At 63.5% G+C, this 55,367-nt stretch carries 53 protein-coding genes and 1 tRNA gene (2 of these 54 running past the window's edge); 20 read left to right on the top strand and 34 right to left on the bottom strand.

What is annotated here, in order from left to right; genetic code table 11:
* From ACQ4MJ_RS02830 to ACQ4MJ_RS02815, 4 genes are all read right to left on the bottom strand, one after another.
* Positions 1–679, bottom strand: partial view of a hypothetical protein gene (locus tag ACQ4MJ_RS02830; protein WP_431150193.1) — the 5' portion only. Its footprint begins 476 nt before the window's first position; 679 of the gene's 1,155 nt are visible here — the first part of the coding sequence; its start codon is at positions 677–679; the stop codon falls past the left edge of the window.
* Between the two features lie 77 nt (positions 680–756).
* Positions 757–1,215: a hypothetical protein gene (locus ACQ4MJ_RS02825; protein WP_431150195.1), complete on the bottom strand. Its 459-nt coding sequence runs from the start codon at positions 1,213–1,215 to the stop codon at positions 757–759.
* A 60-nt stretch (positions 1,216–1,275) separates the two neighbouring features.
* Entirely contained in the window at positions 1,276–4,776 is a 3,501-nt protein-coding gene (locus ACQ4MJ_RS02820) for a beta strand repeat-containing protein (protein ID WP_431153121.1), read from the bottom strand.
* Between the two features lie 295 nt (positions 4,777–5,071).
* Positions 5,072–5,431, bottom strand: a complete 360-nt coding sequence (locus ACQ4MJ_RS02815; protein WP_431150197.1) for a hypothetical protein — start codon at positions 5,429–5,431, stop codon at positions 5,072–5,074.
* Between the two features lie 376 nt (positions 5,432–5,807).
* On the opposite strand from ACQ4MJ_RS02815, the gene ACQ4MJ_RS02810 reads away from it, so the two are divergent.
* A complete protein-coding gene (locus tag ACQ4MJ_RS02810; RefSeq protein WP_431150198.1) occupies positions 5,808–6,422 on the top strand; it encodes a hypothetical protein in 615 nt (204 codons plus the stop codon).
* 10 nt (positions 6,423–6,432) lie between these two features.
* On the opposite strand, the gene ACQ4MJ_RS02805 is transcribed toward ACQ4MJ_RS02810, so the two are convergent.
* Both ACQ4MJ_RS02805 and ACQ4MJ_RS02800 read right to left on the bottom strand, forming a co-directional pair.
* Positions 6,433–6,990: an AAA family ATPase gene (locus ACQ4MJ_RS02805; RefSeq protein ID WP_431150199.1), complete on the bottom strand. Its 558-nt coding sequence runs from the start codon at positions 6,988–6,990 to the stop codon at positions 6,433–6,435.
* A complete protein-coding gene (locus ACQ4MJ_RS02800; protein ID WP_121420840.1) occupies positions 6,987–9,440 on the bottom strand; it encodes a UvrD-helicase domain-containing protein in 2,454 nt (817 codons plus the stop codon). Before ACQ4MJ_RS02800 ends, ACQ4MJ_RS02805 begins: the two co-directional genes overlap by 4 nt.
* Positions 9,441–9,484: 44 nt before the next feature.
* Between ACQ4MJ_RS02800 and ACQ4MJ_RS02795 the strand changes: the two genes are divergently transcribed.
* Positions 9,485–10,204: a hypothetical protein gene (locus tag ACQ4MJ_RS02795; protein ID WP_431150201.1), complete on the top strand. Its 720-nt coding sequence runs from the start codon at positions 9,485–9,487 to the stop codon at positions 10,202–10,204.
* A 225-nt stretch (positions 10,205–10,429) separates the two neighbouring features.
* Positions 10,430–11,407: a GMP reductase gene (locus tag ACQ4MJ_RS02790; protein WP_121505680.1), complete on the top strand. Its 978-nt coding sequence runs from the start codon at positions 10,430–10,432 to the stop codon at positions 11,405–11,407.
* Positions 11,408–11,437: 30 nt separating this feature from the next.
* Here ACQ4MJ_RS02790 and ACQ4MJ_RS02785 read toward each other — a convergent pair whose 3' ends face one another.
* Positions 11,438–12,319 carry an alpha/beta hydrolase gene (locus ACQ4MJ_RS02785; protein WP_218300486.1) on the bottom strand — a complete coding sequence of 294 codons (882 nt, stop codon included), beginning with the start codon at positions 12,317–12,319 and terminating at the stop codon, positions 11,438–11,440.
* Between the two features lie 129 nt (positions 12,320–12,448).
* On the opposite strand from ACQ4MJ_RS02785, the gene ACQ4MJ_RS02780 reads away from it, so the two are divergent.
* The 4 genes from ACQ4MJ_RS02780 (at position 12,449) to ACQ4MJ_RS02765 (ending at position 16,205) form a co-directional block, all read left to right on the top strand.
* A complete protein-coding gene (locus tag ACQ4MJ_RS02780; RefSeq protein ID WP_431150202.1) occupies positions 12,449–13,333 on the top strand; it encodes an NAD(P)-dependent oxidoreductase in 885 nt (294 codons plus the stop codon).
* Between the two features lie 84 nt (positions 13,334–13,417).
* A tRNA-Lys gene (locus ACQ4MJ_RS02775) sits at positions 13,418–13,493 on the top strand.
* A 323-nt stretch (positions 13,494–13,816) separates the two neighbouring features.
* Positions 13,817–14,887 (top strand): cellulose synthase complex periplasmic endoglucanase BcsZ, encoded by a 1,071-nt coding sequence (gene bcsZ, locus ACQ4MJ_RS02770; RefSeq protein ID WP_431150205.1) that lies wholly within the window; start codon positions 13,817–13,819, stop codon positions 14,885–14,887.
* Between the two features lie 85 nt (positions 14,888–14,972).
* Positions 14,973–16,205, top strand: a complete 1,233-nt coding sequence (locus ACQ4MJ_RS02765) for a multidrug effflux MFS transporter (RefSeq protein WP_121420846.1) — start codon at positions 14,973–14,975, stop codon at positions 16,203–16,205.
* A gap of 383 nt (positions 16,206–16,588) precedes the next feature.
* On the opposite strand, the gene ACQ4MJ_RS02760 is transcribed toward ACQ4MJ_RS02765, so the two are convergent.
* From ACQ4MJ_RS02760 to orn, 3 genes are all read right to left on the bottom strand, one after another.
* The gene (locus ACQ4MJ_RS02760; RefSeq protein WP_431150207.1) at positions 16,589–18,055 is read right to left on the bottom strand and encodes a sensor domain-containing diguanylate cyclase; all 1,467 of its coding nucleotides are present in this window, start codon (positions 18,053–18,055) and stop codon (positions 16,589–16,591) included.
* 143 nt (positions 18,056–18,198) lie between these two features.
* A complete protein-coding gene (locus ACQ4MJ_RS02755; RefSeq protein WP_431150209.1) occupies positions 18,199–20,082 on the bottom strand; it encodes a DEAD/DEAH box helicase in 1,884 nt (627 codons plus the stop codon).
* 310 nt (positions 20,083–20,392) lie between these two features.
* Positions 20,393–20,971 (bottom strand): oligoribonuclease, encoded by a 579-nt coding sequence (gene orn / locus ACQ4MJ_RS02750; RefSeq protein WP_008904975.1) that lies wholly within the window; start codon positions 20,969–20,971, stop codon positions 20,393–20,395.
* A gap of 37 nt (positions 20,972–21,008) precedes the next feature.
* Between orn and ACQ4MJ_RS02745 the strand changes: the two genes are divergently transcribed.
* Genes ACQ4MJ_RS02745 through rsgA form a run of 3 tightly spaced genes read left to right on the top strand, consistent with a single transcriptional unit; the run spans position 21,009 to position 23,622 of the window.
* A complete protein-coding gene (locus ACQ4MJ_RS02745; protein ID WP_228896597.1) occupies positions 21,009–22,316 on the top strand; it encodes a M48 family metallopeptidase in 1,308 nt (435 codons plus the stop codon).
* Entirely contained in the window at positions 22,313–22,648 is a 336-nt protein-coding gene (locus ACQ4MJ_RS02740; protein WP_218300481.1) for a 4a-hydroxytetrahydrobiopterin dehydratase, read from the top strand. Before ACQ4MJ_RS02745 ends, ACQ4MJ_RS02740 begins: the two co-directional genes overlap by 4 nt.
* A gap of 29 nt (positions 22,649–22,677) precedes the next feature.
* Entirely contained in the window at positions 22,678–23,622 is a 945-nt protein-coding gene (gene rsgA, locus ACQ4MJ_RS02735; RefSeq protein WP_055403045.1) for a ribosome small subunit-dependent GTPase A, read from the top strand.
* A 123-nt stretch (positions 23,623–23,745) separates the two neighbouring features.
* Here rsgA and ACQ4MJ_RS02730 read toward each other — a convergent pair whose 3' ends face one another.
* The 6 genes from ACQ4MJ_RS02730 to rpsP all read right to left on the bottom strand — a co-directional run bounded on the left by ACQ4MJ_RS02730 (position 23,746) and on the right by rpsP (position 27,795).
* A complete protein-coding gene (locus tag ACQ4MJ_RS02730; protein WP_055403047.1) occupies positions 23,746–24,732 on the bottom strand; it encodes a CobD/CbiB family protein in 987 nt (328 codons plus the stop codon).
* 57 nt (positions 24,733–24,789) lie between these two features.
* On the bottom strand, positions 24,790–25,509 hold the full coding sequence (locus ACQ4MJ_RS02725) for a CoA pyrophosphatase (protein WP_055403048.1): 720 nt from the start codon (positions 25,507–25,509) through the stop codon (positions 24,790–24,792).
* 83 nt (positions 25,510–25,592) lie between these two features.
* Positions 25,593–25,982 (bottom strand): 50S ribosomal protein L19, encoded by a 390-nt coding sequence (rplS, locus tag ACQ4MJ_RS02720; protein WP_055403050.1) that lies wholly within the window; start codon positions 25,980–25,982, stop codon positions 25,593–25,595.
* 128 nt (positions 25,983–26,110) lie between these two features.
* Positions 26,111–26,869 (bottom strand): tRNA (guanosine(37)-N1)-methyltransferase TrmD, encoded by a 759-nt coding sequence (trmD, locus tag ACQ4MJ_RS02715; protein WP_431150214.1) that lies wholly within the window; start codon positions 26,867–26,869, stop codon positions 26,111–26,113.
* Between the two features lie 29 nt (positions 26,870–26,898).
* Positions 26,899–27,468 (bottom strand): ribosome maturation factor RimM, encoded by a 570-nt coding sequence (gene rimM / locus ACQ4MJ_RS02710; RefSeq protein WP_431150217.1) that lies wholly within the window; start codon positions 27,466–27,468, stop codon positions 26,899–26,901.
* Between the two features lie 75 nt (positions 27,469–27,543).
* Entirely contained in the window at positions 27,544–27,795 is a 252-nt protein-coding gene (gene rpsP / locus ACQ4MJ_RS02705; protein ID WP_008904984.1) for a 30S ribosomal protein S16, read from the bottom strand.
* Positions 27,796–27,942: 147 nt separating this feature from the next.
* On the opposite strand from rpsP, the gene ACQ4MJ_RS02700 reads away from it, so the two are divergent.
* Positions 27,943–28,464, top strand: a complete 522-nt coding sequence (locus ACQ4MJ_RS02700; RefSeq protein ID WP_431150220.1) for a GNAT family N-acetyltransferase — start codon at positions 27,943–27,945, stop codon at positions 28,462–28,464.
* A 106-nt stretch (positions 28,465–28,570) separates the two neighbouring features.
* The gene (locus tag ACQ4MJ_RS02695; protein WP_055403056.1) at positions 28,571–29,017 is read left to right on the top strand and encodes a TM2 domain-containing protein; all 447 of its coding nucleotides are present in this window, start codon (positions 28,571–28,573) and stop codon (positions 29,015–29,017) included.
* A 113-nt stretch (positions 29,018–29,130) separates the two neighbouring features.
* Here ACQ4MJ_RS02695 and ACQ4MJ_RS02690 read toward each other — a convergent pair whose 3' ends face one another.
* From ACQ4MJ_RS02690 to ACQ4MJ_RS02640, 11 genes are all read right to left on the bottom strand, one after another.
* Complete coding sequence (locus ACQ4MJ_RS02690; RefSeq protein ID WP_055403058.1) at positions 29,131–30,141, bottom strand: inorganic phosphate transporter; 1,011 nt, start codon at positions 30,139–30,141, stop codon at positions 29,131–29,133.
* Between the two features lie 18 nt (positions 30,142–30,159).
* Positions 30,160–30,807, bottom strand: coding sequence for a DUF47 domain-containing protein (locus ACQ4MJ_RS02685; protein WP_063461305.1), 648 nt, complete (start codon positions 30,805–30,807; stop codon positions 30,160–30,162).
* A gap of 148 nt (positions 30,808–30,955) precedes the next feature.
* Positions 30,956–31,318 (bottom strand): DMT family protein, encoded by a 363-nt coding sequence (locus tag ACQ4MJ_RS02680; protein WP_431153122.1) that lies wholly within the window; start codon positions 31,316–31,318, stop codon positions 30,956–30,958.
* Positions 31,319–31,538: 220 nt separating this feature from the next.
* Positions 31,539–32,267 carry an ABC transporter ATP-binding protein gene (locus ACQ4MJ_RS02675; protein WP_055403062.1) on the bottom strand — a complete coding sequence of 243 codons (729 nt, stop codon included), beginning with the start codon at positions 32,265–32,267 and terminating at the stop codon, positions 31,539–31,541.
* 2 nt (positions 32,268–32,269) lie between these two features.
* A complete protein-coding gene (locus ACQ4MJ_RS02670) occupies positions 32,270–33,064 on the bottom strand; it encodes an ABC transporter ATP-binding protein (protein WP_055403064.1) in 795 nt (264 codons plus the stop codon).
* A gap of 20 nt (positions 33,065–33,084) precedes the next feature.
* On the bottom strand, positions 33,085–34,161 hold the full coding sequence (locus tag ACQ4MJ_RS02665) for an ABC transporter permease subunit (protein ID WP_431150223.1): 1,077 nt from the start codon (positions 34,159–34,161) through the stop codon (positions 33,085–33,087).
* Positions 34,162–34,174: 13 nt separating this feature from the next.
* Positions 34,175–35,104: a branched-chain amino acid ABC transporter permease gene (locus tag ACQ4MJ_RS02660; protein ID WP_431150224.1), complete on the bottom strand. Its 930-nt coding sequence runs from the start codon at positions 35,102–35,104 to the stop codon at positions 34,175–34,177.
* A gap of 313 nt (positions 35,105–35,417) precedes the next feature.
* Positions 35,418–36,770 carry a replication-associated recombination protein A gene (locus tag ACQ4MJ_RS02655; protein ID WP_431150227.1) on the bottom strand — a complete coding sequence of 451 codons (1,353 nt, stop codon included), beginning with the start codon at positions 36,768–36,770 and terminating at the stop codon, positions 35,418–35,420.
* 94 nt (positions 36,771–36,864) lie between these two features.
* A complete protein-coding gene (gene lolA / locus ACQ4MJ_RS02650; RefSeq protein WP_218300475.1) occupies positions 36,865–37,497 on the bottom strand; it encodes an outer membrane lipoprotein chaperone LolA in 633 nt (210 codons plus the stop codon).
* A gap of 46 nt (positions 37,498–37,543) precedes the next feature.
* Positions 37,544–39,880: a DNA translocase FtsK gene (locus ACQ4MJ_RS02645; RefSeq protein WP_431150229.1), complete on the bottom strand. Its 2,337-nt coding sequence runs from the start codon at positions 39,878–39,880 to the stop codon at positions 37,544–37,546.
* Between the two features lie 60 nt (positions 39,881–39,940).
* Positions 39,941–40,618: a Crp/Fnr family transcriptional regulator gene (locus ACQ4MJ_RS02640; protein ID WP_121505666.1), complete on the bottom strand. Its 678-nt coding sequence runs from the start codon at positions 40,616–40,618 to the stop codon at positions 39,941–39,943.
* A gap of 191 nt (positions 40,619–40,809) precedes the next feature.
* On the opposite strand from ACQ4MJ_RS02640, the gene trxB reads away from it, so the two are divergent.
* The 3 genes from trxB (at position 40,810) to rpmG (ending at position 42,365) form a co-directional block, all read left to right on the top strand.
* On the top strand, positions 40,810–41,763 hold the full coding sequence (gene trxB, locus ACQ4MJ_RS02635) for a thioredoxin-disulfide reductase (RefSeq protein ID WP_055403077.1): 954 nt from the start codon (positions 40,810–40,812) through the stop codon (positions 41,761–41,763).
* 186 nt (positions 41,764–41,949) lie between these two features.
* Positions 41,950–42,183, top strand: a complete 234-nt coding sequence (gene rpmB / locus ACQ4MJ_RS02630) for a 50S ribosomal protein L28 (protein ID WP_007859763.1) — start codon at positions 41,950–41,952, stop codon at positions 42,181–42,183.
* Positions 42,184–42,194: 11 nt separating this feature from the next.
* A complete protein-coding gene (rpmG, locus tag ACQ4MJ_RS02625; RefSeq protein ID WP_008904999.1) occupies positions 42,195–42,365 on the top strand; it encodes a 50S ribosomal protein L33 in 171 nt (56 codons plus the stop codon).
* A gap of 84 nt (positions 42,366–42,449) precedes the next feature.
* Here rpmG and ACQ4MJ_RS02620 read toward each other — a convergent pair whose 3' ends face one another.
* Entirely contained in the window at positions 42,450–43,955 is a 1,506-nt protein-coding gene (locus tag ACQ4MJ_RS02620; protein WP_121505665.1) for a PLP-dependent aminotransferase family protein, read from the bottom strand.
* Between the two features lie 235 nt (positions 43,956–44,190).
* On the opposite strand from ACQ4MJ_RS02620, the gene ACQ4MJ_RS02615 reads away from it, so the two are divergent.
* Complete coding sequence (locus ACQ4MJ_RS02615; RefSeq protein WP_431150233.1) at positions 44,191–44,604, top strand: hypothetical protein; 414 nt, start codon at positions 44,191–44,193, stop codon at positions 44,602–44,604.
* 62 nt (positions 44,605–44,666) lie between these two features.
* On the opposite strand, the gene ACQ4MJ_RS02610 is transcribed toward ACQ4MJ_RS02615, so the two are convergent.
* The 3 genes from ACQ4MJ_RS02610 to ACQ4MJ_RS02600 all read right to left on the bottom strand — a co-directional run bounded on the left by ACQ4MJ_RS02610 (position 44,667) and on the right by ACQ4MJ_RS02600 (position 49,225).
* On the bottom strand, positions 44,667–45,881 hold the full coding sequence (locus ACQ4MJ_RS02610) for a DesA family fatty acid desaturase (protein ID WP_121505663.1): 1,215 nt from the start codon (positions 45,879–45,881) through the stop codon (positions 44,667–44,669).
* Between the two features lie 134 nt (positions 45,882–46,015).
* Complete coding sequence (locus ACQ4MJ_RS02605) at positions 46,016–47,290, bottom strand: RsmB/NOP family class I SAM-dependent RNA methyltransferase (protein ID WP_306554096.1); 1,275 nt, start codon at positions 47,288–47,290, stop codon at positions 46,016–46,018.
* A gap of 81 nt (positions 47,291–47,371) precedes the next feature.
* Positions 47,372–49,225 (bottom strand): M48 family metalloprotease, encoded by a 1,854-nt coding sequence (locus ACQ4MJ_RS02600; RefSeq protein WP_431150235.1) that lies wholly within the window; start codon positions 49,223–49,225, stop codon positions 47,372–47,374.
* Between the two features lie 68 nt (positions 49,226–49,293).
* Here ACQ4MJ_RS02600 and ACQ4MJ_RS02595 point away from each other — a divergent pair, with 68 nt between their 5' ends.
* A complete protein-coding gene (locus ACQ4MJ_RS02595) occupies positions 49,294–49,548 on the top strand; it encodes a DUF1653 domain-containing protein (protein ID WP_431150238.1) in 255 nt (84 codons plus the stop codon).
* A gap of 11 nt (positions 49,549–49,559) precedes the next feature.
* Here the strand turns inward: ACQ4MJ_RS02595 and ACQ4MJ_RS02590 are convergent, their stop codons facing one another.
* Both ACQ4MJ_RS02590 and ACQ4MJ_RS02585 read right to left on the bottom strand, forming a co-directional pair.
* The gene (locus ACQ4MJ_RS02590; protein ID WP_431150239.1) at positions 49,560–50,675 is read right to left on the bottom strand and encodes an ATP-binding protein; all 1,116 of its coding nucleotides are present in this window, start codon (positions 50,673–50,675) and stop codon (positions 49,560–49,562) included.
* A complete protein-coding gene (locus tag ACQ4MJ_RS02585) occupies positions 50,663–51,391 on the bottom strand; it encodes a response regulator (protein WP_431150242.1) in 729 nt (242 codons plus the stop codon). The genes ACQ4MJ_RS02590 and ACQ4MJ_RS02585 overlap by 13 nt, the downstream gene beginning before the upstream one ends.
* 237 nt (positions 51,392–51,628) lie before the next feature.
* On the opposite strand from ACQ4MJ_RS02585, the gene xopAW reads away from it, so the two are divergent.
* On the top strand, positions 51,629–52,612 hold the full coding sequence (gene xopAW, locus ACQ4MJ_RS02580; protein ID WP_431150244.1) for a XopAW family type III secretion system calcium-binding effector: 984 nt from the start codon (positions 51,629–51,631) through the stop codon (positions 52,610–52,612).
* Positions 52,613–52,869: 257 nt separating this feature from the next.
* Here xopAW and purN read toward each other — a convergent pair whose 3' ends face one another.
* A complete protein-coding gene (gene purN, locus ACQ4MJ_RS02575; RefSeq protein ID WP_431150247.1) occupies positions 52,870–53,451 on the bottom strand; it encodes a phosphoribosylglycinamide formyltransferase in 582 nt (193 codons plus the stop codon).
* 21 nt (positions 53,452–53,472) lie between these two features.
* Here purN and ACQ4MJ_RS02570 point away from each other — a divergent pair, with 21 nt between their 5' ends.
* Both ACQ4MJ_RS02570 and ACQ4MJ_RS02565 read left to right on the top strand, forming a co-directional pair.
* A complete protein-coding gene (locus ACQ4MJ_RS02570) occupies positions 53,473–54,183 on the top strand; it encodes a YceH family protein (RefSeq protein WP_431150249.1) in 711 nt (236 codons plus the stop codon).
* Positions 54,184–54,228: 45 nt separating this feature from the next.
* Positions 54,229–55,367 carry the 5' portion of an acyl-CoA dehydrogenase family protein gene (locus tag ACQ4MJ_RS02565; protein ID WP_008905006.1) on the top strand. It continues 43 nt past the right edge of the window, so 1,139 of the gene's 1,182 nt are visible here — the first part of the coding sequence; it begins with the start codon at positions 54,229–54,231; the stop codon falls past the right edge of the window.

The raw sequence follows: 55,367 nt of genomic DNA, 5'->3' as shown, positions 1-55,367 counted from the left end.
AAAAGCCAATGCTGGCGTTGTCTTCGGAGCTGAAGTTGAGCACCTTGACCACGTTGGACGCCTGCACCTGCGGCACCATTTGCTGGGTGGAGAAGCTCACCAGATTCAAATCCAGCGCCAGGGCCGAATAGATGGCCGTGCGCTTGATGTCGCCACCCAGCGTGGTCTTGCCATCGCCCTTGCCAAACTCGATGCCCGCCGAATTCACACGCCCCGCACCTGCAATGGCGCGGTCAAATTCCGTGAGTGCGCCGGTGATCAGAAAGTCGGGCATGGTCACGCCAAACTTGGCGCCCAATTGCGCCTGCGACACCAGGTAGTCCGGGTGGTAAGGCACATAGACCACACGCGCCCCGATGCGGTTGACCGCCGTGCGCACCATCTCTGTGATGTCGCCGGGAATCTCGGCGCCCACCAGCGGGCTCGATAGGTTGGTGGCATCCAGGATGCTGCGCGTCTGCATGTAGATGACAGGGTCGCCTTCCTTGTAGATGTCCAGCATGCGCCCGAAGCGGCCCAGCGCGAGGGAATAGGGGCTCAGGTTGGTGACAGGCAGGAGCTTGTCGGCTTCGCGCTCCTGCAGCAGTGTGTTGGCGTCCTTGAGCGCGTTCTCGGTGGATGCACAGCCAGCCAGGGCGGCCGCCAGGGCCAGCACTCCCCATCGCATGGTTTTCTTCATCATCATGATTCTTTGTTGTCGGGTGAAATCAAAGGCCCCGCTCTCTCGAGGCCGCCGTTACCGAAAGCCGTGGGCGGTCAGCGCCCCGAGTTAAGGACCGTGATGTTCTCCACCCCCTTGCCTTCGACGTACAGCGTCACGTTGCCGTTCACGTTGCCCTGGATCACCGGGCTGGCGATGCGCAAGGTGCCGTCCGGGGCGCGCTGCACATCCGAGTACGAGGAGCGGATCACGATGTTTTTCTGCCCCTCGGGCAGCTTGAGCGTGCCGTCGGGCTGCACCAGCGCGCTCTGGTCCACCAGCGTGTTCTGCGAAATGGCGCGGTTCACACGCGCCTTGGCGCTCACCGACGGGTACACGCCGTCGTTGAGCCGCACGCCGCTGCTGGCCATGTCCTTGTAGGCGCCCAGTTGCTCGCCGTAGTTCACCATTTGCGCCTGCGCGCCCGCACCCAGCAGCGCCAGCGCACCGGCCCCCCAGCACAGGCTCAGGGCGCGCCATGCGCGCCGGGGCGAGGTCATGTTCCGAGTTTTCATCATCACTCCTTGGTCCACTTCAAATCCAGCATGCAGAGCCCGTCCAGGCACCGACCTGGTCTACATGTTCAAAATATTGAAAGCCGGCAGCACCGTGACCGACTGGTTCACCACGCCCATGGAAGGCAGGGTGTAGGTGTAGCCCGGGTTGGCGGCAAACGGCGTGTTGCCCGCCACGCCCACCGCGCCGGTGATAGCACCGCCCACGTTGCGCACGCTGCCCGAGGTCATGCCCGCAGCAGCGGCCGTCATGTTTCCGACGATGGTCACGGCGCCGGTGATGACGCCCTGGTTGATGACCGAGTTGGACACGCCGCCCACGGCCGCATTGCCCTGGTTGCCCGCAATCACCACCGTGCCCGCCATCACGCCATGGTTCACCAGCGAGTTGACGGTGCCTCCCATCGTGGTGCTGCCCCGGTTGCCCGCGATGATCACGCGGCCCGACAGCTGGCCCCGGTTGTCCACGCTGTTGACCGTGCCACCCCCGGTGGCGTTGCCCTGGTTGCCAGTGACGACGATCTGCGCCCCGCTGATGCTGCCGCTGTTGTGCAAGCCGTTGACCAGGCCGCCCCCGCTGGCGCGGCCGGTGTTGCCGGCGATCAGCACCTGGCTGCCCTTGATGGAGCCCGAGCCGGTGACACTGTTGACCTTGCTGCTGCCGCCCTGCGCGCTGGCCTGGTTGCCCAGGATGGTGATGCTGGAGCCCGTGATGCTGCCATCGCCGCGCACGCTGTTGGCCAGGCCGCCATTGGCCGACCCTCCGTTGCCGAGGATGGTGATCTGGCTGCCCGTGACGCGGCCACTGCCCACCACGCTGTTGATGGCCCCGCCGTCGCGCGCCGAGCCCTGGTTGCCCAGGATGGTGATGCTGCCGCCCTGCAACGTGCCCGCCACGTCCACGCTGTTGGCGGTGCCCTGCTGCGCGGAGCCCTGGTTGGCCGTCACCGTGACGTTGGAGCCGGCAATGCGCCCACGGCTCTGCGCGCGCACGCTGTTGGCCAGCCCATCGCGGCTGGCCGCCCGCGCACTGCCCTGGTTGGCCACCACCTGCACCGCGCTGCCCTGCAGCGTGCCATCGGCCTGCACGCTGTTGGCCAGCGCCGTGCTGCCCTGCTCGGCCTGCGTGGACACGGCCGTGTTGGCCGCCACCAGCGCCTGCACGCCCTGCACCCGCCCGCCCGCGCCTTGCGAGACGCTGTTGGCCGCCGCCAAACCCTCGGTGGCCTGCACACGCCCGGCCTGGTTGCCCAGCAGCTGCACGCTGGCGGCCCGCATCTCGCCCAGCACCTGCACCGCGTTGGCATTGGCCTGGCCAACGCCCTTGCCAAATGCGGCAAAGCCGGCCACGGTGCCTTCGCGGCCCTCGCTGCGCACATCGGACGCGGTGTTGCCGGCCAAGGTGACGGTGCTGCCTTGCACGCGGCCCTGTGCGTTGACAGACAGCGCATTGGCATTGATGCGACCGCCATCGGCAGTCAACTGGCGCGCGGTGTTGCCCACCACCAGCAGGCTGCTTTGCGACAGCGCCGTGGCGCCGGAACCATCCATGTACAGGCCGTTGGCCGCCAGCACGCCGTTAGACTTGCTGCCCACGCCCAGCGCCTGCGCGCCGCTGCCCATCGCGCGCAGGTCCTGGCCGGTGTTGCCCACGATGGTCACCGGGCTGCCTTGTACGGTGGCGCTGCGGTAGGCTGCCAGCGCATTGACCAGCGCCGTGCCCCCAGTGGCGTGCACCCCGCGCACGGTGTTGCCAGCAATGAGCCAGGGCGACGAGGCATCCACGCGCACGCCGTCGTGCAGCACCAGGGCGTTGGCCGCCGCGCGCGCGCGGCTGTCGCGGCTGGCCAGCCCGCCAGCGCCCGACACTGAATCGGCCGTGGTGCTCATGTCGCTGGCGGTGTTGCCGCTCAGCACCCCATCGGCCGACAGCCGCGACGGCGCGCCCGAGCCGTTTTCAACAGCAATGCTGTTGGCCTGCAGCGCGCCGCCCCGGGCCGACAGGCGCGAGGCCGTGTTGCCGGCCAGAGTCAGCGTGGCGGCATCGAGTTGCGAGCCCGTGATCGACAGTGTGTTGGCCAGCGCCGCCGACTGTTGGCTGGCCGAGAACAGCAATCCGCCGCCCGCCTGCGCGGCATAGCCCGTGGACTGCACGTTGTCGGCGCGGTTGCCAGCCAGCGTAACGGCCGTGTTCTGCACGCGCCCTTCGGTCACCATCAAGCTATTGGCTGCGGCCAGCCCGCCAGCGCCGGTCACCGACGCGCCCCGGTTGCCCGTGGCGGTGATGGCCGCGCGCTCCAGCGTGGACTGGTGGTCGGCCACCACGGTGTTGGCCAGGGCGCGGCCATTGCGCTCCAGCGCGCCCACCGCGCCACCCCCAATGCTGCCGCTGCCGCCAGTCGTGCGCACCTTGTCGGCCGTGTTGCCCGCCAGCAGCACGCTGCCGCCGCGCACGGTGGCGTTGTCCAGCCACAGGCTGTTGCCCGCAGCGCCGCCGCCGGTCGCCACCACATCGCGGGCGTCGTTGGCCGCCAGCTGGTGCACCGGCCCCTCGGCCAGTTCGCCACGGGTGACGGAGATGGTGTTGGCCAGGGCGGAGGCGGACACCTTCACATCGGCCAGCGCTCCGCCAAGAATCGAGCCCTCGCCGCCCCAAGCCTGCACGTTGCGGGCGGTGTTGCCGGTCACCCCCGCCTGGTAGCCGGCGGAGCCCGCGAGTTGGTGTTCGGTAAAGCTGATGCTGTTGGCCAGCGCGCTACCGCCTGTGGCGATGATCTGGTTGGCCTCGTTGCGGGCCACCACCAGCTGGGCGCCCTTGAGTTGGCTGGACGCCAGCGTGACCGCGTTGGCAGCCGCCACGCCGGTCAGGTTCACCTGCGCGATGGTGCCGCGCCCCACCCCGCCGCTGCCGCCCCCGGCGCGCACGTCCTGCGCGCGGTTGCCCGTCTGAAGGATGCGGGTGTCCACCAGCGTGGACCGCGCGGCGGTGAGCGCATTGGCCAGCGCCGATCCGCCGATGGACGTGACGCGCCGCGCGTCGTTGCCCACCAGCGCCAGATCGGAGTTGCGCACATCGGTGGCATCGAGCAGCACGCTGTTGGCCGTGGCGCGGCCCGGCATCTGCAGCGAACCGGTGCCCAGCAGCACCTCGGATTTGGCGCCAAACGCCGCGATGTTGGCCGCGCGATTGCCCTGCACCAGCAGGCGGCTGGCGGTGAGCTGCTTGGTGCCTTCCGCGCTGGCTGCCAGCACCATGTTGGCGGTGGCAGCGCCGCCCAGCGCGTGGATGAAGCCGTTGACCTGGTTGCCCAGCACGTGAACCTGCGACTGGCGCACGTCCATGGCTGCGAGGCCAATACCGTTGGCCTGCGCGGTGCCGGCCAGATCCACCCGCATGCCGGCATTGGCCAGGGCCGAGCCTTTGCCGCCGGTGGACACCACGGGCCCGGAGGATTTGTTGCCCAGCACCTGCAACTGGCTGTTGCCATCCACCTGCGTGCCGGCGCTGTTCTTGTGCCACCCCAGCCCGCCGAGCATGGACTCCTGCGCGCCCGCACGCATCGGCGCCAAGGCTACAGAAATACCAAACAGCCATAGCGCGGCCGCTTCATGCGGTTGCGTTTTGCGCGTTGTGTGCACTCACAGCTCCCAGTTTTCGACGAACAGACTTTGGATGGAAAGGCCTGCCGCATCGGCCCCACAGGGGCCGGGCGGCAAGGCGGCCCGCCAGGGCCAAAGGGCTTAGAGCAGCCAACAAAACTCAGCGCAGCGGCCCTGGCTAGGCGTTCCGTCGCAGGCAGTACAAGCGGTACGACCAGACGGAACAACGACGCCAGGTGAGTTTTGTTGGCCGCTCTTAGTTGATGTTGATGCTGTTGACGTTGGCCGTGCCGCCGATGGCCTTGATGTCGGTGGCTTCGTTGCCGCTCACGGTGATCTCCGAGTTGCGGATCTTGGAGCCCGTGATGTTGATGCTGTTGACGTTGGCCACGCCTTCCATGGACACCTCGGCCACCTTGATGCCCGCCTTGCCGCCACCGGCGATCACGTTGGTGGCTTTGTTGCCGGTGACGGAGATCTTGCTGTTGGTCACCTCAGAGCCTGCCGACCCTTTGCCCGAGATTAGTCCAGGGATCGCCACGTTGCCGCTCTGGGCAAAAGCCGCACCGCAGGTGAAGGCCAGCGTGGCAAGGGTGGTAATGGCAAGTTTGCGCATATCAATAATCCTTCCAGGGGTTAAAAATTAATCGATGAGCAGCCTCTTGCGGCCTGCGAACGAATTGTTGATGGAGGCATCCACCCATCCGGTAAAGAAATGTAGATCTCTGTTCGGAGAGACTTTCATCCGGTTATCCACAACGCCACATTCACGGAGATCCACGCGGAAGCCGAAAAAATAAGGCATGTAGGACAAGCATTTACAAGAAATTCTGAGAAATTCCCACAGCCAGGCCGCGTTACCAGGAGTCCAGAACCACGCTAAAAATCCAACACGTTCTTACACTTCAAATCAACAGGAAACCAGTAATAACATTCTGAAATCTATACCTCGCTGAAAATAGACAAATCCCATTCACTCAATTGTCATAAATATGAAATTAATTATCTTTCGTGGCTTTTTGTATATGGGCATGGCGGGTGCCTTGCTGGGGTGCAACCCCTCATCCACCCCAGACCCCTTGGGCGCCATCCGCTATCCGACCGATGCGCAGATTGCGTCGGCCCTGGAAGCGCAGTTCGCCAGCGACCGCCACAGCGCTGCGGCGCGCGACCTGATCCGCACACTGGGGGGTGACAAGGGCAAGCTGCGCTACCAGATCCACCAGGTGATCTATCGGCAAGGCGCCTACGAGGCGCGCTACGACGCCGTGCTGGTGATGGGGCAGCCGGGCGTACAAAGCCTCCAGGCCCTGTACGCCAGCATGATTCCCGAGGCCGAGCGCACCAAGCTCCCGCACGCCAGCCTGGAGGCCTATGAGGACTGGCTGAAGCAGCAGGCCGCATCCCTCCCAAAAACCTCGGCACCGCAGGCGCAGGCGCTGGTGAACACCCTGGACCTGCTCGGCAAGTGCTACCGCGACAAGGAGGCCGGTGCCGAAGTCACGGTCATGCAGGGGCTGGGGGCGCTGATCTCGCCCGAACGCAAAGGCTTGGTTGCCGAAAAGTTGGCGCTGCCGGACACCACGGCGCAATGCCTGCCAGCTTAAGAACTTCCGGCTACGCGCTGAGCGGTCGCAGCATCGACAGGATGTGCTGCGCCGCTTCGGCCGCGCTGCTGTTCGCCGTGTCCACCACAAGCCACTCCTGCTCCCAGCCCGAGTAGTCGTGCTGCAGCACGGCCTGCCAGGTGGGTGCCACCAGGCCGGGGACGTCAGTGGCCCGTGTTTCCACGCGCCGCTGGTGTTCAGCGACGTCCGAGCAGATCAGTTCCACCTCCAGCACGGGTACTTGGGCCTCGCGGGCCACGGCACGCCAGGCATCGCGCGTCACCGGCAGCGGGTTGACGCAGTCCGCGAGCACCGGCATGCCCAGCGCAAGCTGGGTGCGCGCCAACGCATAGGCCACCCGGTAGCCCGCCGCGCCCACCTCTCCTGCGAACAGCACGCCCGAATCCCGCAGCGTCTGCTCGATGGTGTCGATGCGCATGTACACCGCAGGCCAGCGCGCCAACAATGCGCGGGCGACCGTGCTCTTGCCCACGCCGGGCAGCCCGCCCAGCACCACAAGGATCGGGGCGGGAGCAAGGGTGGGAGCAGGGGCAATGGCTGCGCTCAATCCACCACCGTCAACTTGGCCACGCTGAGCGCCAGCCACTTGGTGCCGTGGCGCGGGAAGTTGACCTGCGCACGCGCGTCGTCGCCCGTGCCCTCGATGGCCAGCACCTTGCCTTCGCCGAACTTGGTGTGGAACACGTTGATGCCTGCGCGCAGGCCGTGGGACGGCGCGGTCTTCTGCACCGGGACGGGTGGGCTGGCAAAGGTCTCGGATTTAAAGCCAAATTGACCTCTAGCGCTTGATGGATATACGCCACCAGCTCCTGAATTAGGAGCATACGATCCAAACCCTTGCTGCTTGGGCGTAATCCACTTGAGCGCGGCCTCAGGCAGCTCGTCAAAAAAGCGGCTCTTGATGTTGTAGCGCGTCTGCCCATGCAGCATGCGCGTCTGCGAATGGCTCAGGTACAGGCGCTTGCGGGCACGGGTGATAGCCACGTACATCAGGCGGCGTTCTTCCTCCAGGCCGTCGCGGTCGCTGGCGGAGTTCTCGTGCGGGAACAGGCCCTCTTCCATGCCACCGATGAACACGCCGTCAAACTCCAGGCCCTTGCTGGCGTGCACGGTCATCAGTTGCACCGCGTCTTGCCCGGCCTGGGCCTGGTTGTCGCCCGCTTCGAGCGCGGCGTGGGTCAGGAAGGCGGCCAGGGGCGAGAGGGTTTCGCCGGTGTCGGCGTCCACGATGCCCGGCACGGCGGGCTTCAGGGGTTCGTCCAGCACCGGTGCGTTGGGGTCCAGCCCCTGGCTGACAGCGCTTTGCGTGAGCGGCGTGCCATGCTCGTCCAGTGGCAGGGCCACGGCGTCGCGGCCAAATCCTTCCTGCGTGACAAAACTCTCGGCAGCGTTGACCAGTTCCTGCAAGTTCTCGATGCGGTCGGCACCTTCCTTCTCCGTGCGGAAGTGCTCCACCAAGCCCGTGGATTCGAGCATCTGCTCGATGATGCCGCGCAGGTTCAGGCCTTGGGTCTGCTCGCGCAGCACATCGACCATGGCGACGAACGCGCCCAGGTTGGCGCCCGCCTTGCCGGGCACGGCGCTCACCGCGTCGTGCAGCGAGCAACCTGCGGCGCGGGCCGCGTCCTGCAGCACTTCGATGCTGCGCGCGCCAATGCCACGCGGCGGAAAGTTGACGACGCGCGTGAAGCTGGTGTCATCGTGTGGGTTCTCCAGCAGGCGCAGGTAGGCCAGCGCATGCTTGATTTCGGCGCGCTCGAAGAAGCGCAGACCGCCGTACACGCGGTAGGGCACGCTGGCATTGAACAGTGCCGATTCGATCACCCGGCTTTGCGCATTGCTGCGGTATAGCACGGCGATTTCCTTGCGCTCAAAGCCGTCGTTGCGCACGAGTTGCTTGATCTCATCGACCATCCACTGCGCCTCCGCCAGGTCGGAGCTGGCTTCGTACACGCGCACGGGCTCGCCCGCACCCTGTGTGGTGCGCAGGTTCTTGCCCAGGCGGCGGCTGTTGTGGCTGATGAGGGCGTTGGCCGAATCAAGAATGTTGCTGTAGCTGCGGTAGTTCTGCTCCAGCTTGATCTGGCGCTGCACATCAAACTCGCGCACAAAGTCGGTCATGTTGCCCACGCGCGCACCGCGAAAGGCGTAGATGCTCTGGTCGTCGTCGCCCACGGCAATCACGCTGCCGCGCGCTTCAAAGCGCCCGCCCACCTCGTTGCCCGCCAGCTGCTTGAGCCAGGCGTACTGCAGCTTGTTCGTGTCCTGAAACTCGTCCACCAGGATGTGCTGAAACCGGCGCTGGTAGTGCTCGCGGATCGGGTCGTTGTCGCGCAGCAGCTCGTAGCTGCGCAGCATCAGCTCGCCAAAGTCCACCACGCCTTCGCGCTGGCATTGCTCTTCGTACAGCTGGTAGATCTCGACCTTCTTGCGCGAGTCGCTGTCGTGCGCCTCCACGTTGGCGGGGCGCAGGCCTTCTTCCTTGCAATTGGCAATGAAATACGCCAGCTGTTTGGGCGGAAAACGCTCGTCGTCCACGTTGTGCTGCTTGCACAGGCGCTTGATGGCCGAGAGCTGGTCTTGCGTGTCCAGAATTTGAAAGGACTGCGACAGGCCCGCCGCCTTGTGGTGCGCGCGCAAAAGGCGATTGCACAGGCCGTGGAAGGTGCCGATCCACATGCCACGCACGTTCACTGGCAGCATGGCGGACAAACGCGCCACCATCTCCTTGGCGGCCTTGTTCGTGAAAGTGACAGCCAGAATGCCACCGGGCGTGGCATAGCCGTTTTGCAGCAGCCAGGCAATGCGGGTGGTGAGCACACGCGTCTTGCCCGAGCCTGCGCCCGCCAGTATCAGTGCGTGGCCTGCGGGCAGCGTGACGGCCGCCAGTTGCTCGTCGTTCAGATTGGCCAGGAGGGGCGATGCAGCCGAGGCCGCAGCAGCGTGTGGGGGCACCAAGGCTTCGGGTGCACCCGGGAACGGGTCTTGTGGGAACATGCGGCCATTGTAGAAAGCGCCCCGGCACCCTCCCCCACCCGACCATGAAAAACATTGCCCGCACCCTGGCCAGCGTCCTGGTCCTCACTTACACAGCCTCAGCGCTGGCCCAGGCCAGCTGCAGCAGTGACGGCATCCCACAGCCCGTGGCCATTTTCGAGCGCTTCATCAGTGCCGACTGCGAAGTCTGCTGGAGCGATGCGACCACCCCCGCGCCCTCTGCCACGGCGGGCGTGGCGGTGCTGGACTGGATCGTGCCGGGCAAGGCAGGTGACGAAGCGCCCTTGTCGGCCGCCGCCACCAACGACGCCCTGGCCCGCCTGCAGGCCCTGGGCCGCAAGCCCCCTGCCGCCACCGATGTGCACACTGCCGCCATCGAGGCCGCCACGCCCGCCCGCCTGCGCGTGGCCCACGGCATGCCGTTCAACGACTACCTGGGCGCGGCCATCGCGTTCACGCCCCTGCAGCGCGCTGCGCAGCGCAACGTCGCAACGCCCGGAGCCATGGACTTTTACCTGCTGCTTGTCGAATCCGTGCCTGCAGGCACCGAAGGCACGAAAGTGGCACGAAGTATGGTTCGAAACATGCTCCACGGCACGTGGGAAAAGCGCGACAAGCTATCAAAAAAAGAGCTAGTGAAATGGATGGAAACCCGGTCCATGCGCATCCCGGAAGGCGCACAGGCCGAGCGGCTGCGCATGGTGGGCTGGGTGCAGGACGCCCAGGGCAGCGTCCTGGCGGCTGCGCAGTCCACCTGCCGATGACATCGGTGATAACGGTCATACCCGCACGGTTATAGGGTCTGCCAGGCAGGCGGGTAGAATCAATCACCGGGCCCAAGTTTCTTGACGCCCGGTTTTTTGTGCCCGCGCAATCTGCGGGGTTCGGAGCTGGCCACCACGCCAGTGCCCACAAAGCCGGTCCCAAGCCAAGCGCCCACGCCCGCGAAATCCTTCGCAGGCGACCTTTTCAAAGGAGCTTGGAATCTCATGGAAATCTTCGATTACGACAACGTTTTGCTGCTGCCCCGCAAATGCCGCGTGGAAAGCCGCTCGGAATGCGACGCCAGTGTGGAGTTGGGCGGCCGCTCGTTCCGCATCCCCGTGGTACCCGCCAACATGAAAACGGTGGTGGACGAAAAGATCTGTACCTGGATGGCCCAGAACGGCTACTTCTATGTCATGCACCGGTTTGACCTGGACAACATTCAGTTCGTCAAGGACATGCACGCCAAGGGCTGCTACGCCTCGATCTCACTGGGCGTCAAACGACCCGACTACGACACCGTGGACCAGTTGGTGGCCCTGGGCCTCACGCCCGAATACATCACCATCGACATCGCCCATGGGCATGCCGACAGCGTGAAGAACATGATTGGCTACCTCAAGCAGCACCTGCCCAAGGCGTTTGTGATTGCTGGCAATGTGGCCACGCCTGAAGCCATCATCGACCTGGAAAACTGGGGCGCCGACGCGACCAAGGTAGGCGTGGGCCCGGGCAAGGTGTGCATCACCAAACTCAAGACCGGCTTTGGCACGGGCGGCTGGCAGCTATCTGCCCTCAAGTGGTGTGCCCGCGTGGCCACCAAACCCATCATTGCCGACGGCGGCATCCGCAGCCATGGCGACATCGCCAAGAGCATCCGTTTTGGCGCCAGCATGGTGATGATCGGCTCGCTGTTCGCAGGCCATGAAGAGTCCCCCGGCAAGACGGTGGAGGTGGACGGCGCTCTGTTCAAGGAGTACTACGGCTCAGCCAGCGACTTCAACAAGGGCGAGTACAAGCACGTGGAAGGCAAGCGCATCCTGGAGCCCATCAAGGGCAAGCTGGCCGAGACGCTGATCGAGATGGAGCAGGATGTGCAAAGCTCCATCAGCTACGCTGGCGGCACCAAGCTGATGGACGTGCGCAAGGTCAACTATGTGATCCTGGGCGGCGACAACGCGGGTGAGCACCTGCTGATGTAAACCAGCAACCGGGCCGAGATCAACGCGAGGTCAGGCCCGCAGCAGGTTCTGCGCCATGTGGTGCAGGTCGTGCCCCGGCTGGGCCAGGGCATCGACGATGCTGAAGTGGTGCAGTCCGGGTAATGCCACGCTACGGGGCACGAAGTGGCTGCCCCAGGCGTTCTGCATCAACTGGTTCTGCCGTAGGAACTCGGGGCTTTCATCCGCCCCCACGGCGCAATAGAGCGTACCGATGGCGGGCTCCAGCAGGCGCGCCGGGCTGCACTGCAGCACTTGCTGCTCCGTGAGGTTCAGCACCGTCTGGTACATGGGGGTGTGCATAATGGGCTCCAGATCGTGGACCCCGGAGATCGACAGCGCATTGCGCACCAGCCCATCCGGCAGACCGTCGCCGATCAGCGGCCACACACTGGTGAGCAGCAGGGCCGCCAGTTGGCCTCCCGCCGAATGCCCTGCCACGGTAATCCGCTTCGGGTCGCCCCCATGGGCGGCAACGTGGTGCCACACCCAACCCAGTGCTTTCTCCATTTGCCGCACGATGTGCGGAATGGTCACCGGCGCCTCGGGGGTGCCTGGGCACAACGCGTAGTTCACCACCACCACACAAAAACCGGCCTGGGTAAAAGGCGGCGCAATGAACGAGTGATCGGATTTGTCGAGCGACCGCCAGTAGCCGCCATGGATGAACACCAGAACAGGCACCGTCCCGCCCGTGGTACGTGCAGACGGAAACACGTCCAGGGTTTCCCCTGCACCGCTGCCATAGGCCACATCCAGCACACAAGGGACGTTGGCCCGCACCTGCGCAGAATCCCGTGCCCAGCGCTGCAGGTAGTCCATGTGGTCGGGCACCAGAGCACGGTTGTTGTACATGCGCTCCAGCCAGGCGGGGTCATGCAGGGGCAAGGTCATGGGTAGGGTCTCCTGAGGCTGTGCGGCATCATCATTCCAATCTAGCCATGCTGCAAGCTCCGTGACAGGGTGATGCACCAAAAAGGCACATGATGCACACAGAGACAACGATCCCGGATGAATGACGCCATGACCACTACCCCGCTTCGCATTGCAGTCCTGGGCATTGGCATGATGGGCCGCCCCATCGCACGCCGCCTCAAGGAAGCCGGCCATCAGGTCCAGGTGTGGAACCGTACCCGAGCCAAGGCGGAGCCCCTGACAGCGTTTGGCATCACCGTCCACGCCTCGCCCAACGAAGCGGTCCAGAACGCCGATATGGTGATCAGCCTGCTGGAAAACGGCCCTGTCGTAGGACACGTCCTGTTCGAGTCCGGAACGGCCAAGGCGATGCGCAAAGGCGCCCTCTTCATCGACATGGCCTCCATCCAGCCCCGCGAAGCACGGGACCACGCCGCCCGCCTGGGCGAGATGGGCCTGGCCCACCTGGATGCACCTGTATCAGGTGGGACGGTGGGAGCAGAAAACGGCACGCTCGCCATCCTGGTGGGCGGGCGCCCTGAAGACTTTGCGCAGGCCCAGCCCGTGTTCGCCGCCTGCGGCCGCGCCACCCATGTGGGCCCGCACGGCGCGGGCCAGCTCACCAAGTTGGCCAACCAGATGATCGTGGGCATCACCATCGGCGCGGTGGCCGAGGCATTGCTGTTTGCAGCCAAGGGCGGCGCAGACATGGCCAAGGTGCGCGAAGCCATTCAGGGAGGTTTTGCAGACAGCCGCATCCTGCAACTGCATGGCCAGCGCATGGTGGAGCGTGACTTTGCCCCACGCGGCCGCATGGCAGTGCAGCTCAAGGACATGCGCAACGCCCTGGCGACGGCCGGCGAGATCGGCTTCGACGCGCCCATCACAGCCCTGTTCGAGACCCTCTATGCCGAAGGCGTAGATCATGGCTTGGGTGAACTGGACCACAGTGGCCTGTTTGTCGAACTCGCCAGCCGCAATGCCATGCAATAATTTTCTGGGTTGCTTGCCAAGCCACAAAAAACTAGTGCATAATTCGAGGCTCTGCAGCAATGCAGACAGATTTATAAAAAGTTTGGGTTCTTAGCTCAGTTGGTAGAGCAGCGGACTCTTAATCCGTAGGTCGAGTGTTCGAGTCACTCAGGACCCACCAAACAAAAGCCGCAAGGCGCACAAAGCCGGTGCTACTTCAATGTAGCGTCGGCTTTTTTGTTTTTCTGGCTACGACAGAGGCGCGACACGCCCCTTCCTCGGCTGGCTCCGCTCTCAGCAGCATCTTCAGGTTACAAAATAACCTCATCTTGCTCGCACATATGCGCTGTGCACCATAGGCTATCCAGAAGAACCCGTTCCTGTTGGTAATGCAACACGAGGATTTTTATGACTCCAATGCTCCTGAGGCGGACAGCACTTCTCACAGGACTGAGCCTGCTCGCGCCCGCCACGCTGTCACGCGCGCAAGGGCAGGAGCGAGCAGTGGCGGGTTTGGCGCGCGGCGGTCAATGGCCTGCCTGGGATACCTTCAAGGCCCAATTCACCAGCGAGGAAGGCCGGGTGATCTCGGACGACGGGGAGGGAGGGCGCACCTACTCGGAAGGCCAAGCTTACGGACTTTTCTTTGCCCTGGTCGCCAATGACCGCAAGGGTTTCGACACCCTCCTGCGCTGGACCGAGAACAACCTGAGCGGCGGAGACCTGGGCGCACGCCTGCCCGCGTGGCTGTGGGGCCGTCGGCCGGACGGAACCTGGGGCGTTATTGACAACAATGCGGCCTCCGACGCTGACATCTGGATTGCCTATGTCTTGGGCGAGGCGGCACGCCTGTGGGACGCCCCGCAATATCGCGCCTTGGGGGCTCGTCTGGCCGCCCGCATCATTGCAGAGGAGACCGCAGACCTCCCTGGCCTGGGGACGAGCCTGCTCCCTGCGCCAAGCGGCTTTGTGGAGGCCGAAGGCCGATGGAAACTCAACCCAAGCTATATGCCGTTGCAGGTCATGCAACGGCTGGCCACGCTCTACCCCCTCCCTGCCTGGAGGCAGCTCATTCAAAGTTCTGAAAAAATCATCGTGGGAGCCTCCCCCAAAGGCTACGCCCCTGATTGGACCTTGTACGACGCACGGCAAGGCTTTCTCATTGACGACAAAGGCAAGGAAAAAGGCCAGGGCGCCTACAACGCGATTCGCGTCTACCTGTGGGCAGGCATGCTGCACCCTGCCGCACCTGGCCGCAAGCCCTTGCTTTCTGCATTGGCCCCCATGGCGAGATACGTGCGCGAACAGGGGTACCCACCTGAATCGATTGATGTACTGACAGGACAGGGCTCAGGCCCCGGTCCGGCAGGCTTTACGGCAGCGATGCTGCCCTTTTTGCAGGCGCAAGGCGATAGTGCTGCATTGAAAGCGCAGCTCAGCCGTCTCGTCGCGAATCCCGTGCGATCCACGGCGTACTATGAACAGACTCTGGCCCTGTTCGGACTGGGCTGGATGGAGGGGAGGTACCGGTTTTCATCCGGGGGTCAACTCCTGCCGCAGAGAACCAAGCCCTGACAGCGGCTCTTGCCGCAACGGCCGTCATCGGTCCTGTCCGAGCCCCCCCCTGCCCCTGCCCGATGTTCTACCCGTTGCCCACCCGATGAATCCCAACGCCCACACACTTTGGCGCGCGCCCCAATGGACCCTCGCTGCCCTCCTCGCCGTACTGGGCATGCTGGGGCCTTTCTCGATTGACACCTACATACCTGCCTTCACAGGCATTGCCAGTGCCCTGGGCGCCACCCCGGTGGAGATGCAACAGACCCTTTCGGCCTATCTCTTTGGTTTTGCGTTCATGAACCTCTTCCATGGAGCACTCGCAGACAGCTTTGGCCGGCGACCGGTGGTCCTGTGCGGGATCGCCATGTTCACGCTGGCCTCGGCTGGATGCGCGCTGTCACAAAGCATCGGCCAGCTCATAGCGTTCAGGGCATTGCAGGGCTTGTCTACGGGCGCAGGCATTGTGGTGTCGCGTGCGGTCATCCGCGACATGTTTCCCCCAGCGCGCGCGCAGCAGGTGATGAGCCAAGTGACAATCTACTTTGGCATAGCCCCAGCCATCGCTCCCATCGTGGGCGGCTGGCTCTTTGTACATGCAGGCTGGCACAGCATCTTCTGGTTTCTGACCTGCGTGGGTGTGGTGCTCTGGGTCGCAAACTTCAGGCTCCTGCCCGAAACATTGCAGGCCGAGCATCGCCAGCCGTTCAATGTGCCCCATCTGATGCGGGGGTACTGGCAGCTGGGGTCAAGCCCTCGATTTGTGCTGCTGGCGCTCGCAAGCGGCGTTCCATTCAATGGGATGTTCCTGTACGTACTGGCAGCACCTGCCTTTCTGGGCGAACACCTTGCACTAGCCCCCACGCAGTTCTTCTGGTTCTTTCTACTGACCATTTCGGGCATCATGGGCGGCGCGTGGCTGAGCGGGCGTCTGGCCGGCAAGATCGCTCCAAAACGACAGATACGGCACGGCTTTGTGATCATGTTTACCGTAGCCGTCTTCAATCTGGGAGCTAATCTGCTCTTTCCCGTGCACGCGGCCTGGTCACTGCTGCCGATTGCGGTCTTTGCGTTTGGCTGGGCACTGATGGTGCCGGTAGTGACCCTGCTGGTGCTGGACCTTCACCCCGAGCGCCGCGGCATGGCCTCGTCCATGCAAGCGTTTGTCGGCTCTACTGCGAACGGCATTGTGGCGGGCATCCTGGTCCCTTTGGTAATGCACTCAACGGTCTTGCTGGCCTTCGCATCGCTGCTCATGATGTGCGTGGGCATGATGGCTTGGATCTATCTGCACCATCGCTGGCCCGATATTGGAAGGACTGCAACGCCAGGTTGAGCCCCTGGCGTTCGTGAATTGCCCTGCGCGCTAGCAACAATGAGACCTCACTCTACGCCCCGCCAAGTCAGTGCGCACCCGCGAGAGTGGGATTCCAGGCGCCCGAGTACAAAGCCCAGCCTAACTGGAAGCTTGGCAAGTTTGTCGATGTCGAAGCGTTCAAGGCGGTAGAGGCACAGGTAAAGGCACAGTAGTCACCCTGGCGAAGCCTCTGGAAAGCCGCTACGCCCGCCAGGCACTGGGGCCATCGATGCCTCGGAGCGCAACTTTCTAGCCAGGGCGCCAACCGGGTGGCTCTACGGCTACGCAGTTCACGCGGGCTGAGTTCTGAAGTACACCCCACGGCACCTGACGCCAAGCTTCCGTGCAACCCGGAAGGGGTCCTATGACAGTTGCCGCCGGTCCACCCCTTTTTCCTGGTAGTACCGGATTTTTTCGGCATACATGGCCTGGTCGGCACGATGGATGGCCGCTTCGACCATGTCGCCCGAACGGCACGAAGCGACGCCCATGGCCAGGCTGATCGGCTGACCCGGATAGAACTGGTTGTTCAAGTCCAACATGGAGAGAATGCGCTCCTGCAACGCAAAGGCGCTGCGCTCGTCCATGCCGGGCAGCAACACCGTGAATTCGTCTCCGCCAATGCGCGCGGCGCAGGCTGGCGGGTCCACCGCCTTGGCCAGTACTTCGCCCACCCTGCGCAGCATGGAATCGCCCGCAGCATGGCCCTGCTCATCGTTCACAACCTTGAGCCCGTTCAGATCAATCGCAATGATGGACAGAGGCCACGGCCCCTTGCGGGTGACACGATTGAGTTCTTCCGCATAGAAGGCCCGGTTGCGCAGCTGCGTCAGGACGTCATGCTTGCCAAGGTACTCCAGGTAGGCTTCGGCCTTTTTGCGCGCCGTGATGTCAACCAGCGACAGCAGCACCAGCCCCCAGTCCGCAAGATGGTCTGCCAACACAGAAAACTGCATGTGGATATGCACCGCATCCCCCGACAGCGCGTAGTTGACCACTTCGCGCTGCTGAAAGGTCTTGCCCTCCCACAGGTCCAGCAACTGGTCCGCGAAGGACTCATGCATCTCACCCCTAAACACCCGCCCGATGTTGTTCAGAAGCATCTCCTTGCTGGACGCACCGAACATGCGCAACGTCTGCTGGTTGACATCGATCACGCGAATCTCCTGCATGCAGCGCGTGACGAATTCAGGGTGCACCGTGATGAAGGTCTTGAAATCGTCAATGCCCTGCGCGCGAACACCGTCGAGCAGGCTTTTCACGGCACTGAAATCCTCGACCCACAACGAGACCGGGGAGTGCTCAAACAAATCCCGCGCATATTGTTCGCTGCGCCGAAGTTGGCTGGCACTCCGCACTTGGGCCGTGATGTCTTCCAGCGAAAGCAGAACGCGGCCCCAATCCGCTTCATACCCTGGAAGGATGCGTGCGCGAATCTGAACGTCAAGACGCCGGCCATCCAGCGCATAGTTGACAGTCTGGTTCGAAAACTCCAGCTGCCCGGACCACAGCGCCGCCAGCTCATGGAAGACCGCATCGTGCATGTCATCCCTGAAGACCTGGTCCAGATTCGCTTCAAGCACCTGTTGGTTCTCGGCCGCAAACAGCTCCAGCGTGCGGCGATTGACTTTCAACACCTTGAGGGCAGCGCTGCATTGCCGCACCCTTGCGGAGTCCTGAGCAAGGTGGGCACGAAGATCGGCAACCCCCGCAGCGCGCCAGCGATCAAAAAGTTGCTTCAGGGCGCTGTAGTCCTCCAGCCAGAGAGACACAGGCGCCAGTTCGAACATGTGTTCAAAGTCTGCCTCGGAAGATAACGAAGACGACACTGCAGATTCCTCCCTGGGCAATTATTGTCGAGCTACTCTGCGTATTCTTGGTCCAGGGTCCCCACGACAACAAAAAAGGCCAGCACCTTGCGGTACCGGCCTTTGCAACAGGGGTGGCGCTAGCGCCACAGACCTGTCAGCGATCAGCGCGCGGGGCGCGCAGGGCGCTTGCGGGCATCGTGTGCCACGAACGGCTTGCCGCCACCACCAGCTGGCTTGGCAAACGCTGGCTTGCGGGGAGCGAAATCACCACGCGGTGCACCTGCATCACCACGGGGCGCAAAGTTGCCACGGCCTGCGTCACCAAAACCAGGTTTGCGGCCATAGCCTTCACCATCACGACGCGGCGCAAAACTACGGTCACCACCACGGTCATCACGACCCGCAAAACCGCCAGCGCCTTCACCACGTGCAGGAGCACCACGGTTGTCACGGCCAGCGAAACCACCGCCAAAGCCACCACCGAAACCACCACGGTCATTGCCACCACGTGCAGGACCACCGAAGCGGCCACGCGACTGGTTGTCACGGTTGTCGTACGAACGGCCCGGGGCGCCACGGCCACCACCAAAATCGCCACCGCGAGGTGCCTGCGGCGCGCGCTGCGAGGGCTCCATGCCGGGAATCACTTCGGCCTTGAACTGCTGGCGGCTGTACGACTCAATGTCGTAGATCTTGCGGCGATCGCGGAACTCGGCAAACGTGATGGCCAGGCCATCGCGACCCGCACGGCCAGTACGGCCAATGCGGTGGGTGTAGTCCTCGGCCTTCATGGGCAGGCCGAAGTTGAACACATGGGTGATCGTGGGCACATCGATACCACGTGCTGCCACGTCGGTAGCCACCAGAATCTGCACCTGGCCAGCGCGCAATGCCATCAAACGGCGATTGCGCAAACCCTGGCTCAGGGCACCGTGCAATGCAACGGCCGAAAAGCCTTCTTGCTGCAGGTCGTTGGCCAGGCCATCGCACTCCACCTGGGTGCTGGCAAAAACGATGGCTTGGTTGATCGTGGTGTCACGCAGCCAGTGGTCCAGCAGCTTGCGCTTGTGCTGGGCGTTGTCGGCCCAGTACAGCATTTGCTTGATGTTGGCATGCTTCTCTTGCGGAGAGTCAATGGTGACCTTCTGCACAGACGAACCTCCGTCGTGCATCACGCGCATGGCCAACTGCTGGATGCGGGGCGCGAAGGTGGCGCTGAACATCATGGTCTGCTTGCGCTGGGCGGTCAGCTGGTTCAGTTCGGCCAGGTCGTCCGAGAAACCCAGGTCGAGCATGCGGTCGGCTTCGTCAACGACCAGGAACTGCACCTTGTCGAGCTTGATCTGCATCGAGCGCTGCAGGTCCAGCAAGCGGCCAGGGGTGGCCACCACCAGGTCGGCGTTTTGCAGCTTGGCGATCTGCAATTGGTAAGGCATGCCACCCACCACGTTAGCGACACGCAGGCCACGGCAGTGCTTGACCAGGTCGATGGCGTCGTGCGCGACTTGCTGCGCCAGTTCACGCGTAGGGCACAGAATCAGGGCACCAGGGGTGGCGGCCTTGAAATTGCGCGAGCTTGTGGGGTCCTTGCGCTTGGCGCGCTTGGGGGCAGGCTCACCACGGGCGGCAGCTTCAGCCACAGCGAGCTCGAAAGCAGCGCGTTCTTCGGCTTCAGCAGCAGCCTGCTGGTTGATCAGCGTGTGCAGCACGGGCAGCAGGAAGGCGGCAGTCTTGCCGCTGCCGGTCTGGCTGGAAACCATCAAGTCGATGAACTTGGTGGAGTCGTTGCCACCGCCCATTGCCAAGGGAATGGCCTTGAGCTGCACGCTGGTGGGCTGGGTGTAGCCCAGGTCAGCCACGGCTTGCACCAGTTCAGGGGCCAGGCCCAGTTCGATAAAGCCGTTGGGCTCAGCAGTCACGGCAACGTCGGCCTCGGCGACAGCTGCCACCACGGCGTCCAGAGGGGAAGACTGCACGGAAATGTCGGCAGCAAAGGAAGTGTCGGCAGGCGCGAATTCGCCCTGCACCAAAGAGGTGTCGGTCATGATTTTTCTCTCACGAAGACGATCGCAAGCGTAGCCTGCGAGTGGCTTCGTCAATGGTTAAAAAACATCAACCATCAAACGAAACCTGCATTGCTCTGGGCGGATGCTGGTGGGCGTTGTTCGCTAGTCCTGCACTGCGTTGAAAACAGTCGGCTGGCAAGCCCGGTGTGTGAGGGGAGATGCACAATCTGCGAGGAATGGATTCCTGCGCAGCCGCTGATTATGGCATGGATAGGTATTTTCCCGCAAGCCCCTCTCAGTTCTTGCGATACAAACCCACAAGGTCTTCAGCCGCCCTCCCCGGAATCCGTCACACCGAAAGCAGGTGCTTGCGGTAGTGCGCCAGTTCGTCAATGGACTCATGCACGTCTGCCAGGGCCGTGTGCTTCTGCGCTTTCTTGAAGCTGGTGTAGGCCTCGGGCTTCCAGCGCTTGGCCAATTCCTTAAGGGTGCTCACGTCCACGTTGCGGTAATGGAAGAATCGCTCCAGCTTGGGCATATAGCGCACCAGAAAGCGCCGGTCCTGACCGATGCTGTTGCCGCACATAGGCGCAGTCCCTTTGGGAACGTACTTGCTCAGGAAGGCAATGATCTGCTGCTCTGCCTCCTCCTCCGTCACGGTCGAGGCCTTCACCTTGTCGATGAGGCCGCTGCGGCCGTGGGTGCCCTTATTCCAGGCATCCATCTTGCCCAGCAGTTCATCGGACTGGTGGATCGCAAAAACTGGCCCCTCGATGCGCGGCTCCAGGCTCGGTCCCGTCACGATGACGGCGATTTCAAGAAGGCGGTCGGTATCGGGCTCCAGGCCAGTCATTTCGCAATCGAGCCAGACCAGGTTCTGGTCGGATTTGGCAAGTGCGTGAGGGGTGGGGTTGTTGGCTTCTGACATGGCGCGCATTGTCGCCGATGGCCTAAACTCGCCGCTCATGCCCACTTCCGACGCCTTCTCTCCCGCCCTGGCGCTGACGCTTGCGTTTGCCGCAGCTCTCACCCTGGGCCTTGTGCTCAAGTTCTGGCTGGCTACGCGCCAGATCCGGCATGTGGCGCGACACCGCAGCGACGTTCCCGCACCATTTGCCGAACGCATCGCGCTGGCGGCGCACCAGAAGGCCGCGGATTACACGATCACCAAGGCGCGCCTGGGCTTGCTGGAAATGGCACTGGGTGCGGCCGTGCTGCTGGGCTGGACACTGCTGGGTGGACTGGATGTGCTGAATCAGGCCCTGCTCAGCGCCCTGGGCGGCGGGATGTGGCAGCAGTTGGCGCTGCTGACCGCCTTCGCCGCCATCAGCGGCCTGATCGACCTGCCGCTGTCGCTGTACCAGACCTTCGTCGTGGAAGAGCGCTTTGGTTTCAACAAGATGACCTGGCGCCTGTGGGTTGCCGATGCGCTCAAGGGCCTGCTGGTCGGCGCACTCATCGGCCTACCCATCGCCGCGCTGATCCTTTGGATCATGGCGGCGACCGGTCCGCTGTGGTGGCTGTGGGCCTGGTGCTTCTGGATGGGTTTCAATCTGCTGCTGATGGTGGTGTATCCCACCTTCATCGCCCCGCTGTTCAACAAGTTCCAGCCCCTCGAAGATGAATCGCTCAAGGCCCGTGTCACTGCCCTCATGCAGCGCTGCGGCTTCTCGGCCAAAGGGCTGTTCGTGATGGACGGCAGCCGCCGCAGCGCGCATGCCAACGCCTACTTCACGGGCTTTGGCGCAGCAAAGCGCGTGGTGTTTTACGACACCCTTTTGCGCCAGCTGGCCCCGGGCGAGGTCGAGGCGGTGCTGGCCCATGAGCTGGGGCATTTCAAACACCGGCACATCATCCAGCGTATCGTGACCATGTTCGCATTGAGCCTGGCAGGCTTTGCACTGCTGGGCTGGCTCTCCAACCAAGTGTGGTTCTACACCGGCCTGGGCGTGCGGCCGAGTATCTCGTTGGACCCCACCCTGGCCGCAGCCCCCAATGACGCATTGGCCCTGCTGCTTTTCATGCTTGTGGTGCCAGTCTTCACGTTTTTCATCTCGCCGCTGTTCTCGCAACTTTCGCGCCGCCACGAATTCCAGGCAGACGCCTACGCCGTCGCCCAGGCCAGCGGAGCCGACCTGTCCTCCGCCCTGCTCAAGCTCTACGAAGATAATGCCTCCACGCTCACACCCGACCCGGTGTACGTGAAGTTCTACTACTCGCACCCACCCGCCACCGAGCGGCTGGCGCGCATGCACAACCCCTCCCATCCATGACTACCATGTTGAAGAAAAAAGACTGGTCAACGCTTACCCGTCGTGCGTTGACAGCTACTGAAGTTGTAGCAAACCTGGCCAAACTCGAAGGCTGGAGCCTGACGGGCGATGGCGCTAACGTCGCCATTGAGAAGACCTACCATTTCGCCAACTACTACGAGACCATCTCGTTCGTGAACGCCTTGGCCTTCATTGCCAATGCCCAGGATCACCACCCCGATCTGTCGGTGCACTACAGCCGCTGCGTGGTGCGCCTGAACACGCACGACGTGCATGGCATTTCATCCACGGATTTCGAGTGCGCAACGCAGTTCGATGCCCTGGTGGCCTGACCCCATGACCTTGCGCACCACCGGCTCCCATGGCTGAACGCAGCGCGCTCATGGACGGCACCGTGGTCGCCAGCCATGGGCGCCACTGCATGGTGGAGACACCCGACGGCGAACGCCGCATCTGCCACCCACGCGGCAAAAAGAGCCAGGCAGTGGTGGGCGACCATGTGCTGTGGCAGGCGCCCCCGCCCGGCCAGGGCGAAGAGGGCACCATCGAAAAGGTCAAGGAAAGGCGCAACCTCTTTTACCGACAGGACGAGATCCGCACCAAGTCGTTTGCCGCCAACCTGGACCAGGTGCTCATCCTGATCGCGGCAGAGCCGGTGTTTTCGGAAAGCCAGCTAGCCCGCGCCCTGATTGCCGCCGAGGCCGAGGGCATCAAGCCCATCATTGCACTCAACAAGAGCGATCTGGTCGAACCTTTCGCCCGCGCCTGGGAGCGCTTGCTGCCCTACCGGCACATGGGCGCCGGCAAGCACTATGGCGTGCTGCCGCTGTCGCTGGCGCTCTCCAGCGACGTGGACCGCGCGCTGCTGATGGAACATCTGCAGGGCAAGACCACGCTGGTGCTGGGGCCCTCAGGGTCCGGCAAGAGCACCCTCATCAATCTGCTGGTGCCAGGCGCTTCCGTGCTCACCGGTGAAATCTCGCAGGCGCTGAACTCGGGCAAACACACCACCACCAGCACGCACTGGTACTGGATGGACAAGGCCCGTACCACCGCGCTCATCGATTCACCAGGCTTTCAGGAGTTTGGGCTGCACCACATTGCCCCCATGCAACTGGCAGCCTGCATGCCCGACATTGCAGCACATGCGACAGCCTGCAAGTTCTACAACTGCACACACCTGCACGAGCCGGGATGTGGCGTGCTGGATGCAGTCAAACTGGGCCCCAGCGCAGGCGGTATAAGCGCAACACGCTATAAAATTTATAGCGATCTATTTGAAGAACTGCGCCACACCCGGTACTGAGCCGGGCGCGGCCTTCACTCCTGGCGCGGCGGAAACCAGCGCACCCGTGGAACTGGCTTGCATGGTTGAGGGTGCGCCCCCTCCTCCGAGGGCAGCCGCACTGCGGTTCAGGGGGCTTGCCAGCTACCCCAGCAAACGCGCCAGCGTGAGCAACGCCAGCAGCAGCATCCACACCACCACCGAGCGCCACACCAACCCCACAACGCTGCGCAGGTGGCCCACCTCGGGCTCGCGGCCGGGAGTGGAATCGCTGTCGCCCATGTCAGCGTCGATCTCCAGGCCCTGTGGCGCGTGCAATTCAGTGCGCGCCTTCAGTGCCTCGCCCCCCAGGCGTACATTGATGGCACCTGCCGTGGCGGCCAGCACCACGCCGTCGTTGTCATTGGGGAAACGCTGTGCGTGAAACCGCCAGCCCTCGATCGCCTCTTCAAAGCTACCCACCACCGCAAAGCTCAGTGCCGTGAGCCGGGCCGGAAGCCAGTCGATGGCAGTCCACGCCTGCGCAGAAGCCTGCTGCAGGGAGGCGCTGGCAGGCTGAGCGCCCGTGCGCTGCTTGTAATGCCAATAGCGCGATACAAACTCAGCCAGCCGGTACAGAACAGCCCCGGTCGGCCCCAGGCCCAGGGCAGCCAGCACGGAGAACCATGCCAACACGCCGAACACATGCCGGTGGGCCGCCAACACTGAATACTCGATCACATGGCGCACGATCTCGCTGCGCGGCAGCGCCCCCACATCCACCTGCTGCCAGTGGGCCAGGCGCTCGCGGGCAGCATCTTCATCGCCCTCCTCCAACGCGTCGCGGATGCCCGTGAAGTGGTGGCTGAACTGCCGAAACCCGAGCGTGATGTACAGCACGGCCACACTCCACAGCACCGCAAAGGGCCACCCCAGCCCCCAAAGCAACAGCCAGTGAATGGCCAGGGTCACCAGGGCGGGAACCAGCACCGCAAGGCTCCAGGCCACCCAGCCGTGGTGCGGCTTGCCCGCATCAAAATTGCGGCTCACGGACAGCGCCCACGCTCGCAGACCTGCATGAATGGGATTGCTGCGTGCCAGCGGGCGGGCCTGCTCGATCAGCAGAGCGAACAGGATGGCGAAGAAACTCATGGGGGGCAATGATACTGGTGCTTTGCCCCGATGCACCCTATCGCACGCGGGCCCGGTTTACGCCTGCATGAAACGGTAGAAGTTGCGCAGCATGCCTGCTGTCGCACCCCAGATGTAATGGTTCTTGCCGCCGTCCTGGTAGGGCATCGAGAACCACTCCCGGTGTACGCCATCCCGGTCGAACACATGGCGCCGGTGGTTGGCGGGATTGAGCAGAAAATCGAGCGGCACCTCGAAAAGGTCGGCCACTTCATACGGATTGGGCTGGAGCACGCAGTCCGGCTGCACCAGCGCCACCACGGGCGTGATGATGAACGATGAGCCGGTGACATAGATTGGTAACGTGCCGAGCACTTCGACAAAATCCCGAGCAAGCCCCACCTCTTCCTGCGCCTCGCGCAAGGCCGTGTCGGCAGGCGTTGCATCTCCCGCGTCTGCCCGCCCACCGGGGAAGGCCACCTGCCCCGAATGGGTGGACAGGTGGGCCGTGCGTTCGGTCAACAGCACCATGGGCTGTTCGCGCAGCACGATGGCAATCAGCACCGACGCACGGGCGGGCTCGCGGTTCATGAACTTCTTTTCCAGCAGCACCTCAGGCTCCCACTGCGGCGGGTGCGCAAAACGCGCCCGCAGCGCTTCAGCGGTCTGCGCCTGAACCGGCACCGCAGGCAGGTGCGCATCCACCCCCACCACCGGAACAAGGCGGGGGTCAAAGTCGGGCAGGCTCGACAAAGGAGCGATCACCGACGAGACAGCAGGACTGGAAGAAGGGTCCACAAGAAGGGGGAGGTGAACAAGCCAAAAAACAAAAAGCCGCTACAGGCAGACGCTGTAGCGGCTTGTGAGGTCGAGCCTGCGCCTTATGCGGCGGTGGCGGCTGCAGCCTTGTTGACACGCGAAGGCAGCTTTTCCTTGATACGTGCCGACTTGCCGCTGCGGTCACGCAGGTAGTACAGCTTGGCACGGCGCACATCACCACGGCGCTTGACTTCAATGCTGGCGATCAGGGGGCTGTACGTCTGGAACGTACGCTCCACGCCTTCGCCGCTGGAGATCTTGCGCACGGTGAAGCCGCTGTTCAGGCCGCGATTGCGCTTGGCAATCACCACACCTTCGTAGGCCTGCACGCGCTTACGGGTACCTTCCACCACATTCACGCTCACGATGACGGTGTCACCAGGGGCGAATTCGGGGATGGTCTTGTTCAAGCGGGCGATTTCTTCCGCTTCCAGGGTCTGAATCAGGTTCATGTTTGATATCCAACGATCTTGTCCGCGCCAAAAATGGCTGCGTCGGGATTGACGTCTCAGTGTTTTGCGGGAGAACTCCCTGTCAAAACGGCCGGCCAGAGGATCGAAAAGCCTTTGATTATAGCAATTCAGCTGAGCTTGGCCAATACTGCTTCATCCGCAGCGGCCAGATGCCCTGCTTTGCGCGCCGCCTCGATGAGATCGGGCCTGTGCCGGGCCGTGGTGGCCAGGCGCTGGTCGCGCCGCCAGCGCTCGATCTGCGCATGGTGGCCAGACATCAGCGCGGCAGGCACCTGCTGCCCTGCCCATTCTTCAGGGCGCGTGTAGTGCGGGCAATCGAGCAGGCCATCGAGCGCCGGGTTGAAGCTGTCGAGCTGGTGGCTGCCCTCATCATTGAGCACACCGGGCTGCAAGCGCGCCACAGCGTCCAGCAGGGCCATGGCGGCGATTTCGCCACCCGACAGCACAAAGTCGCCCAGACTCATCTGCAAATCGACATGGGTATCGATGAAGCGCTGGTCAATGCCTTCATAGCGCCCGCACAGCAGGATTGCACCCGCACTTGCAGACCAGCGCTCCACGGCAGCATGGTTCAGCGTTTCGCCAATGGGCGAAAAAAGGACCAGCGGCGCCTCACTACTCTCGGCCTCACCACGCTCCACCCGGATAGCTGCAAGACACCGGGCGAGGGGCTCAGCCATCATCACCATGCCCGGCCCGCCGCCAAAGGGCCGGTCATCAACACGACGGTAGTTGCCATCGGCATAGTCGCGCGGGTTCCACAGGCGTACATCGACCTGGCCGCCGGCATACGCGCGGCGGGTCACGCCGCTGGCCAGGAACGGCGCAAACAGCTCGGAGAACAGGGTGATGATGTCAAAGCGCATGGTGGGCGGCGCCAGGGCGGGAGTTCCGATCAGTAGTCCGGCTGCCAGTCCACCGTGATGCGCTTTTCGGCCAGGTCCACGTTGTCAATGAAGGCCGAGACAAAAGGGATCATCCGCTCCTGTGCCTTGCCGTCCTGCTCATAAGTCAACACCAGCACCGTCTGCGGACCGGTGGACATCAATTCCTGCACCTGCCCCAGCGCCACACCTTCGCGGTTGACGACCGCAAGACCGATCAGATCGATCCAGTAGTACTCGCCCTCCGTGGTGGACGGAAAGCTGGAGCGCGGCACAAAGATGCGCGCACCGCGCAAGGCTTCGGCGGCATCGCGGTCATCAATGCCCTGCGCCCAGGCAACCACGGTGTCCGAATGGTCCTTGGCCTGGCGGATGGACAACGACACGGTGCCCGCAAAGGTCTTGGCGCCGCGTTCGGAAGGCTGCAGGTACCAGCGTTTGGATGAAAACAGCGCCTCAGGGCTGCTGCTGTGCGACAGCACCTTGAACCAGCCCTTGACACCCCAGGCATCGGCAATGCGCCCCACTTCAACGGCGTCTGTGGGCAGCTCTGCGGGTTCGAGGGTCAGGTTGGTGGCCATGGCGGGGGATTCCAGAATAGGAAAAGGGCGGGTTTCGCCAGGCATGCCGACGAAACCCGCCCTTTTCAGGGAGCTTTAAGCAGCCTTCTTGGCGGCTTGCTTGATCAGGCGGTCCACGGTAGGCGAGGACTGGGCGCCCACGCTCTTCCAATACGTCAGACGGTCTTGCACGATGCGCAGGCCTTCTTCGGATTCCTTGGCGGTGGGGTTGTAGAAGCCGATGCGCTCGATGAAGCGGCCATCACGGCGCACGCGCTTGTCAGCAACGACGATGTTGAAGAAAGGACGGCCCTTGGAGCCGCCGCGGGAGAGTCGAATGACGACCATGATTTATCCTTCGGGTGGTGAACTCCGGCAACATTTGCCTTGAGCCACTGTGTTCGCAACCATATTCGCAACGCTTGAGACACGCGACATGGCCACCCGGCCAGCGACACGCTGCAAAGCCCGCGATTATATCCATTTCCCTCTTCCATGCCCAAAATTCGTTCCAGCACCGACAGCGATATTCCCGCCATCACGGCCATTTACCAACACCATGTGCTTCACGGTACAGGTACCTTTGAGATCGATCCACCGTCTGAAGCCGACATGGCAGGCCGCCGTGCCGACGTGCTGGCCCGAGGCCTGCCCTGGCTGGTGGCCGAAAAGGACGGCCAGGTGCTGGGCTTTGCCTATGCCAACTGGTTCAAGCCCCGTCCAGCCTACCGGTTCTCTGCCGAGGACTCGATCTACGTGGCCGACAGCGCCCGTGGCATGGGCCTGGGCCGCAAGCTGCTGACCGAGCTGGCGGCCCAGGCCGAAGCAGCTGGGGTACGCAAGCTGCTGGCCGTGATTGGCGACTCGGCCAACGCGGGCTCGATCGGCGTTCACCGGGCGCTGGGCTTCACCGACGTGGGTGTCATGCGTTCGGTGGGATGGAAGTTCGACGCCTGGCGCGACATCGTGCTCATGGAGAAGACCCTGGGCGCGGGCGACACCACATCGCCCGAATGAAAACGGCCCCCATGCTCGCCCCGCAGCGCAGAGCGCAGCCCTCCGAAGCGGCCCCCTTGGAGACCACTTGTTCATCTTGGTGCGGCCCGACGATGAATAATGCCCCATGAAAAACAAAACTTTGGCGGCATGGCTTGCCTTCGTGGGCGGGCCGCTGGGCCTTCACCGCTTTTACCTGCACGGGATCACCGACATGCTGGGCTGGCTGCTCCCGATACCGACGGCCCTCGGTATCTACGGCATCCAGCGCGTGCAGCAGCTCGGCCAGGACGACCACACCAGCTGGATGCTGATTCCTTTGCTGGGCTTCACGATTGCGGGCTGCGCCTTGCAAGCCATCCTGTTTGCACTCAAGACGCCCGAGGCGTGGAACGCGCGCTACAACCCCACGGCCGCACCCGACGCCCCGGCGGGCAGGACCCAATGGATCACCATCGGCGCCATCGTGGTCTCGCTGTTGGTGGGCACGGCGGTGCTGATGGCCAGCCTCGCGTTCAGCTTCCAACGGTACTTCGAGTACCAGATCGAGGAAGCTCGCAAGATCTCGCAGTGACCGACACCCACCAAGCGAACGCCCCATTGAATCCACATTCAAATGGGGCGTTCGCGCTTTTCCATATTGCCTAATTAGCTATACATTCAATAGCAAATCAGGAATCAGGGCATTCAGAATATCTGCAGACTGATCCAGTACGCCACGGCAGCCACAAACGCACTGGCGGGGATGGTCAAGATCCACGCCCAGACGATATTGCCTGCCACGCCCCAGCGCACTGCGCTGGCGCGCTGCGTGGAGCCCACGCCCACGATGGCGCCTGTGATGGTGTGGGTGGTGGACACCGGAATACCCAACGTTGTTGCCAGGAACAGGGTCAGCGCCCCGCCCGTCTCGGCACAGAAGCCGCCCACGGGCTTGAGCTTGGTGATCTTCTGGCCCATGGTTTTCACGATGCGCCAGCCGCCGAACATGGTTCCCAGGCCGATAGCCACGTAGCAGCTGACAATCGTCCAGGTGGGTGGCGAAGCATCGCTTGCCGACGAATACCCTGTGGCAATCAGCAGCAGCCAGATGATGCCGATGGTCTTTTGCGCATCGTTGCCCCCGTGACCCAGGCTGTAGGCCCCTGCGGACACGAGCTGCAGGCGCCGGAACCATTTGTCCACCCGGCTTGGCCGCGTTCGCCGAAAGATGTGCGCCACAGCCACCATCATGAGAGAGCCCAGCAGGAAGCCGAGCAAGGGCGAAACGAAGATGAACGCCACGGTCTTGAGGATGCCGGTGGAGATCAGCGCGCTGGCACCCGCCTTGGCGATCACCGCCCCCACGATGCCGCCGATGAGCGCATGCGATGAGCTGCTGGGGATGCCGTAGTACCAGGTGATGACGTTCCAGGTGATGGCGCCCACCAAGGCACCAAACACCACATGAGTGTCCACGATGCCAGGCTGCACGATGCCCTTGCCCACCGTAGCGGCCACGCTCAGGTGGAAGACAAAGATCGCTACAAAGTTGAAGAACGCGGCGAAAAGCACCGCCTGTGCGGGCTTGAGCACGCCGGTGGACACCACCGTGGCAATCGAATTGGCAGCATCATGAAACCCGTTCATGAAGTCGAACAGGATCGCCAGTGCCACGAGCAAGACCACAACCCAGAGGGCCGTTTGTACGGTTTCCATACTGGTCAGCCTGCCGGATCAGGAGTTTTCGAGGACGATGCCCTCGATGCAATTGGCCACGTCCTCACACTTGTCGGTGATGGTTTCCAGCAGCTCGTAGATGGCCTTGAGCTTGATCACCTCGCGCACATCGGGCTCTTCACGGAAGAGCTTGCTCATGGCGCTGCGCATCACGCGGTCCGCGTCGGACTCGAGCCTGTCGATCTCTTCGCAGGTCTTGAGCGCGGCTTCAGCCACGGCCGGATCGGCGATCTTGTCGAGCAACTTGACGGCATCACGCAGGCGTTCGCAGCACTTGAGGCTCAGGTCGGTCAGGCGGGTGATCTCTTCCGTCATGTGGCGCACGTCGTACAGCGCCATGGTCTCGGCAGAGTCCTGAATCAGGTCGGCCACATCGTCCATGGTGTTGATCAGCGTGTGGATCTGCTCGCGGTCGATAGGGGTGATGAAGGTCTTGTGGATGGCCTTGTTCACCTCGTGCGTCACGCGGTCAGCAGCACGCTCGGCGTTGTCCACATCCTGGTTGTATTTGTCGCGCAGGTGCGGGTCGCTGTAGTTGGCCACCAGTTGCGAGAAAGCCCGGGCCGCCTCGACGATGCGGTCTGCATGCTGGTTGAACATTTCGAAAAAATTGCCTTCGCGTGGCAACAGCTTGGCAAACAGCATGGAGGCTCCTGGATCGGTATCGATTTTTAGAAAATGAGACAAAGCCATGACAAAACCATGACTTTTAAATGACAGGCGAGTTTAACCGGCCGCCCTCACCCGCAGCCACGGGCGCCCGGCGCGGATACCGGGCAACACGCACCATTCATCAGGCACTGCGGAAAATGAAATACACAGCCCCCACCAGGCACAGGCCTGCCCAGAGGTAGTCCCACTTCAGGGGCTGGCCCATGTAGAACACCGCGAACGGCACAAACACCGCCAGCGTGATCACCTCCTGCATGATCTTGAGCTGCCCCACGTTGAACTGGGTAAACCCGATCCGGTTCGCGGGCACCTGCAGCAGGTACTCGAACAGTGCAATGCCCCAACTCACCAGCGCTGCGGTGTACCAGGGTGACATGGCCAGGTTCTTGAGGTGCCCGTACCAGGCAAAGGTCATGAAAACGTTGCTGGCAATCAGCAGCAACACGGTCTGTAGTGATACGGGCAAGGATTGCAGAGCGGACATCGACATGCGGCGACAGGTGGTGGCGGGGTGGGTGCAAATTATGAACAAAATTGGCATCTGGCGCTGGATACACATCCGCCATAAGCTATAAAAACCATAGCAATCAATCCATGCAAACACCAACGCCTGCGCCAAAAAAAAGGCACCGCCGTGTGGCAGTGCCTTGTGCGACGCACCATGCACCTGCCCCACGCAGGGCGGGCCGGGCGGGGGTGTTGCCTTATTCGCCCAGGTAGGCGGCGCGCACCTTGGGATCGTTCAGGAGTTCCTGGCCGGGGCCGGCCATGGTGATCAGGCCGGACTCCATTACGTAGCCACGGTCGGCAATTGCCAGCGCCCGGCTCGCGTTCTGCTCCACCAGCAAAATGGTGACGCCCAGGGCGTACACATCGCGCACCACTTCAAAGATCTTGTCCACCATGATAGGGGACAGCCCCATGGAGGGCTCATCCAGCAGCAGCACCTTGGGCTGGCTCATCAGCGCACGGCCCATGGCCAGCATCTGCTGTTCACCGCCCGACATGGTGCCAGCGAGTTGGTCCTTGCGTTCGCGCAGGCGCGGGAAGATGGTGAACATCTTTTCGATGTCGGCCAGGATGCCTGCCTTGTCGCGGCGCGTGTAGGCGCCCATCTGCAGGTTCTCGGTGATGGTCATGCGGGCGAACACGCCCCGACCTTCCGGCACCATCACAAGGCCCTTCTTCACCAGATCCCAGGCGCCTTTGCCCTTGATGCTTTCACCCAGGTAATGGATGTCGCCATCGTTCATGCCCAGGGTGCCGGTGATCGCCTTCATGGTGGTGGTCTTGCCAGCGCCGTTGGAGCCGATCAGCGAAACCAATTCCCCCTCGCGCACTTCAAAGTCCACGCCCTTCACGGCCTGGATACCGCCGTAGGCCACTTTCAGGCCCTTGACCTGCAGCAGTACCTTGTTGGATTTTTCGGCCATTCTCAATGTCCTCCGGTGCCCAGATAGGCCTCAATCACTTTTTCGTTCTTCTGCACGGTGGCAGGCGTACCTTCGGCGATCTGCTTGCCGTAGTCGAGCACCGTCACGCGGTCGCACAGGCCCATCACCAGCTTCACGTCGTGCTCGATGAGCAAGATGGTGCGGTTGTCGTTGCGGATGCGGTCGATCAGCTCGCGCAGCAGCACCTTTTCGGTGGCGTTCATGCCGGCTGCGGGCTCGTCCAGCGCAATCAGTTGCGGATCGGTGGCCAGGGCCCGGGCGATCTCCAGGCGGCGTTGGTCGCCATAGGAGAGGGTACGCGCCTTGTAGTCGGCGAACTTGCCAATGCCCACGTAGTCGAGCAGTTCCTGCGCGCGCTTGGCAATGGCCAGCTCTTCTTCCTTGAAACCCTTGGTGCGCAGCACCGCGCCCAGAAGGCCGGACTTGGTGCGGATGTGGCGGCCCACCATTACATTTTCCAGCGCCGTCATTTCTGCAAACAGGCGGATGTTCTGGAAGGTGCGGGCAATGCCCGCCTTGGCCACTTCATGCACGGCCGTGGGCTCGTAAGGCTTGCCGGCGAGCTCAAAGGTGCCGCTGTCGGGGGTGTACAGGCCGGTGATCACGTTGAAGAACGTGGTCTTGCCCGCGCCGTTGGGACCGATCAGGCCATAGACCTGGCCACGCTCGATGGTGATGCCCACGTCGGAGAGGGCTTGCAGGCCACCAAAACGCTTGGAAATACCTGCAACCCGCAGCACCACGTCGCTGGCTGATTTCTGAATGTTCTCTGCCATGTTCTAACTTTCTGCGGTGTTCAGGTCTTCTGCGTGAGGCTCTTGCCATGGTCGGGCGCTGGCCACAGACCACGGGGACGCATCAGCATGATGATGATCATGGCCAGTGCGATCAGCAACTGGCGCAGGATGGCGGAGTCCAGACGGCCGTCCGTCATGGCCTGCAGCGGGCCTGCCACGTAGCGCAGCACTTCGGGCAAGGCCGACAACAGCACGGCACCCAGGATCACGCCGGGAATGTGGCCGATACCGCCCAGCACCACCATGGCGACGATCATGACCGACTCCATCAGGCTGAACGACTCGGGCGATACAAAGCCCTGGAACGCACCGAACATCGCACCCGACACGCCGCCAAACGAAGCGCCCATGCCGAAGGCCAGCAGCTTCATGTTGCGGGTGTTGATGCCCATCGCCTTGGCGGCGATTTCGTCTTCACGGATGGCCATCCAGGCGCGGCCGATGCGTGAGTCCTGCAGGCGGTAGCAAATAACGATGGAGACCACCACCAGAACCAGGAACAGGTAGTAGTACAGCGTGACGGAGCTGATATCAAAGCCGAACACCTCCAGGCGCTTGCCCAGATCCAGGCCAAAAATCTTGACCGAGTCGATCTGGCCCAGGCCCTTGGGGCCGTTGGTCAGGTTGACGGGGTGGTCAAGGTTGTTCAGGAAGATACGGATGATTTCGCCGAAGCCCAAGGTCACGATGGCCAGGTAGTCCCCGCGCAACTTGAGCGTGGGCGCCCCCAGCATGGCGCCAAAGAACGCCGCTAGTAACGCCGCCACCGGAATCACAATCCACAGCGAGGTATGCAGTCCGTTGGGGAACATGGCGGCAAACGCCGCAAAGTTGTCCGCAAGATGCGGCGAGGCCATCAAGGCAAACAGGTAGGCGCCCACGGCGTAGAACGCCACGTAGCCCAGGTCCAGCAGGCCGGCGTAGCCCACCACGATGTTCAGGCCCAAGGCCAGCAGCACATACAGCAGCGCCAGGTCGGCGATACGCACCCAGGCATTGCCGAAGGATTGCAGGATCAGCGGCAGCACCAGCAGCGCGACGGCGCCGAGGATCCAGTTGGTTTTGGTGTTCTTCATGGTGTGAGGCTCCTCAGGCGCGATCGGCCACACGCTCACCCAGCAGGCCCGAAGGACGCAGCGTCAGGATGATGATGAGCACGATGAACGCAAAGATGTCGGTGTAGTGGCTGCCCAGCAGACCGCCCGTGAGCGTGCCGATGTAGCCCGAGCCGATGGCTTCGATGAGACCCAGCAAAATGCCGCCCACCACTGCACCGGCCAGGTTGCCAATGCCGCCGAACACCGCCGCCGTGAAGGCCTTGAGGCCGGGCAGGAAGCCCATGGTGTGCTGCGCCGTGCCGTAGTTGGAGGCATACATGATGCCGGCCACGGCGGCCAGAATGGCGCCGATGATGAAGGTGGCGGAAATCACCATGTCGGGCTTGACGCCCATCAGGGACGCAACGCGGGGGTTCTCAGCCGTGGCGCGCATCGCACGGCCCAGGTTGGTGTGGTTCACCAAGTACACCAGCGAGGCCAGGGCAACAGCGGTCACGCCCAGGATCAGGATCTGTGTGGGGGTGATGTAAGCGCCACCCACCTCGAACGGCGCGCTGGGCAACATCGTGGGATAGGGCTTGTAGTTGGGCTTCCAGATGATCATGGCCAGCGTCTGCAGCAGGATCGACATGCCGATGGCGGTGATCAGGGGGGCGAGACGAGGACTGTTGCGCAGAGGGCGGTAGGCCACCTTCTCGATCACAAAATTGAGCGTTGCGGCAACCACGCAGGCAATGAGGGTGGCCAGCAGCAGGATGATCCAGCCCGGGGCGCCAGGCATTGCAGCCTGCATCATTCCTATACAGCTCCAACTGGTCAGAGCCCCGATCATGAGCACTTCGCCGTGGGCGAAATTGATCAGCTGAATAATGCCGTACACCATCGTGTAGCCCAAGGCTATCAAGGCGTACATGCTGCCGAGTACCAGACCGTTGATGATCTGTTGCAGCAAAATGTCCATAAGAGAAGTCCTTCGTTTGTAACGTACCCACCGCTTTGGCACCGGAATCGGTACAGCCTTGTGGGCCCGACTGCCATCTAGCAAAAAACCCGCCAGAAGTGCAGCTGTGCGGGTTTGTGGACGGGATTGTAGCGAGTAGTCACAAGCGGCCCCCACCAAGCCGGGCGGGGTTTTCCCTCGGGTTGGCGGCACATCAGCGGGCAACGCAATCCATAAGCTCACATGATGCAAGCAGGAAAATTGATGTGCGAACTTATTACCAGCCTCATGCCAAATCAGCATGACGCGGGGTGCGGCTCCCACGGGCAGAGGTTCAGGACTTTTCGTCCGGCCCATCCTCCAGATCGGCTGAAACATTGCGCGCACGCAGCTCACGCAATTTCTGTGCAATCTTGATTTCGAGCCCACGCTCCACCGGCGCGTAAAAACCGGGCTCCGGCATGCCCTCGGGCAGGTAGTTTTCGCCTGCGGCGAAGCCGCCCTCTTCGTCGTGCGCGTAGCGGTAGCCCTTGCCGTATTCAAGCTGTTTCATGAGCTGTGTTGGTGCGTTGCGCAGGTGCATGGGCACGGGGCGGGTGCCGTCCTGCTTCACCCAGGCGCGGGCTGCGTTGTAGGCCTTGTAGACCGCGTTGGACTTGGGCGCCACGGCCAGGTACACCACACATTCGGCCAGGGCCAGCTCACCCTCGGGGCTGCCCAGGCGCTCGTATACCTCGGTCGCGTCCAGCGCCAGGCGCAGCGCACGCGGGTCGGCCAGGCCGATGTCCTCGCTGGCCATGCGCACCAGGCGGCGCGCCATGTAGCGCGGGTCGGCACCGCCGTCGAGCATGCGCACCAGCCAGTACAGCGCAGCGTCGGGGTCGGAGCCGCGCACCGACTTGTGCAACGCGCTGATGGTGTCGTAGAACTGCTCGCCGCCCTTGTCATAGCGGCGCATGCGCTCGCCCAGCACCTTGAGCAGCCAGGCGTCGGTGATCTCGGACAGCTTTTCCTGCGTGGCCGCCATGGCCAGGGTTTCGAGTGTGTTGAGCAATCTGCGGGCATCGCCATCGGCGTAGGCCACCAGGCGGTCAATTGCTACATCTTCGATAGCTGGTAGCGCTTTCTCCGCCTGCGCCAGAGCCACTATTTGCTTCAAATCCTGTTCGGACAGCGGCTGCAGCACGTACACGGCGGCGCGGGAAAGCAGCGCCGAGTTCACCTCGAACGACGGGTTTTCGGTGGTTGCACCAATGAAGGTAAACAACCCGCTCTCCACATGCGGCAAGAAGGCATCTTGCTGGCTCTTGTTGAAGCGGTGCACTTCATCCACGAAGACGATCGTGCGCTGCTGCATCAGACCATCACGCGCGGCCTCGGCACGTTCGACCGCTTCGCGGATGTCCTTGACCCCGCCCAGCACGGCACTGATGCTGATGAACTGCGCGTCAAAGGCATCGGCCATCAGGCGTGCGATGGTCGTCTTGCCCACACCCGGCGGGCCCCAGAGGATGCAGCTGTGCGGGCGGCCCGATTCGAACGCGAGCCGCAGCGGCATGCCCGGGCCCAGCACATGCTGCTGCCCGATCACCTCGCCCAGCGTGCGGGGCCGCAGGCGCTCGGCCAGGGGCTGGTGGGCCGAGGAGTGGGCCTGGGAAGGTGCTGCGGAGGCACTGCGTGCTGCCATGTTCGTATCCTGTCTACATCACGCTGGTTTTTAAGCCAAATTGGCCTCTAGCGCTTATCTGATAAGCGCTGGCAGCTATCTTTTTCGCAGCAACTTACTGTTTCACCACATCCGCTCCAGCGGGCGGCTTGAACTGGAAGGTGCTGGCGGGCAGCGCTGCGTTGGCCTGCATGCCATTGAAACGAATCAGGGAGCGCTGGCCAAAGCTGTCCAGAATGTCGAGAGCCGCCAGTTGCTCACCCGCAAAACCCACGCGCACGCTCTTGAGCTGACCATCCTTGGTCTTGGGGCTGGCCAGCACCCACTGCAGGCCATCCTGCTCAGGCGCTGCTTCGAGCGTGAACTCGGCCTTGAGCGCCGACAGGTCGGGGGCCGATGCGAGCAGCGCGGCGGGCGTGCTGCCCAGCGCCTGTGACTGCGAACGCTGGGTGACCTGGTTCAGGTCCACGTCGTACAGCCACAGGGTCTGGCCATCGGCCACGATGGTCTGCTCGAAGGGTTTCTTGTAGACGAACTTGAAACGCCCGGGGCGCTGGAATTCAAAACTGCCGCTCGATGTCTTGGTGCGCGCGGTCTGGCCGTCCTTGGGGGGCGAAGTCACGGTCTGCGTGAAATCCGCCTTGCCCGTTTGTGTGCCCTTCATGAACGATTCAAGGCTTTTCAAGCCATCAGCGCTTGCCAGCGTTGCGCTGGCAGCTATCAAAATTGCAGTAACGGTCTTTTTCAAAAGGAACTCCTGTGGGGCACGGGCTGGGCTCATCGCCCTGCCCTTGTCATTCGCTGCGCGCGGGAACCAGCACTTCGCGCTGACCGCTGGTGGTCAGGCCACTCACGAGGCCCGCCTTTTCCATGTCTTCCAGCAGCCGCGCCGAGCGGTTGTAGCCAATGCGCAGCTTGCGCTGCACGTACGAGATGCTGGCCTTGCGGTCCTTGAGCACCACTTCGACGGCCTGGTCGTACATGGGGTCCTTCTCGCCCCCTTCGCCACCACCGCCCTCCCCTGACAGATCACCCTCGCCATCCACAGTTCCGCCTTCGAGCACGCCCTCTATGTAGTCCGGCTCCCCTTGTTCCTTGAGGTAACTGACGACACGGTGTACTTCTTCGTCCGACACGAAGGCACCATGCACCCGGATCGGCAGGCCCGTGCCGCTGGCCATGTAGAGCATGTCGCCCATGCCCAGCAGGGCCTCAGCGCCCATCTGGTCGAGGATGGTGCGGCTGTCGATCTTGGAGCCCACCGAGAACGCGATACGGGTGGGAATGTTGGCCTTGATCAGGCCGGTGATCACATCCACACTGGGGCGCTGCGTGGCCAGGATCAGGTGGATGCCCGCGGCACGCGCCTTCTGCGCCAGGCGGGCGATCAGCTCTTCGATCTTCTTGCCCACCACCATCATCAGGTCGGCAAGCTCGTCGATGATGACCACGATGTGCGGCAGGCGCTGCAGCGGTTCGGGCTCTTCGGGCGTCAGGCTGAAGGGGTTGTAGATGAACTCCTCGCGCGCCTTGGCTTCATCGATCTTGACGTTGTAGCCCGCCAGGTTGCGCACGCCCAGTTTGGACATGAGCTTGTAGCGCCGCTCCATCTCGGCCACGCACCAGTTCAGGCCATGCGCCGCCTGCTTCATGTCGGTGACCACAGGCGCCAGCAGGTGCGGAATACCTTCGTAGACCGACATTTCCAGCATTTTGGGGTCGATCATCAGGAGGCGCACATCGCGCGCCTCGGCCTTGTACAAGAGCGACAGGATCATCGCGTTGATCCCCACCGACTTGCCCGAGCCCGTGGTACCAGCCACCAGCACGTGCGGCATCTTGGCAAGGTCTGCCACCACTGGGTTGCCCACGATGTCCTTGCCCAGGCCCATGGTGAGCATGCTCTTGGCCTCGTGGTAGACCTGCGAGCCCAGGATTTCGGACAGACGGATGGACTGGCGCTTGGCGTTGGGCAGCTCCAGCGCCATGAAGTTCTTGCCGGGGATGGTCTCCACCACGCGAATCGACACCAAGCTCAGCGAACGCGCCAGGTCCTTGGCCAGGCCCACAATCTGCGAGCCCTTCACGCCGGTGGCGGGCTCGATTTCGTAGCGCGTGATCACCGGTCCGGGCATGGCCGCGACCACGCGCACTTCCACGCCAAAGTCCTTGAGTTTTTTCTCGATAAGGCGGCTGGTCATCTCCAGCGTCTCGGGCGCCACGGTTTCCTGGCGCTGCAGCGGGCCATCGAGCAGGTCCACCAGTGGCAGCTTGCTGTCGGGCATCTCGGTGAACAGCGGCTTCTGGCGCTCCTTCACCACGCGGGTGCTCTGCGGCACGTCTACCAGCACGGGTTCGATGATCTGGATCGGTTGGGGGTGGTGCACCTCGCTCTCGGTGCGTTCCTCGAGCACCACCACTTCACGCTCGCGCGCGGCCTTGCGGCCCACAGCCACATCCTTGGCCACTTCGCGCTTGGCCAGGCGCGACTGCACCAATGCGTCGATGCGCCCTCCCACAATTTCCGCGACATGGCCCCAGGAGAAACGGAACACCAGCGCCGCCCCCAGCACAGCCAGCACGATCGCCAGCAGGCCCGAACCCGTAAAACCCAGCCACTTCACACTGGCAGGCCCCGTGATGTAGCCCAGCACGCCACCAGCATGCCCCGGCAGGAACGCTTCAAACCGGTACAGGCGCGACCACTCCAGCGCAGTGCTGGCACACATCAGCACCACCAGCCCCACCCAGAACATGGCCCGCCTGCGCATCGGGCTTGCCGCGCCCGGGGCCGATTCGCCGCCGCGCATCCACCGCGCCAGCGACGACAACCAGGCCCGCACACCGGCCGCCACACACCACCACACCGAAAAACCCAGTGCAAAGTAGCTGCCATCGGCCAGCCACGCACCAAACCGGCCTGCCCAGTTGGCGACCAAACGCCCACCCCGGGCGCCCGAGGTGGACCAAGCGGCATCCTGCGCGGAATAGCTCAGCAGGGCCAGCAACCAGAAAACCAGGGCCAGCAGCCCCACCATCAGGCCAATTTCGTGGCCAAAACGGGCAGCGCCCGTACGCGGCGGCGACTTCGCCGCAGCCGATGCATTCAGGGTATTGAGGGAATAGGTCATAAGCGTGCCGGGCGAGCTTACCGCAAGCCCCCCGGGCATGACACCCGGGCTGAAGCGTTGCTAACTCAACGCGTTCAATCGGTCCTTGAGCACAGTGGCGCCACTGGGCAATGCCTCGATAAAGCCACGCTCTTCCAAATCTTTCATCACGCGGCTGACCATCTCGCGGGAGGCGCCCACCATCTTGGCCAGGTCCTGCCGGGAGATTTTGTCTTTGATCACCAACTGGCCCTGAGCGTCTGGCACCGCAAAGTCCAGCAGCGCATGGGCCACACGCCCATACACATCCAGCAACGCCAGTGACTCAATCTTGCGGTCGGCATGGCGCAGGCGCTTGACCAGCCCCCGCATCACCACCAGCGACATGGAGGCGTTCTCTGTGAGGCAACGCGCGAACTCTGCGCGCCCGAGCATGAGCACATCGGTCTGCACCTCGGCACGCACCGTGGCCGAGTGGGGTTCGTTGTCGATGATGCTCATCTCGCCGAGGTAGTCGCCCTGCGCGAGGGTGGCCAAAATCACCTCACGCCCCCGGCTGTCCGATGTCATCACGCGGGCGCGCCCCGTGAGCAGGATGAACAGGGCGTTGGATTTTTGCCCTTGCTCCACCAGCGCCTCGCCACGCTTGAAGCGGCGCTTGATCACCGCACCACTGATCACCTCGGCCTGGGCCACCGTGAGCAGCGAAAACAAGGGCACCCGGCGCAGCAGGTCCAGGTTGGACAACATCGTCGACATGAAAACTCCTCTCTAGAGCGACCCAACCGGAGCCGCACGGGTTGTGCAAGGGGTATCAATGGGTTCTTACAATCGCCGTGATTGAAAAAGGGACCGCTCGCGTGAGCGGTGCACGGTTGATACTTGCCAGTTCAACCCCCAGCTTCCCCAACAGCGCCGCATGTAGCAGGCGCAAAACACAGGCTTTTACCATGTCCACCACCCAACACGCGAAAGTTCTGATCCTTGGCTCTGGCCCTGCGGGCTACACCGCAGCGGTTTATGCCGCCCGCGCCAACCTGAACCCGGTGCTCATCACCGGCATGGCCCAGGGTGGCCAGCTGATGACCACGACCGAGGTGGACAACTGGCCGGCCGACGTGCATGGCGTGCAGGGGCCGGAGCTGATGCAGCGCTTTCTGGAGCACGCCGAGCGCTTCAAGACCCAGATCATCTTTGACCACATCAACAAGGTCGATTTCAGCCAGCGCCCCTTCACCCTCACCGGCGACAGCGGCACCTACACCTGCGATGCGCTGATCCTGGCCACTGGCGCATCGGCCAAGTACCTGGGCCTGCCTTCCGAAGAGGCCTTCATGGGCAAAGGCGTGTCGGGCTGCGCCACCTGCGACGGCTTCTTCTACCGCGAGCAGGACGTCTGCGTGGTCGGTGGCGGCAATACGGCGGTAGAAGAAGCGCTGTACCTGTCGAACATCGCCCGCAAGGTCACCCTGGTGCACCGACGCGACAAGTTCAAGGCCGAGCCCATCTTGGTGGACAAGCTCAACGAAAAGGTCGCGGCCGGCAAGATCGAGCTCAAGCTATTTCACACGCTCGACGAAGTGCTGGGCGACAACACGGGCGTGACCGGCATCCGCATCAAGAGCACCAAGGACGGCAGCACGGAAGACATCAAGCTGCAGGGCTGCTTCATCGCCATTGGCCATGCCCCCAACACCGAGATTTTCCAGGGTCAGCTGGAGATGGAGAACGGCTACATCATCACCCAGGGTGGGCTCAAGGGTTTTGCCACCCAGACCAGCGTGCCCGGCGTGTTTGCCGCAGGCGATGTGCAGGACCATGTGTACCGCCAAGCGATCACCAGCGCAGGCACGGGCTGCATGGCGGCACTGGACGCCCAGCGCTTCCTGGAACAAGAGTCTTGATGAAAAACTGGGCAGCAGGCTATAATCTGTGGCTTTGCTGAATTCGGCCCGTTTTTGCGGTCCTCCGAAACAGGCAAATCAATCGGGTTACCGCCACCCTTTCTGGCGAGGTGAGGCCGCAAGCCAACCTGGGCAAACAAGCCCAGGGCCCAGCGAGCGGCCGTTAAAAAGTATCGGAGTGTCCTCATGGCACGCGTCTGCGACGTAACGGGCAAGAAGCCCATGGTCGGGAACAACGTTTCCCACGCCAACAACAAAACCAAGCGCCGGTTCCTGCCGAACCTGCAATACCGCCGTTTCTGGGTCGAGACCGAAAATCGCTGGGTTCGCCTGCGTGTTTCGAGCGCTGCCCTGCGTTTGATCGACAAGAACGGTATCGACTCGGTGCTCGCAGACCTGCGCGCCCGTGGTCAGGCTTAAGGAGAAGCACCATGGCAAGCAAAGGCGGACGCGACAAGATCAAGCTGGAATCCACTGCGGGTACCGGCCACTTCTACACCACGACCAAGAACAAGAAGACCATGCCCGAGAAAATGCTGATCATGAAATTTGATCCAAAAGCTCGCAAGCATGTGGAATACAAGGAAATGAAGCTGAAGTAATTCGGCCCGTTCCCTCAAAAAAACCGCCCGTCCAGGGCGGTTTTTTTATGCCTACTGCGCAGACCTTTCACCCAGACTCTTTGCTCAAGCAACCTTGCGCGGCACGGGCAACTCGGCCATCTGTGCAGCCAGCAAGGCGCCCAGCGTGCGGTAGCCCGCCTCCACTTCGGCCGTGAACGGCATCCCACAGCTCAGCCGCAAGAAGTGCTCATACCGCCCGGTGTTGGAGAACATGGGGCCCGGGGCCACACGGATACCGTTTTGCAGCGCCTCGTCGTACAGGCGCGTGGAAGAGATGCCGACCGGCAGCTCCAGCCACAGGCTCAGGCCACCCGGCGGCAGGCTCAGGCGTGTGCCCATGGGAAAGTAGCGCGCTACGGCCCTCGCCGCCTGTTCTCGCTGGATGCGCAGCTGCGCCCGCATGCGGCGCATGTGGCGCTCGTAGGCCGGAGAGTCCACACTGCGCGCCGCTAACAGCTGCGACCAGGTCTGCATGTTGCGCGTGCGAGCGAACTTGATCATCTGCACACGGGCCTGCCAGCGCCCCGCGCTCATCCAGCCCTGGCGCAAGCCGGGTGCAAAGCTCTTGCTGAGCGATGCGCAATAGATCACCTGCCCGGCATCGCCCTGCCGGTCCCAGGCCTTGGCGGGCCGCAGCACGTGCGGCGACTCCACGAACTCCCGGTAGATGTCGTCCTCGATGAGGGCTAAGCCATGCTCCACGCACAGAGCCACCAGTCGCTCCTTGTGCGCATCGGGCATCACGCTTCCCTGCGGCATCTGCAGGTGGGGCACCACCACAACACCCTTGAGCCGTGGTTCGTTGCGCGCGGCCAGTTCCAGGGCTTCGAGCGACATGCCGGTGTGCGGGCTGCAGGGGATCTCCAGCGCGCGCAGCCCCCGCACCTCGATGGCCTGCAGGATGCCAAAGAAGGTGGGTGATTCGACGGCAATCACGTCGCCCGGCTCGGCGACGGCGTCCAGCGCCAGGTTCACCGCTTCGGAGTTGCCAAGTGTTGCTCCAATGTCGGCTGGCGCGACACACACGCCGAAGGTGAGCGCATGCCGGGCCATGGCCTGCTGGAATTCGGGGTGGGTGGTGGGCGCGGACGGGCCGTACACCAGGACGTCGGGTTGCTCACGCAACAGGCCGTGGGCCAGGCGGTTGAGCGCAGCCGCATCAAACAGGCTCGGCGCGGGCATGGCGCTGCCTAAGTCCAGCGGCAGCGGGCCTGCACGGCGGGCTTTTTCGAGAAAACCGGAAATGCGCTCGTTGATGCCCGCAAACACCCGCGGGTCGTGGGCCAGCGGCTCGTGCAACTCGGGCTCGCGCGCCCGGGGCAACGCCACATCGCCCGGCTCCCGCACAAAGTAGCCCACCCGCTCGCGCGCCTCCACGCAGCCCAGGGATTCGAGATGCCGCAACACCTGCAGCGCGGTGGTCAGGCTCACTTGGTGCCGCTGGCACAGCTCCCGCACCGACGGCATGCGCATGCCAGGCGTCAGGCTGCCAGCGGCTATGGCCTGTTCGTACAAAGCTGCCAGTTGGCGGTAGAGCGGGGCATCCCGCGAATCGGAAGAATGTGACATGGCGGGTATGGGGTACTGCTGCCGAGCCGTGGCGCAGGCTCAGAAGCCTAGAGGCGCATCGTGCCCGAGCCCTCTCTGCGGGTACAGATACAGGAACGCACAGATCGGACCATAACAGCACGCCAGTAATCTGCGCTGTTCTACCCGTTCCTGCACCGCCGTGTACCTGCCGGGGCAACGCTGCTTTTTTTACGCTACAGCCTCACAGCAGCCCTTCCTTCAGGAGCCCCGCACCATGCCACAGCGCAATCCAACCACCATCCCGCCCACCACCCCATCGGCCGCAGTCACCTTAGGCCTCACACCCGGCCAGAGCCTGTGGCTGTGCCTGCCGCCCGGCAGCGCACTGCACACCACTCAGGGAGAGGTATCACTTCGCTTTGCTCCACGAGACTGTGAGCTCGCGTTGCACACTCTGCCGCAAATGCGGCTTGTGGCGGGCGAACATCTGCCAGAGGGCTGGAACACCAAGGCCGCCTGGGTGCAGGTGGGCAACGCCCTGCACTGCCGCTCTGAGATCCAGGTGATCGAAGGCACTCCCAGGCCGGGACTTTGGCACCAAGTACGGCACCTGCTGCGCTCAGCCTTTGCAGGCCGGGACAAAACCGCAAAGAACCGCGCTTTTGGCAAGGTGCCCGCAATGCGGTAACCGCTGCACCAAAGAAAAAGGCCTTGCCAGATGGCAAGGCCTTGGGCAATGCGCGGCCCGCTTCAGGCCTGCGCCGCACGCAGCCGTAGCGAGAACTCACGCAGGGCGGCTATACCGCTTTCTTCCGCGCGGCGGCACCAGGCTTGCAGGTCCGCGGTGAGCTGCTCGCGCGATTGCGAGGTGTTGAGCCACAGCTGGCGCAGCTCTTCGCGCATGGTGACCATCTTGTCGAGCGCGGGGTGCGCGGCACGGGCCTGGGCCAGTTGCGGCAATGCGATGGCCGGCACCTTCTCGGCATCGCGGTGCAGCCAGCGCTTGGCGGCCTGGAGCACCGAGGCATCGGCATTGCGTGCCTTGAGCGCTGCGATTTCGTCCTTGCAGGCCTGGCGCACGCCACGTGCATAGCCAGCCATCACCTCATAGCGGTTGGCAATCAGGGCCTCCAGCGTCTTTTCATCGGCCACAGGCTTGACGTCACCCAACTGGAGCTTGGGCGGCACCTTCTTGACCGTGGCCCAGCCAATCTTCTTCATCATGGTGATGTAGACCCAGCCGATGTCGAACTCATACGGCTTGACCGAGAACTTGGCCGACGTGGGATAGGTATGGTGGTTGTTATGCAGCTCTTCGCCGCCAATGATGATGCCCCAGGGCGAGAGGTTGGTGCTGGCATCCTGCGCCTCAAAGTTGCGGTAGCCCCAGTAGTGGCCCACACCGTTGACCACACCCGCCGCCCAGAACGGAATCCAGAGCATCTGCACCGCCCACACTGCGGCGCCCAGAGCGCCGAACAGTGCAAGGTTCAGGATCAGCATGAGGCCCACACCCTGCCAGCCGTAACGGGTGTAGACGTTGCGCTCCATCCAGTCATCGGGCGTGCCGTGGCCGAACTTCTTCATCGTCTCCTGGTTCTTGGACTCGGCGCGGTACAGCTCGGCGCCACGCCACATCACGGTGTCCAGCCCCCGGGTCTGGGGGCTGTGGGGGTCGTCCACGGTTTCGCACTTGGCGTGGTGTTTGCGGTGGATAGCGACCCATTCCTTGGTGACCATGCCCGTACCGATCCACAGCCAGAAGCGGAAAAAGTGCGAAGGGATGGCGTGCAAGTCCAGCGCGCGGTGCGCCTGCGCGCGGTGCAGGAAAATCGTGACCGCCGCAATGGTGATGTGGGTCGTCGCCAGTGTGTACAGAATGATCTGCCACCAAGCCAGGTTCCACAACCCATGGCCCAGCCAGTCAATGGCAGCGTTCAGTACGGCCCAATCGGGTAACAGCATATTCAGAAAGCCTTACTTCTACAGAGAACCCGTTCGCCAACGGACCGGGTATCTGATTTTAGAGTGGTCCCCACGAAATAGGTTCGGGGGTATCCATGGTATTTACGCTGATTTAGCGCCTTTAGAACGCCAAGTCAGGCCTTTTTGGACCAGATTGCGGCAAAGAACCCATCCGTTTGGTGCACATGGGGCCACAGGCGCAAATAACCACTGCCCGACTCACCACCGCTGCACAGACCCTTGGCCCCCTCCACCTTGAGCTGCTCCAGCAGTTCGCCCGCGTCGAGCAGTTCAAAGTCCGGGTGCGATGCGCTGAATGCCTCTGCGATGGCCTCGTTTTCCTGCGGCAGGATGCTGCAGGTGGCATACACCAGACGGCCGCCGGGCTTGAGCAGGCGCGCTGCGCTGTCCAGAATGGCGGTCTGTTTGGCCACCAGCTCTTCGATGGCTTTGGGCGACTGGCGCCATTTGAGGTCCGGGTTCCGCCGCAGAGTCCCCAGGCCCGAGCACGGAGCATCGACCAGCACGCGGTCTATCTTGCCCGCCAGCCGCTTGACGCGGTCATCGCGCTCGTGGGCAATGGCGGCGGGGTGCACGTTCGACAGGCCGCTGCGGGCCAGGCGCGGTTTCAGAGCATCCAGACGGTGCGCCGAGACATCAAACGCATACAGGCGCCCGGTGCTGCGCATGCCCGCGCCGATGGCCAGGGTCTTTCCACCTGCACCTGCGCAAAAATCCACCACCATCTCGCCGCGCTTGGCGTCAAGCAGCAGGGCCAGCAACTGCGAGCCTTCATCCTGCACCTCGATGGCACCGCGCGTGAACGCATCCAGCTTGGTCAGCGCAGGCTTGTCGTCAATGCGCAGGCCCCAGGGCGAATACGGCGTGGGGCTGGCCTTGATACCGGCCTTGGCGAGCTCCTTTTGTACGTCGGCACGCTTGTCTTTGAGGGCATTGACGCGCAAATCCAGCGGGGCGCTCTGTGCCAGGCTTTCCACCAGCGGCCAGAAGCCGTCGCCCAGCTGGTCCTTGAGGGGCTTCACCAGCCATTCGGGCAGGTTGTGACGGTGGCGCTCCATCAGGTCATCGACCGTGACCGCATCGCACTGGTCCAGCCAGTTCTTTTCCTGGTCGGTCAGTGCGCTCTTGAGGAAGTCGCGCGGGCCGTAAAACCCCAGGATGGCCAGACGGCGCTCCTTGGGTCCCGAGCCCGAGGGCGCCATGTGGTCGAACAGGAGCTTCTTGCGCAGCACGGTGTAGACCGTTTCGGCCAGGGTGGCCCGCTCGCGGGGGCCCAGGCCCCGGTTGTCGCGGAAGAATCGTGACACCACCGCATCGGCGGGGTGTTCAAACGTGAGGGTGAGCCTGACCAATTCGGCACAGGCGTCTAGAAGAACTTTGGGATGCATCCCCCGATTGTCCCACTGTGGTCTGATCCACAGCCAACCACACGGCTCCTTCAAACGACCCGCATCGATCCGTTCGGTTTGTCAACGCGTGTAGACCGGATCAAACGCATAGCGCTGAATCTCCTTCAGGCTGGGCGATTCACCCGCCCACAGCGCCAGCGCGGGGCCGGGAAGGCTCAGATTGCGCTCCAGGGCGCGGCACAGGTGGTAACGGCTTTCATCGTCCATCCCCGGCAGCTCGACAAAGATCAGGTACGCACGGCGCTGCGGATGCTCGCGCAGGTTCTTGCGCACTAGCCAGCAGCGGGCAAGGGGCGCACAGCGGGCCAGTTCCGATTGCAGCTCGGCCAGTTCGAAGGGGCTCAGGTCGTGACGCGTGATCTGGCTAAAGAAGGAGGTGCCCGACAGCTCTTCCCAGGCGCGCTCTTCGGATTCCTGCGCGCGCTCCAGCCGCTTGCGCCACTGTTTGAAGGCCGCCGCATCATGCTCCATGCCCATGCGGGGAGTTTCCAGCTCGGCCAGCGCGGTGCGCGCGGCCCAGTAGCGGTCGTTGCTGCCCGCTTCCCACACCCGGTGCAGCAGCAGAAGCTTGCCTTCGCGATCGTCCTCGGGCAGGCAAGGCACCAGTCCACACAGGGCGGGCGCGTACTCGGGGCTGCGCTCCAGCGCCAGCTCATACAAGGCGCGCACATCGGCACGGGGGTCCAGATGGCGCTTGAGGCGGGCCAGCTCCACCAGCTCGGCCGCACTGTTCTGAGCGATGGAAGCCTGCAGCGCCTGGGCGCGTGCGCGCACACGTTCCAGCCACGCGTGGTGCTGCTTCCACTCCGTCGCGTTGTCGCGGCACCATTGCTTGTCGAAGTGTTTGACCCACCGTTTGGCCTCATCGCCCAGCAGGGTCAAGGCATTGCCACGCGACCAGTCGGGCAGTGTGGGCGTGGCATCGAGTGCTTCGATGCGGTCCCGCAAGCCGGGGTGGGTGTCGTCCACACTGCTCAGACGCTTGAGCGCTTGGCGCAGTGCGTCGTTGGCAAAAGCGGCATCCGGGGCCTCGGCCAGGAAACGGCGCATGCTGCGATAAGGCCCCACCGGCAGCGGATTGCCAGCGGCACCGCACCAGTGGTTGCCCCAGAACTCTGCCTGCAACGCTGCGCCCCGGATCTCGATCTCGGCCAGGGCGGCGGCGGTCACATCACGGCCCAGCAGCTTGCCCGCAATGCGGTCGGCCTCGTATTCATCCTGGCGGGCCAGCGCAAACGTCTTGGCCGAAAAGCGCGGAAAGTACCAGCGCATGAACGCCTGCGTGGCCGCGGCCACCGGGCCTTCGTCGTCGGCCAGACTGTGGTTCAGGCGCATCCAGGACAGGCGGGTGCGATAGATCCAGGCCGCAAACCGGCCATGGTCGCCGCGCAAGTGGCCGTATTCGTGTGCCAGCACGGCGAGAAAACGCGGCCGGTCCAACGCCATCAGCAAAGGCAGCCCGATGCTCAGGTGGTTAACGGCGCCACCCAGCAGGCCGTACTTGGGCAGCTGCTGGATGCTCGCATTGAACTCGTCGTTCAGCGTGACCTTGTGGATGGGAGGGCCCTTGATCTTGCGGCGGATGCGCTCCAGCGCCTCAAAAAGCTCCGGTGCCTCCAGAGCCGTGATCTCCACGCCCTCAGGCGCGTCAAAACGCACCCACAGCGCCCGCAGGCTGACCCACAGCAGGCCCGCAGCCCCCAGCAGCAGCCACACCATGGCAAAGCGAAACTTCCCCTGCACCAACTGCGGCACCACCCACAGCACAATGCCAGCCGCAAGCCCAAGGCACCCCAGCACCCAGGCATAGCCCAGCGCCGCAAACGCGGCCACACTGCGGCGGTATGCACGGCTGTTGTCGGCACTGGCATGCTCGCTCATGCGCACCAGGTGCACAAAATCTGCCTGATCCACGGGCTTCCCTCACTCTTGGGTTGTTTTCAACCGCCATCCTAACCACTCACGACCCCGCACCCACCACCATGACCGACGACGACCTGCCAGCACTCATTCGCACACCGCCCGGCCTGTACCGCCACTACAAGGGCATGCTCTACGAGGTGATTGATACCGTGCGCCACAGCGAAACGCTGGAGTCCATGACGCTGTACCGCGCGCTCTATGGCCAGCATGGGCTGTGGGTGCGACCCGCCGCCATGTTTGAAGAGCAGGTGCTCATTGATGGTGTGATGCGGCCGCGGTTTGAGAAATGCGGGGATGAAACCCCAGCGGGCTGAGCCCAGTGGGCTCACGCCGCAGTGCGCGGAAAAATGGCTGCTGCCACCAAACCACCGCCCGCAGCATTGCGCAAGGCCAGCCTCCCCCCGTGCCGCCGCACGATATCGCTGGCAATGGTGAGCCCCAGCCCGGACCCGCCACTCTGGCGGTTGCGCGAGGCCTCCACGCGGTAAAACGGCTCCATGACCCGCTCCAATTCCTCGGAGGGCAAACCCGGGCCATGGTCGCGTACCTCGATGGTCAGCGCGTCGGCCGCATCGTGCAGCGTGACCTCGGCACTGCCGCCGTAGCGAATCGCGTTGCCCACCAGGTTGTCCAGACAGCGCCGCAGCGCCACTGCCTGCACCCGCAGCGGGGCCGCCTGCCCCGCCACCGTGACCCGATGGCCCATGGCGAGCTGGTCGTCGGCCATGCTGTCCGCCAGGGCCTGCACATCCAGCAGCACCCAGGCCTCGGCGCCAGCCACGCCGCGCAGGTAGTCCAGCGTGGAGGCGATCATGGCGTCCATCTCGGCAATGTCGCGGCGAAACAGCTGCTGCGCGCGGACATCGCCCAGGCTTTCGGTGCGCAGGCGCAGCCGGGTCAGCGGCGTGCGCAGGTCATGCGACACCGCCGCCACAAACCGGTCGCGCTCGGCCAATTGCTGGCGGATGCGCGCCTGCATCTGGTTGAACACACGGCTGGCGTCGCGGCATTCCAGCGTGCCGTCCTCGGGCAGCGGGGGCCGGTCGATATCGCGGCCCAACTCTTGCGCCGCCGTGGCGAGCCGGTGCATGGGGCGCGACAGCCAGCGTGCCGCCCACCAGGCCACTGCCACCAGCGCCGCCAGCCGCACGCTGATGTCGAGCAGCAGCCCCAGTTGCAGCGATGGCGGGGCATTCCACAAGCCCTGCTCTCGCACCGGCGGCGGCAACCGCAAAGATTGCCCATCGGCTGCCACCCCGGGGGGCTGCGGGCCAGGCGGGTGCCCGGGGTGCGCGGGGCGCAGTTCAAACATCAAAGTCAGCGCCAGCACATGGCTCACGATGACGGCCACGATAAGCAGCAGAGCGAGCCGGCCAAAGAGGGTGTCAGGCAGCCAGCGCTGCAGCGCCGCAGGCCAGCGCGCAACCATCAATGCGGCCATCCCACCTGCCCCTGCAGCGACTGCACGTTGAACACGTAACCGGCGCCCCGCACAGTGCGGATCATCGAGGGCGAGCGCGGGTCGTCCGAGAGCTTGCTGCGCAGGCGCGAGACCAGCAGATCGATGCTGCGCTCGAACGCGTCCATGGCCCGGCCTCGCGCCTGCTCCATGAGCTGGTCGCGGCTGAAAATGCGGCGCGGCATGCGCAAGAAGGTGCAGAGCAGGCGAAATTCGGCGTTGGACAGCGGCACCACCACACCCTGTGGGGATACCAGGTGCCGCTCGATGCTGTGCAGCGTCCAGCCATCAAAGCGCACCACCCCGTCGGGTTCCTGGCGGGCCGGGGCACTCTCGCCGCGCGTGCGGCGCAGCACGGTCTGGATGCGGGCCACCAGCTCGCGCGGCTCGAAGGGTTTGCCCATGTAGTCGTCAGCCCCCATCTCCAGCCCCAGCACGCAGTCGTAGGGGTTTGCGCGGGCGGTGAGCATGATGATGGGCACCCGGGAGCGTTCACGCAGCTCCCGCGCGAGGGTGATGCCGTCGGTGCCGGGCAGCATCACGTCCAGCACCACCAGGCCGATGGGGTGCGCGAGCATCTGCGCACGCATCGACGCCGCATCACACGCCGCGTGGGCGGCGTGGCCAAAGCGGGCGAGGTATTCGGTGAGCAGTGTGGTGATCTCCACATCGTCGTCCACCACCAGGATGTGTTGCATGGGCTCTGTAGTGCAAAAGAAACCCAAGTTTAGGCAGCTCCAGACCACCGCTGGCGACGATCTGGCGGGCATTTCCGCCATTGTTTGGTCCTTGTGGACGCCCTTTGTATCGACCTTGGTACAAAGCGGACAAACCCCGGAGACACGCACCTCCAAGAATGGACAAGGGCCATGGCTGAGGGCTCCCGCTTCTGGGGGACCAGGCACCGACCCACCCTTGGAGCGAAAGGAACGACGATGACGACCATCAGTAGCGTCAGCAGTGCCTGGTCCAGTGCAAGTGTGCAGCGGGCATCACGCCCGGCGCCCACGCCGGAGCGGCTGCTGTCCAAAATCGATGCCGACCGCAACGGCGGCGTGAGTGACACAGAACTGCAGGGCCTTCTGGACGATGTGGCCCAAAAATCCGGCGTCAGCAGCCAGACCAGCGCTGCAGACCTGGTCAAGCAGTACGACAGCAATGGGGACGGCAACCTCAACGCCGACGAGCTGGGCAAGACGATGCAAAGCGTGTTGCCCCCGCCACCGTCCACCATGGCTTTTGCCCAGTCGCGGGGCGACAGCGACACCGCCACCGGCCAGGCGGGCGACGACCTCTTTGGCAAGGTGGACAGCGACGGCGATGGCGCCGTGAGCAAGACCGAGCTGCAGGCCCTGCTGGATGCGATGTCGGGCGGCACGGCGAGCCAAGTGGGCGTCAGCAGTGACGACGTGTTCAGCCAACTGGATGCAGACGGCGACGGCAGCCTGACCCAAGCCGAATTCGACGCGGGCCGCCCTTCCGGCGCGGCGGGTGAAGCAGGCGGCGGCATGCAGGCCATGGGTGGCATGCCACCGCCACCCGGAGGCCCAGGTGGTGCAAGTGCCTCCGCCGACAGCACCACCACCTACGACGCCCTGGACACCAACAAGGATGGTGAGGTCTCGCTGACAGAACGGCTGGCTGGCAGCCCCAGCAGCGTGGAGCAGGACGCGATCACCGCGCTGTTCAACGCCATCGACACCGATGGCGACGCCAGCATCAGCGCCAGCGAATCCAAGACTTTCATCGACCAGTTGACCAGCCAGCTCCAGCAGCCCCCCAGCCAGGCATCAACATCGGACACCAGCCAACGCAACGACCTGGCGCGGCTGGCCGACTTTGCGCGCCAGCAGTACGCAATGGCAGCCAATGACTGGAATTCGCCCGCCATCACCGGCAGCCTGAGCGCAATGGCCTGATCAAAAGGAAGGGGCTGGCTTGCCACCAGCCGCAGGTTTTCTGGCCACGCGGTGCGATTCGCCCGTCAGTTGACGAGCTGCGTGCGCCGGGATCTTGGAGCCATCTGGCAGCAGAAAATATGAACAAAAATAGGCTCTATCGCTTCATGGACAAGCGCAGTTAGCTACAAATTTAATAGCAAAAAATATACCCCCTGAGCTCACCAAGGCCTGTGGGGGGCGAAAGCCGAACGCTCCCAAACCGATCAGCCTGTGGACTACAAGGCCTGAATCAGCGCCCGCACGGCCCGGGGGTAGATCACGTGTTCCTGCGTGAGCACACGGGCTGAGAGCGTCTCGGCCGTGTCGCCCGGCAGCACCGGCACCACAGCCTGGTCCAGGATGGGGCCCACATCCAGCTCGGCCGTCACCTGGTGCACTGTCACGCCCGCAAATTTGCAGCCCGCATCAATCGCGCGCTGGTGCGTGTGCAGCCCGGTAAAGGCGGGCAGCAGCGAGGGGTGGATATTGATGAGCCGCCCCGCGTAGTGCGCCACAAACCCGGGCGTCAGGATGCGCATGAACCCGGCCAGCACCACCAGGGCGGGCTGGTGGCGGTCGATGGTGGCGGCCAGCTCGGCATCAAACGCCTCGCGGCTGGCAAAGGCCTTGTGGTCCAGCGCCTCGGCAGCGATGCCCTGCTCCCGCGCAAACACCAGCCCGGCGGCATCGGGCTTGTTGCTGATGACGGCCGCGACGCGGGCGCCGTAGCGCTGCTCCCAGTGCTCCTGTTGTGCGGTACGCACGATGGTGGCCATGTTGGAGCCGCCGCCAGAGATCAGAATGACGATGTTCTTCATAAATTGCCACGGATTATCCCAGTGCCCTTCGATCCCGCCACCCGCCCCCTCACCCCCTACGAAGCCCGCGTGCTCGCCACGCTGATGGAGAAGGCCCGCACCGTGCCCGACAGCTACCCCATGTCGCTCAACGGCCTGGTCACCGGTTGCAACCAGAAAACCAGCCGCGACCCGGTGATGAACCTGAGTGACGCCGAGGCGCAGGAAGCCCTGGATTCGCTCAAGCTGCTGACGCTGGCGTTTGAGAGCAGCGGCAACCGCACCACACGCTGGGAACACAACTTTCAGCGCGGCGTGGGCGTGCCCGAGCAGTCGGCCGTGCTGCTGGGCCTGCTCATGCTGCGCGGCCCGCAGACGGCGGGTGAACTGCGCATCAACGCCGAGCGCTGGTACCGCTTTGCCGACATTTCGTCGGTCGAAGCTTTTCTGGACGAGCTGCAGGAGCGCAGCGCCGAAAAGGGCGGCCCGCTGGTCGTGCAGTTGCCCCGCGCGCCGGGTGCCCGCGAGCAGCGTTGGGCGCATCTGATGTGTGGGCCTGTAGACACCAGCGCCGGTGTGTCAGCCCCCAGCAGTGGCGGCGGTGGAAGCACCGGCACGTCTGCCGCACTGCAAGCGCGGGTGGACGCACTGGAGACAGAGGTGGCCAACCTGCGCACCACGGTGCAGCGGCTGTGTACAGAACTGGGCATTTCCCCAGACTCCGCGCCGATGTCGCCACCCGGACAGGACTAAAACGAACGACCGTGCTACAAATGCGGATCACTTGGAGACAAACCGATGGATCTCGCATTCACCCCCGAAGAACAGGCGTTCCGCGAAGAAATTCGCGCCTGGGTTCAAGCTAATCTACCGAAAGAAATTTCGCACAAGGTCCACAACGCCCTGCGCCTGACCCGCGACGATCTGCAGGGCTGGGCCAAGATCCTGGGCAAGAAAGGCTGGCTGGGCTTCGGCTGGCCCAAGGAGTTTGGCGGCCCCGGCTGGACGGCCGTGCAAAAGCACCTGTTCGAAGAAGAATGCGCCCTGGCCGGCGCGCCCCGTATCGTGCCGTTTGGCCCGGTGATGGTGGCCCCGGTGATCATGGCGTTTGGCAACGCCGAGCAGCAAAAGCGCTTTTTGCCTGGCATCGCCAGCGGCGAAGTCTGGTGGAGCCAGGGCTACAGCGAACCCGGATCGGGTTCGGACCTGGCCAGCGTCAAGACCCGTGCAGAACGCGTGGGCGACAAATACATCGTCAACGGCCAAAAAACCTGGACCACCCTGGGCCAGCATGGCGACTGGATGTTCAACCTGGTGCGCACCAGCACCGAGGGCAAGCCCCAGACCGGCATCTCCTTCCTGCTGCTCGACATGAAGTCCAAGGGCGTCACCGTGCGCCCCATCAAGCTGCTGGACGGCGAATGCGAGGTGAACGAAGTGTTCTTCGACAACGTCGAAGTGCCTGCCGAAAACCTGATCGGCGAAGAGAACAAGGGCTGGACCTACGCCAAGCACCTGCTGAGCCACGAGCGCACCAACATCGCCGACGTGAACCGCAGCAAGCGCGAACTTGAGCGCCTGAAGCGCATCGCCAAGACCGAAGGCGTGTGGGATGACCTGCGCTTCCGCGACCAGATCGCACTGCTTGAAGTGGACATCGTCGCGCTGGAAATGCTGGTGCTGCGCGTGCTGTCGGCCGAGAAGTCGGGCAAGAACTCGCTCGACATCGCGGGTCTGCTCAAGATCAAGGGCAGCGAGATCCAGCAGCGCTACGCCGAGCTGATGATGCTGGCCGCCGGCCCCTTTGCCATGCCCTTCATCGAAGAGGCCATGGAGGCGGGCTGGCAGGGCAACTTCCCCGGCGGTGTCACCGCCAACGCACCGCTGGCGTCCACCTACTTCAACCTGCGCAAAACCACCATCTACGGTGGCAGCAA

It is taken from the genome of Acidovorax facilis (genome assembly GCF_050626955.1).
Classification (GTDB): Bacteria; Pseudomonadota; Gammaproteobacteria; order Burkholderiales; family Burkholderiaceae_C; genus Acidovorax; species Acidovorax facilis.
Note: the sequence above shows the minus strand (reverse complement) of the source record. Positions and strands in the feature narration are given on the sequence as shown.

Bases quoted from the DNA above. Each gene is read 5' to 3' on its own strand.
- ACQ4MJ_RS02825 (WP_431150195.1), bottom strand. From the start codon at position 1,215: ATGAAAACTCGGAACATGACCTCGCCCCGGCGCGCATGGCGCGCCCTG.
- ACQ4MJ_RS02820 (WP_431153121.1), bottom strand. From the start codon at position 4,776: ATGCGTGCGGGCGCGCAGGAGTCCATGCTCGGCGGGCTGGGGTGGCAC.
- ACQ4MJ_RS02815 (WP_431150197.1), bottom strand. From the start codon at position 5,431: ATGCGCAAACTTGCCATTACCACCCTTGCCACGCTGGCCTTCACCTGC.
- ACQ4MJ_RS02810 (WP_431150198.1), top strand. From the start codon at position 5,808: ATGAAATTAATTATCTTTCGTGGCTTTTTGTATATGGGCATGGCGGGT.
- ACQ4MJ_RS02800 (WP_121420840.1), bottom strand. From the start codon at position 9,440: ATGTTCCCACAAGACCCGTTCCCGGGTGCACCCGAAGCCTTGGTGCCC.
- ACQ4MJ_RS02795 (WP_431150201.1), top strand. From the start codon at position 9,485: ATGAAAAACATTGCCCGCACCCTGGCCAGCGTCCTGGTCCTCACTTAC.
- ACQ4MJ_RS02790 (WP_121505680.1), top strand. From the start codon at position 10,430: ATGGAAATCTTCGATTACGACAACGTTTTGCTGCTGCCCCGCAAATGC.
- ACQ4MJ_RS02785 (WP_218300486.1), bottom strand. From the start codon at position 12,319: ATGACCTTGCCCCTGCATGACCCCGCCTGGCTGGAGCGCATGTACAAC.
- ACQ4MJ_RS02780 (WP_431150202.1), top strand. From the start codon at position 12,449: ATGACCACTACCCCGCTTCGCATTGCAGTCCTGGGCATTGGCATGATG.
- ACQ4MJ_RS02765 (WP_121420846.1), top strand. From the start codon at position 14,973: ATGAATCCCAACGCCCACACACTTTGGCGCGCGCCCCAATGGACCCTC.
- ACQ4MJ_RS02755 (WP_431150209.1), bottom strand. From the start codon at position 20,082: ATGACCGACACCTCTTTGGTGCAGGGCGAATTCGCGCCTGCCGACACT.
- orn (WP_008904975.1), bottom strand. From the start codon at position 20,971: ATGTCAGAAGCCAACAACCCCACCCCTCACGCACTTGCCAAATCCGAC.
- ACQ4MJ_RS02745 (WP_228896597.1), top strand. From the start codon at position 21,009: ATGCCCACTTCCGACGCCTTCTCTCCCGCCCTGGCGCTGACGCTTGCG.
- ACQ4MJ_RS02740 (WP_218300481.1), top strand. From the start codon at position 22,313: ATGACTACCATGTTGAAGAAAAAAGACTGGTCAACGCTTACCCGTCGT.
- rsgA (WP_055403045.1), top strand. From the start codon at position 22,678: ATGGCTGAACGCAGCGCGCTCATGGACGGCACCGTGGTCGCCAGCCAT.
- ACQ4MJ_RS02730 (WP_055403047.1), bottom strand. From the start codon at position 24,732: ATGAGTTTCTTCGCCATCCTGTTCGCTCTGCTGATCGAGCAGGCCCGC.
- rplS (WP_055403050.1), bottom strand. From the start codon at position 25,982: ATGAACCTGATTCAGACCCTGGAAGCGGAAGAAATCGCCCGCTTGAAC.
- trmD (WP_431150214.1), bottom strand. From the start codon at position 26,869: ATGCGCTTTGACATCATCACCCTGTTCTCCGAGCTGTTTGCGCCGTTC.
- rimM (WP_431150217.1), bottom strand. From the start codon at position 27,468: ATGGCCACCAACCTGACCCTCGAACCCGCAGAGCTGCCCACAGACGCC.
- rpsP (WP_008904984.1), bottom strand. From the start codon at position 27,795: ATGGTCGTCATTCGACTCTCCCGCGGCGGCTCCAAGGGCCGTCCTTTC.
- ACQ4MJ_RS02700 (WP_431150220.1), top strand. From the start codon at position 27,943: ATGCCCAAAATTCGTTCCAGCACCGACAGCGATATTCCCGCCATCACG.
- ACQ4MJ_RS02695 (WP_055403056.1), top strand. From the start codon at position 28,571: ATGAAAAACAAAACTTTGGCGGCATGGCTTGCCTTCGTGGGCGGGCCG.
- ACQ4MJ_RS02690 (WP_055403058.1), bottom strand. From the start codon at position 30,141: ATGGAAACCGTACAAACGGCCCTCTGGGTTGTGGTCTTGCTCGTGGCA.
- ACQ4MJ_RS02685 (WP_063461305.1), bottom strand. From the start codon at position 30,807: ATGCTGTTTGCCAAGCTGTTGCCACGCGAAGGCAATTTTTTCGAAATG.
- ACQ4MJ_RS02680 (WP_431153122.1), bottom strand. From the start codon at position 31,318: ATGTCCGCTCTGCAATCCTTGCCCGTATCACTACAGACCGTGTTGCTG.
- ACQ4MJ_RS02675 (WP_055403062.1), bottom strand. From the start codon at position 32,267: ATGGCCGAAAAATCCAACAAGGTACTGCTGCAGGTCAAGGGCCTGAAA.
- ACQ4MJ_RS02670 (WP_055403064.1), bottom strand. From the start codon at position 33,064: ATGGCAGAGAACATTCAGAAATCAGCCAGCGACGTGGTGCTGCGGGTT.
- ACQ4MJ_RS02665 (WP_431150223.1), bottom strand. From the start codon at position 34,161: ATGAAGAACACCAAAACCAACTGGATCCTCGGCGCCGTCGCGCTGCTG.
- ACQ4MJ_RS02660 (WP_431150224.1), bottom strand. From the start codon at position 35,104: ATGGACATTTTGCTGCAACAGATCATCAACGGTCTGGTACTCGGCAGC.
- ACQ4MJ_RS02655 (WP_431150227.1), bottom strand. From the start codon at position 36,770: ATGGCAGCACGCAGTGCCTCCGCAGCACCTTCCCAGGCCCACTCCTCG.
- ACQ4MJ_RS02645 (WP_431150229.1), bottom strand. From the start codon at position 39,880: ATGACCTATTCCCTCAATACCCTGAATGCATCGGCTGCGGCGAAGTCG.
- ACQ4MJ_RS02640 (WP_121505666.1), bottom strand. From the start codon at position 40,618: ATGTCGACGATGTTGTCCAACCTGGACCTGCTGCGCCGGGTGCCCTTG.
- trxB (WP_055403077.1), top strand. From the start codon at position 40,810: ATGTCCACCACCCAACACGCGAAAGTTCTGATCCTTGGCTCTGGCCCT.
- rpmB (WP_007859763.1), top strand. From the start codon at position 41,950: ATGGCACGCGTCTGCGACGTAACGGGCAAGAAGCCCATGGTCGGGAAC.
- rpmG (WP_008904999.1), top strand. From the start codon at position 42,195: ATGGCAAGCAAAGGCGGACGCGACAAGATCAAGCTGGAATCCACTGCG.
- ACQ4MJ_RS02620 (WP_121505665.1), bottom strand. From the start codon at position 43,955: ATGTCACATTCTTCCGATTCGCGGGATGCCCCGCTCTACCGCCAACTG.
- ACQ4MJ_RS02615 (WP_431150233.1), top strand. From the start codon at position 44,191: ATGCCACAGCGCAATCCAACCACCATCCCGCCCACCACCCCATCGGCC.
- ACQ4MJ_RS02610 (WP_121505663.1), bottom strand. From the start codon at position 45,881: ATGCTGTTACCCGATTGGGCCGTACTGAACGCTGCCATTGACTGGCTG.
- ACQ4MJ_RS02605 (WP_306554096.1), bottom strand. From the start codon at position 47,290: ATGCATCCCAAAGTTCTTCTAGACGCCTGTGCCGAATTGGTCAGGCTC.
- ACQ4MJ_RS02595 (WP_431150238.1), top strand. From the start codon at position 49,294: ATGACCGACGACGACCTGCCAGCACTCATTCGCACACCGCCCGGCCTG.
- ACQ4MJ_RS02590 (WP_431150239.1), bottom strand. From the start codon at position 50,675: ATGGCCGCATTGATGGTTGCGCGCTGGCCTGCGGCGCTGCAGCGCTGG.
- ACQ4MJ_RS02585 (WP_431150242.1), bottom strand. From the start codon at position 51,391: ATGCAACACATCCTGGTGGTGGACGACGATGTGGAGATCACCACACTG.
- xopAW (WP_431150244.1), top strand. From the start codon at position 51,629: ATGACGACCATCAGTAGCGTCAGCAGTGCCTGGTCCAGTGCAAGTGTG.
- purN (WP_431150247.1), bottom strand. From the start codon at position 53,451: ATGAAGAACATCGTCATTCTGATCTCTGGCGGCGGCTCCAACATGGCC.